The following is a 57,671-nucleotide window of genomic DNA, read 5'->3' as shown; positions in this document are numbered from 1 at the left end:
CGCTCTCCATACACTTACATCCCGATCTTTAGCAATGCGGTCTGTAACGCTAATTAAAATTGTTTCGTTAGACAATTTCGTTATATAAGCAGTAATAACCGTTACCATCAAATTTATATTTCCTTCTGAAGAATCACTTTCCACTCTAGAGATAAGTGCACTTACATCTAGTAAAGGAATATGTACTTTTCTACCAAATGATAGTTGTACTTCAGCGAAATCATATGTTCCATCTAACAAAGGAAGTTCTTTTATATGCGCCTGCTTAACAAGCCCTTGTAGGCTTCTAATTACTTGTTCAAATATTTTTTCTGTTTGCTTACCTTCTCCAGATAACGTATGTAACTTTTTAAAAAGTTGTAACACTGTATCCATCTCTTTAGAAAGCATTTCCTTCATAATCTTTCCATCACTTAAACTTGCAAGTAAAATGCCTATTTCATTATTTTTCGAAATAATTTTAGACTGTCCAGTAAACACTAAATTGCTACGCTTTCGTTCTTTCTGGATTTCATGCTCCGAAATAGCTGCAGGCTGTTTTAATGGTTGTAACGCCTTATCTTCAATTGTCGTACGTTTAATCTCCATTTAAGCGCCTCCACTACTATGAAATAATTAGCCCCATTCTTTATTACTCTTTAAAACTAAAAACAGTACGAATAAACCTGACATGATAGTAAACACATCAGAAGCTTGCACTCCCTGTTCACCTTTTTCTTCTTTCTTGTCTTTCGGTTCTTCTTTTTGTTCTTTCTTTTTAGAGGCAACTTGTTTGTTATTTTTCTCTTTTTGGTCCTTCGCCTTATGTACTTCCTTGTTGTCTTCGAACGGCTCTTTTATAACGTAAGTAAATTCCTCTTTCTCTTTCAACGGTTCTTTTATAAACTTATTTACTTTCTCATCTCGCTTCGGAATTTGAACAACTGGCAAATTTTCTTCTGGAACCGGGTTTTTGACTTTGGAATCTTCTTGCTTCTCATTTTCTTTCTTATCTTCTAATTCATTTTCTAGTTTATTATCTAATTTATCTAATTTATCTAATTTATCTTCTTTCTCTTCTATCTTTTTATCATCTTCATTTTTTGGCGCCAAAACAGAAATGGTATATTCACTTTCCTCAACAAGTTTATTACCTGCTGCATCTATTATCTCTACAAGTAATTCGTATGGCCCAGCCGGCAATGCTTCTGTTATTTCAAATACTTTTTGCCAATCCATATCATGCTTGTTGTAGTCTAATAAAAACGAAAGCTCTTTATTTTCTTTCCCTTTTAATGTAACGCGCACTTCTTTTACAACCGATTCTATATCTGATGCTTTTACTCGTATATGTATAGAATCTCCCTGTTTTCGTTCAACTAAGTTCTCTTTTACTTCATCAATAGTAACTTTCTGTAACTTTGGCAATTCTTTATCTATAGTTGGCGTTTCATTTTTAATACGAATGAGCGGGACTTTCACTTCATTTTTTATGAGCTCTTCTTTCTCATTCTCTTTGTAACTTTGAACGAGCTGAAGATTCCAATCACCTTGCAAATCAAAATCCCCTGCTTTATAGTTAGCAACCCAGCTCTTCGTTTCTTCATCATACTCAAAAGATAACATTCTTTCTTGCGCATATTGCTCCCCATTTTTTTGTAACTGCAATATACCTTTCATACTTTGAATGTTTTTCCCATTTGGTTCTACAGCAATTCGCACCTCTTCGCCAACTTTAAGCTCCGGCTTATTTACTGTAATAATTCCCTGTTCTGTTTCTATCTTTCTTTCACTCAATTGTTTATTTACTACTTCTTGTTGTTCTGCTTCTTTTTGTTTCTCTTCATCTTGCTTCGTTTCCACTTGCTCTGACGATTCTTGAGATTCCTTATTTTCTTCTTGTACATTCACTTCATTTATTTTTTGATCTGACTCAATTTGTTCCTCAGCCTGACTTTGCAAGGGGAAGAACAAGCATACATGTATGCATAGCCAACTCATTAGAAAAAACTTTACGTTTTTCATCTACTAGTTCAAACTCCTATTTCAATGCCTTATAGTGATTTCGTCACTTTTACTCCGAAAAATCCATCTACATTTACAAGTTCACCATACGCCACTAATACATCATTTACATAAATACGAATTGGTTCATCAATATCCTCATCTAGCACAACTGCTTCATTTTCTTGTAAACTTAATATATCTTGAATCGTTTTCACTGTACTTCCAAATACAAATTTCACGTTCATTTCTACATTTTGTAGAATGGACGTGTCCATATATACTGGTTCCATTTGTTTTACTTCTTTAAATTCAATAGGTTGCACAACTGGTTCTACAATTTTTTCTTCTTCAATTTCTTCTGTGGCAATCTCTTCTTCTTCCACCATCGGATACAGAAGTCGCCTTACCATTTCTTTCGCTTCAGAAATTGGCAAAATTTGATACATTTTCGATTGAAGCAGATCACCAATTTCAAGATTGAACGTAATTTGAACGAGTTCGTCCACTTCCATTGACTCTCCCAAATACTCCATTTCTTCTTTTAACGTTACAAATTTAACATTTGGCGGCGTCATGTCCATTTTTTCTTGGAACATTTCTGACATCGCCGTAGCAGCATGGCCCATCATTTGGTTCATAATTTCTTTAATACCGCTCAGTTCTAATTCAGTAAGCTCTTTTTCCGGATCGACTTCCCCTGTTCCCATCATCATTAAATCTACCATTGTTAAGGCGACATCTTTCGTAAATACGAATACATTCTCATTCTTTAGCCCTTCAACAAAGTCGACATTTAAAATAACAAATGGCACTGGTACTCCATCATAATGACGAACATTAATTGCTTCCACATTTGGTGTACTAATTGTAACTGGCTGATTTAAAAGCGTTGACAATACTGTTGAAGCGGAACCAATTGAAATATTTGCAATTTCACCAAGCACATCTTTCTCTTCTTGTGTTAAATGCTCTTTTTCAACTTGTTCTTCTACAATCTCAGTTTCCACTACTTCTGATGGTTCGACTGTTTCTTCTACTTCACCAGATAATTGCATTAATTTATTTACCATTTGTTTCGCATGCTCAACTGAAACAATTTGTACAAGTTTAGAGTTTACAAGATTATCTATCTTTAAATCAAACGACACTTTAACAATCGTATGATTCCCATCGATTTCAGAGATTTTCTCCATTTCTTCTGATAACTTTACAACTTTAATCGTCGGCGGAGACATATCTACTGTATCTTGGAAGAATTCCGACATAGATGTAGCTGCGAATCCCATCATTTGATTCATCGCTTCTTGTACAGCACTTAGCTCTAATTCACCAAGTTCTTTTCCGTCCTCCACTTCACCTGTTCCCATCATCATTAAATCAGCAATGGATAATGCAACATCTTGCTTAAGGACAAGAAGGTTTTCCATATCTAATCCTTTTGTAAAATGAATGTTTAATACAACATGTGGAACTTCGACATCTCTTGAATCATATAAATCTACCAACTCTATGCGAGGAGCAGTAATGCTTACTTGCCTATTTAAAATTGTTGATAATACAGTCGAAGCTGAACCAAATGATATATTTGCAATTTCGCCAAGAATATCGCATTCTTGAGGCGTTAAATGCTCATTTTCTTTTTCTAGCACAATCGTGCTTGTATCCCCTTTTGTGTGTTGCTCAGGCATTTTCCCTGCCTCCTCATTTCTGTTTTTCTATCAAATAATATAAACTCTTATTTTAGCAAACTCATTAGTATAAAACGTTACTATGTATCCCATTATTAGATTCGTAGCAATTAGCCAAAAAGCTCCCCAATTGTATACAAGTGGGGAGCTTTCCTTCATTCCTATTATAAACCTTCTGGGTTTAAAATGAGGACCACTCGTCCATCACCGAGAATCGTCGCACCAGAGAAATAGTTAGAACTCTCTGCAAAGAAGTCACCTAATGACTTTAAGACTATTTCTCTTTGACCGATAATTGTGTTTACAATAAGTCCATAGCTGCGATGTGTATTACGAACAATTAACACAGGAACCATTTGACCATCATATGACGCAAACGCCTCATCTACTGTTTTTTCACCAAATACAGTACTTAAATGTTTCACTTCAATAATTTGATTACGATAATTTAACACATCTTTCCCTTGTAAGGATTGGATGTCTTCTCTCTTAATTCGAATTGCTTCAACGATATTTCCAAGAGGTAAAGCATAACGCTTATCATTCGTTTGAACAAGCATAGATTGAATAATAGACAACGTTAATGGAAGTTCAATTCTAAATGTACTTCCCTTTCCTTCCTCAGAATCAATAATTAAATGTCCACCTAAACTATGAATCGTATGTTTTACAACATCTAATCCGACACCGCGTCCAGAAAGATCTGATACAACTTCAGCTGTACTAAATCCTGGTTGGAAAATAAGATCAAACACTTCACGATCTGTTAATCTATTCGCATCCGCTTCAGTTACAACGCCATTTTTAATCGCTTTTTCTAATACTTTCCCTTTATTAATACCGTTTCCATCATCCGTAATTTGAATAACGACATGATTTCCACTATGAAAGGCTTCTAATTTAATCGTACCTGTCTCATTTTTACCTGCATCACGTCGTTTTTCAACAGTTTCAACACCGTGATCGATTGCATTTCGAATTAAATGAACGAGCGGATCACCGATTTCATCAATAACAATTTTATCTACTTCAGTATCTTCACCTGTAATTTGTAAATCGATTTTTTTCCCTAAATCTTTCGCTAACATACGTACCATACGCGGGAAACGATTGAACACAGTTTCAATCGGCACCATACGCATATTTAATAGTACATTTTGAATATCTTTTGAAATATCGCCTAATCGATTTAAATGTTCAATTAGCTCCTTGTTTTGAATTGTTTGAGCCAATTCATCAATGCGCCCACGTTCAATTACACTTTCTTCAAACATATTCATTAATCTTTCGATTTTCTCTAATTGAACACGAATTGAACGATTCTCCACTTTAGCATTTTTCGTTTTTGTAGTACTTTTAGCTGGCATAGTACTTGAAGGTTGATTCGTTGCCTCTATCGGTGATTTTACTTGCGTAACCACAGCAGGTTGTAGCTTTTCTTCTACTTGCACAACTTCTTGTGTCACGACTTTTTTAGAAGCTACTTCCTTCGATATAGGTTCTCCTTGCTTTACTTCCACTTTCTCAATTTCAGAAACATGAAGTACTACTTGTTTCAACTCTTCTATACTACAATCCGTATCCATAAATACTGTAAATTCAAATCCGAAAGCATCTGCTTCAATTTCTTCAATACTCGGAGCTGTTTTTTGTATATTCCCTACATTTTGCAATGCTTCAATACACATAATGGCACGTACTGCTTTTAAAATCGCTTGCTGTTCAACTGTTATATGCACTTCATGCGAAACTCCATCATCGGTGTCTATATGATTTTGCTCTATATGTTCCGTAGGAGTTTCTACATTGCCGTTCAATAATGCTTCTAATTTCTGTTTAGTTGAGGCTACATCAATATTGCCCATTCCACCTTGTTGCACATCTGCAACCATCTTCTCCAAATTATCAATGCACTCAAAAATCACATCAATAATATCCGCATTTACAACTATATTTCCATGACGAATTTCATCTAACACATTTTCCATCTTATGCGTTAAATCAGCCATTTCCGTAAATTCCATGCTCGCAGACATACCTTTGAATGTATGAGCGGATCGGAATATTTCTCCTACAACATCCATATCAGCAGGATTTTGTTCTAACACTAGCACATTTTCATTTAGCGACTGTAAATGTTCTTCTGACTCTTCGAAAAATATATTTAATAGATCTGTTTGCATTTTTATCCCCTACCTGTCTAACAAACATTTCATTTATGTATAACAATTTAGTGTTTTACAATGAGAAAAAAGGGGGCCACACGTCGATCCGCTATCACTGTTTTGATTCCTTGTGGCACCCCTTCTATATTAACTATTTGCTACTTTTGTTAAAGCTTCAATTACACGATCCGCTTGGAATGGCTTTACAATAAAGTCTTTTGCCCCGCCCTTAATTGCATCTAATACCATACCTTGTTGTCCCATTGCAGAACAAATAACAACCTTTGCACTTGAATCAATTTTAATAATTTCTTTTAATGCTTCAAGCCCGTCCATTTCTGGCATAGTAATATCTAATGTTACAATATCAGGTTGAAGTTCTTTATACTTTTGAATTGCTTCTACCCCATTCTCTGCTTCGCCAATAACTTCAAATTCAGCATTACTTTTTAATAAGTTTTTAATCATCGTTCGCATAAACATCGCATCGTCTACTACTAAAATTTTATGTGCCATTCTTTTTAATTCTCTCCTTCTATGTATAAATATATCTTAATATTTCACCTTATCATTCTCACTCATTATACAAAATAAAATGATAAAATTTAATATTTTTTTAAAAGAATTTTCGTATTTTTATTATTTTATTATTAAAATAACAATATACTACTCTTTTATATAAATAACAACGCGACGGTTCTTTTCCCAGTTTTGCGGTGAATCATTTGGTACAATTGGCTTTGTGTCTGCATATCCTACCGCAGCTAGCCTTTTATCGTCCACATTATACACTTCAATTAAATGGTGAATCATATTTGCCGCTCGTGCTGAAGATAACTCCCAATTAGAAGGGAATTTCTCGTTATGAATAGGTCTACTATCTGTATGTCCCTCTACAACAATTGGGTTAGGTACGGATTGAAAAAATCCAACTAATTGACTTATTATCCCTTTCGCTTCGGGCTTAACGTTCGCATCGCCTGTATCAAATATTAAATTATCTACTATAACGACGCTTACCCCTGTATCCTCTCGATATACATTCACTTGACTAATACCGTTATTATCTACATACGCTTTTAACTTCTTATATAATTCATCCATTCTCTTTTTTGAAATCATTTTTTCATCATTTTTTTCATGTGAAATATCCGGTATTGTATTTTCCATTACTTTTGCATCTACTTGCTCCGTATCACTAAACTTTTCAAGCATCTTTGACAATTTTACTGCATCTTGCTTTGATGTAGCAACTAGTAATACAAAGAAAGTTAATAATAACATCGTTAAATCTGTAAAAGTCGTCATCCAACGAGGCGATCCCTTTTGCGGTCCTTTACTCATCATACCACTCCTTGAAATATTAGGCTGCTCCTTTTACCTTTTTTACCTTTGTTTCGTATACGTATGTATCCAGTTTCAACTTTAATTTAGAAGGGATTTGTCCACGATACAATTCTGAAATAGCTTCTATTACAAACTTCTTCTCTGTATATAAATCTTCAATACCACGATATACTTTTTCCGCAAGAGGGATTGCAATCATATTCGCAAGTACAGACCCATATAATGTCGTTAACATCGCAACTGCCATCCCTGTACCAATTTGCGATGTATCTTGTAAGTTTTGGAGCATAATGATAAGACCAATTAAAGTCCCTATCATGCCCCAAGCTGGAGCAAAATCACCAATTTTATCTAATAATGCTGCTCCTTTTCTTAACTCATACACTTCCGTTTCAATATCTTTCAATAACACTTCTTTTAATTCATCTTCATCGTAACCGCTTAACATTAATCGAATTCCTTTTTGAATAAAAGGATTATCCACTTGCTCTCCATCTACCTCTAAAGAAAGCAAGCCGTGCTTTTTAGACTTTTTCGAAAAATCGACAAACAAATCCGTTAACTGTTCTAAATCTTCTTCTCTTCTATGTAAAACAGTAAAAATGCTTTTCGTATATTTTTTTATTTCTCCAAATCGATATGCCACAACAATTGTCGCTGTTGTTCCCCCTATGACAATTAAAATAGATGAAACATCTAAAAAGTTTTTGAAAGCTTTTATTCCACCGCCGCCAAGCATAATTGCCGCTATCACTATAATGAAACCTACTATAATGCCCACTGGGCTAGAAATATCAAACTTCCTTTTTCTTCTTTGTGGTCTAGCTAATACTTGATTTTTCTCTCCCATATTTCTGCCCTTTCCTTTCCATTTTTATATAACATTTTTTTATTTTAATAATACGTTTTCACATATAACATGTATTATACGCTTATCATCTGTTTATCGCAATATACTCATGAAATTGACACATTTCATTTCTATATTAGAATTATGGTATGAATAAATGAGGAGGATCACGATGGAACACAACATTTTACAAGTCATTGCATTAGCAGAAAAACTAAAATATGAAATGCGACATAGCTGGCTTTCCAACGGACGTCAAGAAAGTGTTGCCGAACATACATGGCGCATGTCTCTAATGGCCATTTTAGTTGAACCTTATTTGGATCAAAAAGTAAGTATTGAGAAATTACTTAAAATGGTTATTATTCACGATCTAGTCGAAGCCGAAGCTGGTGATATCCCTGCATTTGATACAATGAATAGTCATGACTTACAGCTACAAAAACAAAAAAATGAACTAGAAGCTATTTTAAATATTAAACAAACATTAACAGGTTCTCTCGGTGAGGAATTATATGACTTATGGATGGAGTTTGAAGCGAAAGAAACGTACGAAGCAAAAGTTGCTAATGCACTCGATAAACTTGAGGTGAAAATCCAGCATAACGAAGCTGATATTGATACGTGGCTACCAATTGAACATAAAATGACATTCCAAGTAGCAAAGCATACAAACTTTGATTCTTTCCTATCTAAATTACAAAAAATCATTGAACAAGATGGAGAAAAGAAGTTAATTGCTGCCGGCATTGATGTTGAGGCATGCAAGCAATAATGAAATAAGACACTCAACAAGAGTGTCTTATTTCATTATTGTTGATATAGCCTGCTTATAAATAAGCTGTTGTTTTCCATCCACTAAGATTAAAAGTGTAAATTTATCCACTCCAACAACTTCTCCTATTATTCTAACGCCACTCTTTAAGAAAATTGTAACTGTACCTTTTTCTTCTTTTATTTGTTTATACAATTCTTCCTGTAAATGTTCCAATTACTGTCCTCTCCTTTCTGTGAAATATCTTAATATAAAAAACTATAAATTTTTTATTTATGCATTTTGTCTTTTATGTTCATAAACTTATTAATAAGTATATCTAAATCACGACTAAATAACAAAACTTTATCATGATCCAATCCGTGTCTCGCAACAAGTTGAATTAACTCTTTCTTTTTGTTTTCTATTTTATTTTTTAATTGTCCCATCTCCATCTCTATACTAAAACTCCCTTTTCCCATAATATTACTTGTAAAATTATAGTACATATTCTCTCATAAAAAAATAAGAAAATGGTTTTTTTTACAATTTTTTATTTTTTATGCCTAAATTATGAATTACGTAAAGGTTTATTTACAAATCACTAACATGCAATCCTAATGAATCTACAGGCATTTGTCTAATTATAAATGAGACTGGCTCGTTTTCTATACAAAAAACATACTGTATATAGTAGTCCATGAACCATATAGATTAACTTACTAAAAAGGAGGAAAACATATGAGTTATGGTGGAAGTTGCGCTGGTTTCGGCGGTGGATTTGCTTTGCTTATCGTACTATTCATCCTTCTAATCATCATCGGATGTAGCTGTTGGGGTGGCGGCGGATACGGATATTAATATATCCTACCCTTGACAAATGAACGAAAAACTATAAAAAAACAGCTCATATTTGAGCTGTTTTTTTCATACTTTCGTATGAATTTATATCCCTCTTATTTGCGATTTCAACTAACAACATATTGTTTACTATGGAATAAGAAACATTTTTACTAAGGGGGGATTACAATGATTAGAGGTCTTTACGAAGCACATTTACCTGTCCGCAACTTAAAAGTATCAATACCTTTTTATGAATCACTAGGGCTAAAATTATATAAAAGAGGCGATAATATTGCTTTCTTTTGGATTAAAGAAAATGAGAGTTGGCTCGGCCTTTGGGAAGGCACAGAATACAAAGTGAATTATCACCCCTCTTTACGACATATCGCCTTTCAAGTAAGTTTACATGATTTAGAAAATGCGATTCATTGGCTAAATCAAAAAGGAATTTCAGCACGAAAAGACTTTGGAATGGAACCAATTGAACCGATTGTTTTTCCGGAATTAGCACATGCAGCCGTATACTTTAACGACCCTGATGGAAATAGTTTAGAATTGATTGCACAATTACCTGTTGGACTTCCTACAGCGGAAAAAGTGTATTTAAGTGAGTGGAAAGAACAAATTCAAACATCGTCATTACATAAGGAATAATCTATTTATGTCAGTTTCTTATTCCACACTTCTTAAAACAAATAAAAACTTCAATAAACTATTTTATGGGCAAACATTAAGTGTACTTGGGGATTGGTTCCATACGGTAGCTTTATTAACATTTGTCTACAGCATAACGGAATCGCCGTTTATGATCGCACTTACTTTTATAAGTAAAAGTTTACCACAGCTTCTTCTTAGTCCATTCATAGGCGGAATTGTAGATCGTTTCTCTAAAAAGAATATTATGATTTTCACCGATATTACACGGGGAATTCTAGTCCTTACATACTTACTCGCAGGCTATAAAATTGAGATTATTTTCATTGCTAATATATGTTTATCTGTACTTGCTTGTTTATTTGAACCAGCTAAACAAGCAACCTTAAAAAATATCGTACACCAAAATCATTTCGTAACTGCTAACTCTCTTTCTAGTACAATTAATGGTTTTATGTCTATTATGGGGGCTTCTTTGGGCGGAGTAATTGCACAATCTTTACATATTGAGTTCGCTTTTTTAGTAAATAGCCTATCATACTTTATTTCAGCCTATTTTATTTATAACATGAGTATTCCTGCTCATGTTACTTGTAACAAGAACAAAGCATTTTTCACTGATATAAAAGGTGGTTATACATACATATTACAAACAAAAATCATTTTAACATTAATTCTTGTCGGCATTTCATGGGGCATTATTGGAGGCGCTTATCAACTACTTCTAACGATCTATGCCGAAAAAATTTTCCATACGAACATTGGGATTTTATATACGGTTCAAGGGGCTGGGCTTATGATAGGAAGCCTTCTCGTTAATCTTTATATATCCCATAATAAAGAAAAAATGAAAAAAGTATTCGGTTGGGCCTACTTATTACAAGGAATTTTCTTTCTCGGATTCATTCTATCCGATCAACTTATTATCGGTATCATTACTTTATTCTGTATGCGTATAGCAGGAGGAATCATCGTTCCACTTGATACGACATTACTTCAAACTTACACACACGAAAATATGATAGGTAAAGTTTTTTCATTCCATTATTCTATTTACGGATCTCTTATTCAGTTATCGATGTTTTTTACAGGAGGGCTGTTAGAAATTCTTTCTCCTCAAATGATTGGCAGTTTATTAGCTACATGCTGTATTTTTGTAAGTTTTATATGGCTGTTCTTGTTTTATCGCGGGGATCTCAGTGAATAATTTAATGATAATCAATACATTTTGATCCCATTCATTATTTGTTTCCCCATAATAAAATTGTTTCAAAATGTAAGTCGGATTTTTTAGTTAAAGAGCCTTATATGGCAATACTATTTGAGAAAAAACTAGATATTTATGTTAAAATACAAATGAGTTTGTGAAATATTGCACTTAAATAATAGACTTTAACTAGTTAAACTTGATTAAATAGGAGGGCTGTTTTGGGTATCACATTCATTTTCGTATGTATTATATTAGTGGCTTCTATTCTGCAAGCAAGTACAGGTTTTGGCTTTTCCATAATGGCAATCCCTTTCTTACTTATGTTATTTCTACCACAAGAAGCTATACAAATAAACATTATTTTATCTTTAATTATTTCCATTTCACTCATTTGGAAAATAAGAATGGACGTTGATTTTGTTCTACTGAAAAGGTTTATTTTTGGAAGTATAGTTGGTGTTCCTTTTGGCATTTTAATTTTCATTTCCGTTAACATAAACACTTTTAAATTAGCAGTTAGCATCCTACTCTTACTATTAACATTATTGCTAATATGCAACGTTAAGATTAGATCAACACAATCTAGAGATTTCATAGTTGGTGGATTATCTGGTCTTTTAACGACAAGTATCGGTATGCCCGGCCCACCCCTGTTACTTTATTTTACAGGAACTGATACTAAAAAAGAGAAGTTAAGAGCAACTACATTAGCTTTTTATTTGTTTATATATTTCATTAGCCTAGTAACTCAAATACTCTTTACTGGCACAAACAAAACCATTTGGGAATCAAGTTTTTATGCCATTCCAATTGTATTTTTAGGTTTGTTTATAGGTCAAATTATTTTTAAATGGCTTAATCAACGGATTTTTAAAATATTTACGTACATTCTTTTAAGTTGTACAGGGGGTTATCTTCTTATTGAAAGTTTGAACTTGTTATAGAAGATGCTTTAGATTGCGCCATAACAGATATGTTCAAACAAAATTATTGCTGTATTTTCCGGCAGGGTATTCCATATCAAAACTTAAATAACTTTATTGACAGTTTACAATTAGCAATAATCTTTCTTTCATAAGATAAACATTTCAAATCAAATACTAAATAAAACGATAAAAAGCGGCTATTATGCCGCTTTTACTTACTATTGGCATTTCATTCTCATTTTCTATCACTTTTGTAAAAAATTATTAATTTTTATTTCTATGTATATGATAACAAACAAAATACCTAAGTTCAGAAAGAATAAACAACTTTCTGGCCTTAGGTATTTCTCCTTCCCAAAAAGACAAACCTACATCACAGGTTTGCCTCTTTACTCACTTCTTATTTAATCCTTTTTCACTTAAGAACTCTTTCATATGCATTCTTTTTTCTTTAGACATAAACGAACTCATTGATTCCGTCCATGTTACGTTTTTCTTGTTTGATGATCTTTCTTTATAATACGCGTTCATCGTTTCATCATATTCGTTTAGTAATTCATCATATTTTTGTTCATCATATCCATTTTCATGAAGAACTGCTGCTACCGGTAAACGTGGTTTCACTCCATGATCTTCATCTGGTACGCCGACTGTCATTCCGAATACAGGATATACTTTATCAGGTAAATGAAGCAGTTCACTCACTTCTCTCGGATTATTACGAATACCACCAATATAACAAATACCGTATCCTAACGATTCTGCTGCTAGCGCTAAGTTTTGCGCAAAAAGTGAAGCATCTACTGTCGCAACGATAAAATCTTCTACTCCTTCATGCTTTATCTCGGTACCATGTTTTTCACATGCCATTTCAAGTCGTTTTAAATCTGCACAACAAACAAAGAATGCTGCACAGTCTTTCACGTGACGATTTCCGGATAGCTCTGCTAGTTTAATCTTTAGGTCTTGATCTGTTACATATATAACAGAATAAGCCTGTACAAAATGCGAGGACGCAGCATGCTGCGCAGCTTGCACCATTCTTTCTACTACATCTTTCGGAATAGGTTCTTCTTTATATTTACGAACTGAAACGTGTTGCTCCATTTTATGTATCATCTCATTCATGAAAATCACTCCTTTTTCTCTTCCTAATGAAAAATTAACATATCTTTTTCAATATTCACAACTTATAAGCACAAAAAGAGCAATTCTTTTTGAATTGCTCTTTTTAAAACGTTTATTAATACGGTAAATGAAATTATACCGACAGATTTACATCATATTATTTCTTATCTTATTACGCCGTTTTCAAAACTTTAATACCTTTTACGATATTCCAAATGAAGTAGTAAATTCCTACAAGAATGAACACTGCATATGTGATCATCATTCCAATTCCAGCACCGTCAGATTGATTGAAACCTAAACCGTACATACCTGATACTGCTAGTCCTCCAAATAAGATTGCGTATGGGAAAACATGTGACCAAAATGCTTTTTTCGCGTGATACTTCACTTCATCTTCTGCAACAAAGTACACGATAATTGGTAGTAAAAATGGTGCAAAAAAGATACTAAAGTAACATAACGAAGATAAAATATTATTTCCTTTCATCCGATTCACCTCTAAATAGTTTTTGTTACCTTCATTATGTCAGGAAATCATTCTAGAAACTATCGCTTTACCTTTCACGAACGTGACATATTTGTAAGATTTTCCTCAAACTAAATCCCGCCTGAAGTTTCAGCCGGGATCACTTTCACTATATTCGATTCATAAACCAGTACTGTGTGATTGCTAAATATTCTCGTACATTCGATGGAATGATGATTGGTTTCGGTGTTTTTGCCGGAAGACCTTCTAATTGTAAACCTTGTTTTGCCGCTATTTTTTTCGCTCTAAACATGTGAAAATCGTTTGTTACAATCATACCTTTTTTCATATCGGCTGGAATTAACGGTTTTGAGAATGTAATATTCTCATCTGTACTCGTAGATTTGTCCTCCATTATAATGCGGTCTTCTGCGATATTTTGTTTTATTAGTCCTTGTTTCATTGCTAATGCTTCTGAAATGTCTTCGCCTTTTCCTTGTCCTCCAGATACGATAGCGATTGTTTTCTCATGTGATTTTAAATATTCAGCTGCTTTATCAATACGATATTGCAATGAATAAGATGGTTTCGTCCCATTTACTTTCGATCCTAGTACAATTATGTAATCAGCATCGTAGGTTGCATTCATATGCCCATGCTTATAAATGTGATATTGTAAAAACCCCGCATACACGGCGCAAATCATTATAACAACTAAAATGCCCTTCATTATTTTCTTCTTTCTCATATTCATATACTCCTATTTTCTTTTACTTCCTTCATGATAATATCCATTTATTTGTTTGTATACAGACAGATTCCAATAAACCCTAATTTATCCTCTGAAAGGTAATATTTATATTACTTTCGGGAATAGTAAGTACAACTTTACACGAAGGAGTGTCTCTATTGCTTCTCTTTTTATGTAACGTGTCGTTCTTTTTTATCTTATTTTTACTATCGCTTAAGTTACTCGGTAAATCCGCGTTAGCACAACTAACTCCTCATGATTTTGGGGCTATAATCTTTTTATCTTATTTAGCTTTCCAGGCCATACCCGTCTCTGGTGCTTTACAAGCATTTCTCGGTATGGTTGTTATCACATGTTTACATTTACTCCTTACAAAATTAAGCCTATTCAACAAACTAAATCGTTTTATTCTTGGACACCCTATCATTTTAATTAAACATGGTGATATTATTTTTGAGAACTTACAAAAAAGTAGATACCCCATTGCAGAACTACTTTCTAATCTTCGCGTTGCAGGATATCCAAGTGTTCATGAAATTGAATACGCTATTTTAGAAGCGAACGGCGCTATTAGTATTTTACCAAAAAGAGAACTTGTACCATTAACTCCAAAAGATTTAAACATAGAAGTTAAGTATGCTGGATTACCAATTGCACTTATCGTCGATTCACAAATTCAATATGATAACTTAAAGTTAATACATAAAGATGAAAAATGGTTATATAAAGAATTAAAGGAAAAAGGAATTACAAATATTAAAAACGTTGCCTTTGCTTCTGTTCAAGAAACGGATGGATCTTTTGCGATTAGTTTAAAGGAATAAAAAAATCCCCTTAATTGCTTAAGGGGATTTTCTTCATCATATCGCTTCTTTCTCTCCTGCCATATTTAATGGAACAGGATGTTTCATACGATTCATCGTAAATACGATAATCGCTGTCATTACTTCTGCAACTGGCATAACGAGCCAAATTCCGTTTATCCCAAATAATTTCGGCATAATCCATAACAATGGAATAATAAATAGTAATCCTCTGCTCATTATAATAAGTACTGATTTCTTCGTTTGTCGCACTGATTGGAAATACTCTCCATACACAATGTTATAACCTAAAAATACGTATTGGATAAAGAATAAGCTAATACCTGTTAAGGTTAACTCCAATAATTCTGGAGATTGAACATCAAATAAACCAATGATATATTTCCCGAAGAATAATCCGACAATTATCGCAATGCCTCCGAGGACAACTGCAATTTTCACAGCAAACTTCAATCCTTCACGAAGTCTCTCTGATAAATTTGCCCCATAATGGAAACTAGCAATTGGCTGTAATGCTGCTCCAACACCAAAGAATAATAGTAATGTCATTGCATGAATACTATTCACCATCGCATAGGAAGCTACTCCTACTTCTCCTGCATATTGGACGAATGCGATATTAAAACCAATCGTTACGATTGCAACCGTACTTTCTGCTGTAAAACTTGGGAAACCAATCACCATAATTTGTTTGACAGTATCCCATTCAAAATGGAATTTCGTCCACTTTAAAATACTACTTTTTCTAAAGAAATGAGTTAATAATACAAGGAAACCAATCGCTGCCGAAAGAATAGTCGCTGAAGCAGCACCTGTTACGCCCCATCCAAAGATAAAAATAAAGATATAGTCAAACACTATATTTAATACAGCTGTTACAACAAGACCAGCCATTGCTAAATTAGGATTTCCATCATTTCGTATGAATGTACTTAAAATATTTTCTAAAACGTATATCATTCCAAATGTTAATAATACGTGTAAATAGTCTAACGCATATGGTAGAATCACTTCATTTGCACCAAATAAGTATGCTAAATCTTCTATTCTCCATAAGCAAATCGCTGCTAAAATCCCTACGATAACAACTGCTACCGTCATGGATTGAGTAAAAATAGACCTTGCTCTTTCTCGTTTATTTTCGCCTAATGCAATGGAGTATAACGTTGCCCCGCCCATTCCGATCCATAATGAAATAGAGAAGAAAATCGAAAATGCTGGAATAGCCACGTTCACTCCTGCTAAACCGTTCGCCCCAACTCCTCTACTAATCATGACCGCGTCAATTACAATATTCACTGACATTAATACCATTCCAAGAACGGCTGGTATTAAATAAGAAATAAATAAGCTTTTTATCGGTTTTTCTCTTAATTTTTCTGTTGCTTCCATACTCTAATATGCTCCTTTTTTTCAACTCTCTTTTCTTAGTTTAAACCTTCAAGTAACTTGAAGGTCAAGAGAGAATTAAAAAAACAGGTAACTGACTTATACTAATGAATGTAAATTTGTAATCAATTCAAAGGTGTTCATCTTATTTTTTCACTACAGGAATTTGAATTTCTGTTACTTGCTCCTCTGGATTTTCTGTTACAGACCAATCAATCAATCCAATCTCAATCGAATCTCCATGTACTTCGTAACCTGCTTTATCAATGTATGTAAGTAACTCCTTGTACGTTGCATCTGTTTCTTCATACGGTCCATGATGATAAGAGCAAGCATATAAACCTTCTTTAATTTCATCTGAAGTATGCACTTCATACGGCATATAATCCAAAAGAATAAATACACTGCTATATGCTTGAAACTCATTTTGCATTAATCCTTTTTTCGCAACAGTTACACCAATATCTCCAGAAAATAAACTATCATCCATTTGCCTCATATTTTTTTGTAACGAATGAATGTAGTACTCAAACATATCATCCGTCGTATTTGGAGCAACCGCAATTGCTGTAATTTTTCGCTGCGGAATCTCTTTAATTACCATTTGTTCAGCTTTTGCTTTTGTTGCTTTCTTAATTAAATGAATTCTATGCTCCATTTTCGCCAAAGCATACTCAATTTCTCTTTGTTTCTTCAGCATCATCTCTTGTTGTTTTTCCAGTAAATTGAGTGCGTATGCTGGATTTCTTTCATCAATATATTTCTTAATTTCCTTTAACGGAATATTTAACTGGCGTAAAAATTTAATCGTATCTAACAGTGAAAATTGATCGATTGTATAATAACGATAATTCGTTTGAGGATCCACAATGGACGGATGAAAAATTCCTTTTTCATCATAATACCTTAATGTAGATTCTGCGATATTATGCATTTTCGCCATTTCTCCAATTGTAAAACGTTTATTTAATAACATCTTTTATTTCCTTCCATTTCTATTTATTTCATTATATGTTCATTCTCTCTTCAAAACAAAAAAGAATTCCCATACGAGAATTCTTTTTTACTATTAAACCTCTATTATTATAGGAAGAATCATCGGCTTTCGTTTTGTATTTGTATATATATACTTCCCTAATGCTTCTCTTACCTCCCTTTTCAAAATACCCCAGCTATTCACATTCTCTTTCTTTAAATTATTAATCGTAATAACAGCTAATTTATTTAATTCTCTTAGAAATTCTTCTGAATCACGGACATAGACAAATCCACGAGAAATAATATCTGGACCTGAAATTATTTCTCCATCCACTTTATTAAAAGTAATAACTATAACGAGCATTCCATCTTCTGAAAGTTGTTTACGATCACGTAATAATGCATTTCCAACATCTCCAATTCCTAATCCATCTACATATATATTTCCTGCCTGTATTCTTCTAGATTGAATTGCCACTTCATTACTTATATCTACAACATCTCCATTACGTACAATAAAGATATTTTCCTTTTCAATACCAATTGATTCTGCTAACAAACTATGGTGGTGTAGCATTCTAAACTCTCCATGAATTGGAATAAAATATTTTGGCTTCATTAATGTAAGCATTAACTTCAACTCTTCTTGATATGCATGACCGGATACATGCACTCCAGTAGAACTACCTGATCCGTAAATCACCTTTGCTCCTAATGCAAATAAATTATCGATAATTCGAGAAACGTTACGTTCATTTCCTGGGATAGGGGTCGCGGCTATAATAACCGTATCTTCTGGTAAAATATCCACTTGTCTATAGTTTCCACTAGCTAAACGCGCTAAAGCTGCCATTGGTTCTCCTTGACTTCCTGTACAAAGTATTGCAACCTGCTTTGGATCTAAACGATTTACCTCATTTGCTTCAATCAACATACCTTCTGGAATATGTAAATAACCTTTCTCTAGAGCAACCTCTACTACATTTACCATACTTCTCCCTAGCAAAGCTAGTTTTCGATTTGTTTTTATACATGCTTCAACTATTTGCTGAACACGATTCACATTAGAAGCAAACGTAGAAATAATTACTTTTCTATTTGCTTTCATAAATATTTCCTCTATCCGTTCTCCTACTGACCTTTCTGATGGAGTAAAACCTGGGCGTTCTGCATTTGTACTTTCAGATAATAAAGCTAGTACACCTTCACTTCCTATTTTAGCCATTTTATGAATATCAGGATGTTGATTATTTACTGGTGTTAAATCAAATTTAAAATCACCTGTATGTACTACAGTACCTTCTGGTGTATGAAAAACAATACCGAGACAATCCGGAATACTGTGGTTCGTTTTAAAAAAAGTTGCCTTAATAGAACCACAATCAATTTCTGATTCTGAATGAATAACGATTAATTCCGTATCATTTTGAAGATTGTGTTCCTTTAATTTAATTTCAATTAAACCTAACGTTAACTTTGTTGCATAGATTGGTACATTTAGTTGTTTTAAAAAATATGGTATTCCGCCAATATGGTCCTCATGCCCGTGCGTTACTATTAAACCGCGAATTTTTTCTTTATTTTCTTGCAAATATGTGACGTCTGGAATTATTAAATCAATCCCTAATAAACTTTCATCTGGAAATTTAGATCCACAATCAATGACGACAATATCATTTTCATATTGGATAGCATACATATTTTTTCCTATTTCATTTACTCCACCTAAAGCAACAATAGACAAGTTATTTTTTAATGCCTTCAAATTATAAATCCTCCCTTTCACAGTTATAGTTCGTAAAATAGTATGTAGAATTTATTATTTGTAATGGAAAAGGACTTCATACTATTTTATACATATAAAATTCACACACTACTCTTACATCTATATCCCAATAAGACAGCTTCTTCCTCAAAAAGCTCCCATTTTTTCATTGATTTTTTATAAAATCTATTATATATTAATTACAGGTTCAAATTACAAGTTCAAAAGAACTTGTAATCAGACCCTTTTGTTTAATGGGTTTTACATATTTTCATTAGGCAAATTCCGAGAAATCGTATGATAAAATTAAAAATGACGAGGAGAGGATCAGATGGAATTCGAATTTTTCTTTCAAATTGCACTTATTTTATTAAGTACAAAGCTTGCTGGTGATCTTAGTGTTAGATTAGGTCAACCTTCTGTACTAGGTAAATTAATTGTCGGTATCGTTATCGGTCCAGCTGTATTAGGTTGGATTGAAAATTCAGAGCTTCTAACTCAATTAAGTAATGTCGGGGTTATTCTTTTAATGTTTATGGCTGGACTTGAAACAGACTTAGAAGAATTAAACGCAAATCGTAATTCTTCTTTAGCAGTTGCACTCGGAGGTATCATTCTTCCATTCGTAGGTGGTTACGTTTCCGGTCTTGTGATGGGAATGGAACAAGGAAACGCTGTATTCTTAGGATTACTTCTATGTGCGACAAGTGTTAGTATTTCCGTACAAACACTTCGTGATTTAGGTAAAATGAAAACACGTGAAAGTACGACGATGCTTGGAGCCGCTGTATTTGATGATATTCTTGTTGTTATTTTATTAGCATTTGCAATGAGCTTCTTAGGTACTGATGATGTTAACTTAACAATGGTTATCTTGAAGAAAGTAGTATTCTTCGCTTCTATTATTTTAATCGGATGGAAAGGTGTTCCTGCGATTATGCGCTGGTTATCACCACTGCGCGTATCTGAGTCTATCGTGAGCGCGGCTCTTATCATCTGTTTCTCATTCGCATATTTCGGCGAATTATTAGGAATTGCTGGTATTATCGGTGCTTTCGCTGCTGGTATTGCAATTTCTCAAACAAACTACAAACATGAAGTAGAAAAGAAAGTAGAACCAATTGCTTACGCTATGTTCGTTCCCGTATTCTTCGTTAGTATCGGTATGAATATTACATTTGACGGTATCGGCAATCAAATTTGGTTCATCTTAGCATTAACCGTTATCGCTGTATTAACGAAATTAATCGGCTGTGGATTCGGTGCACGAATGACTGGATTTGACGCTAAGTCTTCTGCAATTATCGGTGCTGGAATGGTTTCTCGTGGTGAAGTTGCACTTATCATCGCAGGAACAGGACTTTCTTCAGGTCTATTGGCACAAGATTACTTTACAGCAATCGTTATTGTCGTTATTTTAACTACAATGATTACACCACCAATGTTAAAATACACTTTTGGTGCAAAAGATAAAGCAATGAAAGCAAGTAAATAAATTTACTATAATAAAAGGAGATTGCTATTTTATAAGATAGCAATCTCCTTTTTGTTTTATCTTTAAACAATCCCGTTCTTTTTTAACCATTTTTCAAAAATAATTCGTGCTTCATCATCATTAATATCATTACTAAATGAATACACCTTAATACCATAATCATCTATATATTCACCCAATTTCATTTCCTCCACTTTCTTATAAAAATCGTCTGCCTCATAGTGCGGAATATAAGCATCCCAAACTGGTTCATTTATTCTTTTGTACGCCGTCACTTCTAAATCATATCCGTCTTCATAATATCCGATGTGATAATGTTTGTTAGGATCATATTTCTCCATTAAAAGTCCCCTCCTACTAAACAAGAGCGAGCCTTATATTACAGCTCGCTCCTCTCTCTATTTATTAAATACGCTCCATCGCTGTCTTCAACGTTCCAACAACGAAAGCAATCTCTTCACTTGAAATAACAAGAGGCGGCGCTAATGTTAAAACGTTATTATATCCTGCTGTTGTCATACCGTTTCGTCCTATAATTAAGCCCTTTTCTTTACAAGCATTTACAACACTTGCTATTTTATCATTATCAATTGGCTCTTTCGTCTCTTTATCATTTACTAATTCAATCCCAACTAATAGACCTTTTCCTCTAATATTCCCAACAAGTGGATGTTCCCCAATTTCATCTTTTAGTTGCTCTAATAAAAGGGAACCCATTTGTGCAGATCGCTCAATTAAATTTTCATTTTCCATAATCTCTAAATTTTTAAGTGCTAATGCACAAGCTGCTGGATTTCCACCAAATGTATTAATATGGCGGAAAAATTCATATTCTCCTTTACCTTTAAAAGCCTCATATATTTCTTTTTTCACAGCTGTTGCAGATAATGGTAAATATGCGCTCGTAATACCTTTTGCCATTGTAATAATATCTGGCTTCACATCATAATTCATAAATCCGAATGCTTTTCCTGTACGTCCAAAACCGCAAATCACTTCATCACTAATAAGCAAGGCACCGTGTTTTTGACACGTCTCATGAACAGCTTTCATATAGTCTTGTGGTGGCATTAATATGCCCCCGCCTGTAATAATAGGTTCCATAATAAACGCAGCAATTGTTTCACTTAATTCCCACGTCATAACACGATCGACTTCTTTCACACATTCTACATCATAAATATGCTGCCCTTCAATTTCAGGCATACGGTAACAATCCGGTGGTGTTACATGTAAAAAACCTGAAGCAAACGGCTCATATTGATATCTACGCTGCGCTTGTCCCGTCGCTGCCATTGTCGCCATTGTATTCCCGTGATACCCACGGTAACGTGACATAAATTTATAACGATGTGGTTCACCTTTTTGAGCATAGTATTGTCTTGCTATTTTAAAAGCTGTTTCGTTCGCTTCTGAACCACTATTTGAGAAGAAAATAACATACTCTCCCCCAAGCCACTCATTTAACTTTTCAGCAAGCTTTATAGCTGGCTCATGGGATTGTGACATTGGAAAGTATGATAATGTTTGTAATTGCTTATAAGCCGCTTCTGCGAGCTCTTTTCTTCCATATCCACTATTGACACACCAAAGGCCACTCATACCATCTAAATATCTTTTTCCTTGTATATCTTCAACCCAGCACCCTTCAGCTTTTGCCCCTACCATTGTACTATTTGGACTAAAGGGACGCATTCCGTGCCAAACATATTGCTCATCTTTTGCTAATAATTCATCAGTTTGCTTCGTTTTCATCATTACTTCCACCTTCCATAACAACTTATTTTTCACAAAAGCTGCGCTGGTACCATGATGACTTAAATTTCTCCCTGCTATTTTCATTCCACAAAATTAAGACAAATCCTACTTACAAATCAGTAATATTTACAAGAAAATGACAAAAGAAAAAAGAGCTTTTCTTATCTATCGAAAAGCTCCTCTTTTATTTAATGTGAAGACGCATCGCTAATACCGTGACCAGTATTAGATTTCACGAGAATTTCATCAAATTTCGCTGCATCTTCTTTCTTACTAGATAAAACAGTTCCTAAATATGCTGCAAGAAATCCGAGCGGAATTGAAATAATTCCTGGTGTCGTATATGGGAATAACGCTTCCCCAACAAAAATAGCTTTTCCAGCTACAGGGTTCCAAACATTCGGACTCAACGCTACGAGAACAATAGCTGATACGAGACCTACAATCATACCAGAAATAGCACCCGTTGTATTAAAACGCTTCCAATATATTGTAAATAAAATCACTGGTAGATTTGCACTCGCTGCAACTGCAAATGCTAATGATACTAAAAATGCTACGTTTAATGTTTGGGCAAATAATGCAAGTATGATAGATAGTATCGCTACTCCAATAGATGCATAACGAGCCATGGATACTTGCTCTTTTTCCGTTGATTTTCCTTTACGAATGATTTCATTATAAAAATCATGAGCGAATGCTGATGCTGCTGTTAATACAAGACCTGCCACTACAGCCAAAATCGTTGCAAAAGCAATTGCTGATACGAAAGCAAATAAGAAGTCTCCACCTAACGCTTTGGCTAATAAAGGTGCCGCCATATTACCAGCTGGGTTTGCTTTAATAATCGCTTCATTTCCTACAAACGCTGCCGCACCAAATCCTAAGAAAATCGTCATAATATAAAATGCACCAATTAACCACGTCGCATATACGACAGATTGACGTGCAGTTTTTGCATCACGTACTGTAAAAAAGCGGACAAGTATATGTGGTAATCCAGCTGTACCAAGTACTAGTCCTAAATTTAAAGAAAGTGTATCAAGACCATCCTTATACTTTACACCTGGATTTAAAAATGAATCTTTTAAAGGTGTAGCTGTTTTCATTTGAGCGAACATTTCAGTCACACTGAAGTTGAATTTTGCGAAAACGATAACAGAAATAATAAAAGTACCAGCCATAAGTAATACAGCCTTTACAATTTGTACCCAGCTCGTTGCTGTCATACCACCAAAAATAACATACACCGTCATAAGTGTTCCAACGATTAATACAGATGTCGTATATTCAATCCCTAATAATAATTTAATAAGTGCACCCGCGCCAACTAATTGTGCAATCATATAAAAAATAGAAATCGTCATCGTATTAAGAGCTGCAACTCCGCGAACTTTTTTCGCATCAAAGCGTGCTGCAATCATATCCGCCAAAGTGTACTTTCCTAAATTTCTAAGCGGTTCTGCAACAAGATATAGTACAACTAGATAAGCAACTAAAAAACCGATACTATAAAAGAATCCATCAAACCCAGTTAATGCGATTGCTCCAGCTATACCGAGAAATGAAGCAGCAGACATGTAATCTCCAGCAATGGCCAGACCATTTTGCCAACCAGTTAATCCCCCTCCAGCCGTATAAAATTCACTCGCATTTTTCGTTTTTTTCGATGCAAAATAGGTTATGACGAGCGTACCAAGAACAATAATTAAAAATAGTGCAAATGCAGTAGTATTCAAGTTCAGCCCCTCCCTTTTTGCATATCTTGCAGAATTTTTCGGGAGATTTCATCAAATGATTCTGCTTTTTTGCTATAAATCATACATAGTGCCCATGTCATGATAAATTGGGAAAAAGCAAATACCCACGCCCATGTAACGTCTCCAAATGCAGGTGTATTAAGCACCTTTGAATACGATGTTAGAATAGGTAATGCGATAAAAAAACTAAAAAAGAAAATACTCATTGGAATGATAAACTTCTTTTTCGTATTTAATAACAATTGAAATTCTTCCGACTGAACGACCTCTGTATAATTCACCTCATTTTGCAACTTACGTGCTGACGTATCGTCTCGTTTCATTAACCGATCCCCTCTCTTACTTGAAATACACTTCCCCCTTGCATACCTAAAGACTAAATTTTATAAATATTCAGAAACTTATATTCATTTTAGACAATCCATGCATTCATGCAAAGATTTTTTGATAGACATTTTTCGGCAATTTCCCCTAAATTTTTAATATACTTTTTCAAAATAAAGTGACACTTTACTTATTTATCCTCATTAAGACAAAAGCAGTGCTTAACGCACTACTTTTGTCTTTTTTTCCTTTTCTAAATTACGAGCCGTTTCGCTTAGCTCAACATCTTTTCCGTCTTTCAGTGTTCCAAATATAAAATCGAATACTGGATTTGAAACACCAAACCAAAACTTTTCATTTTTATAATGGTGTAATATATGTTGTTTTTTTAGCCATCTTCCAAACTTAGTGACGGGACGAATCGGTCTATGAGCAATATAATGTTTCCATTCGTAAACAAGCAGCATAATAATCATTCCGATTCCAAATGAAAGTGTAATAGTAACACTTTTTGTAATACCATATGCTATAAGTAAATATATAGTAAAACTAGGTATACTAAACCATACAGGTAAAAACAAAAGTTTTAAATCATCTGGATATACGTGGTGATCATAATGCAACCTTCTTAACATTTTTAATAGAAATGTGTTTTTAGGTGGCTTTATATGGAATAAAAAACGATGTGTCATATATTCATTAAGTGTATAGAAAACAATCCCAAACATACATGCTAACATGCCAAACCACGTAAAAAATTGCATTTTTAAAATAATAATGAAAACAAATAGAATGCTATACATAATAACGATATCATGTTGTAAAAAGAACTCTTTTCCCACTTTCTTCATCTTGTTTCCCCCTTTTCCAAAAAAACAGCCGCAACATATCGTTACGACTATTTCTTTTCTATTCTTATTCTATTCACTTTACAAATTTGCCTGCTGTTCTATTGTCGAGAAAAAATTGTTTGGTCCAAATATATTTTGCTTCGGAATAATATGTTCCACTGCAAACACTGTTACTTCTCCTCTTTGCACTTCTCCAATAATGAGCCCAAATATTTCATGATTTACTGCAAACGTCGGTTGCTTTGTTTGTAACAATCTTGCAGCATTATGAAATACCGCTTCATATAGTGGATTTCTATCAGTAATTTCTTTTCGGATTTTTGGCGCTAACGTAATTATAATTTCTTTTCCGTCAATAGTGGTTCGATACATAAAAATCTCCCCTTCAATCTTATGTGAACAACTGTAAAGCTTTGTATGCAAAATGTATAGAGTAACCTACTAAAATAATACCTGCTCCGGCTGTTATGTAGCCAAGCGCTTTTGGTTTTAATAAGGTTCTTCCAAAATGTACAGAAAAAGCAATATTTAAATTCCATAAAATAATACCAACAATAATGCAAAGACTGTACAAAAAAGCTTCTTGTTTCGTTACCTTCGTAAGTAATGAGCTAAGTGTACTTCCGTATATACCAAACCAAAAAACAAGATTTAATGGATTGGATATCGCAATTAAAAATCCTGCCATAAACGATTGCTTAAGGCCACCTACCTCTTCTTTTTTATATTCCATATTCGAGTCGAAAATTCCTTGTTTTACACTTTGAAATCCTAAATAAAATAACAAGAAAAAACCCGTGCAATACATGAAGGCTTGTACATATGTATACATAAACACAGAAGATAAACCGAAATAAATGAGAAGCATAAATAAAACATCTGCAGTCATTCCACCAATTCCAACAACCCAAGCGTGCCAAAACCCACGTTCAATTCCTCGTTTTAACATTTCAATATTAATCGGCCCTACTGGCGCAGCTAATGATATACCTAATACGATTTGCTGTATAATTGCTCCAAACATCGCTCTATCCTTTCTACTCTCTTTACTACTAGTTAATGATGTAATTTGAAAAAATAGACTAGCTTTCATAATAAAATACCCTTTTTTATCCAAAATATACAAAAGAGCCATCTAGGTGATGGCTCTTACTTTTCTATCCTATGAAGAAAAGGACATTTCCCTTTTATTGGCTCTACATCGTCTCCTATGAAATATTGTTTCCATTCACGATGCTCTGGGTCACCATAATGACTAATGTTAGGATGTTTCGGCAATTGATCCCACTTTTCAACTCGCTCACGAACCATTTGTCTTGAATATGCTCCTTTAGGACGATCTCCCTCTAATCCATCAAAAATAGTGCGTGGCTGAAACCCAATAACGAGAGAATTCCCTAAATGTCTAGTTTTTCGTTGTTTATAAGCTGGCGCATTTCCAAATGCGAATATTGGCTCACCACCAAATGAAAATTCCCATAAATAATGGTCTGGATCTTCAGGAATTTGCTTTGGCCATGCTTGATTATCGTTTTCATGTAAATACTGTAACACTTTCCAAAAGGAATCACGGTAATATTCGAGTGGCTGTTCTTCACATTCCGGTTCTACAAAAAGGAAAAAGCCCCTTCTTACAATCGGCCTCTCTTTCATTAACTCTAAAAAAGATAACATTGTATGTGGTAAATGACTCCAATCATTATGAGAAAGAAATGAATAACGAAGTTCATTCTTTTTCAAAGCTGTTAAACCGAAATAACATGGAAAAGTTGGTTCTAACACAACATTTGAAAAAATCTCAAATTCTTTTGCAACCCAATCCGGTATGTCGGTTCTCGTTCTCATTCCTTCATTATCTAATAAGTAAGACTTATTCATTCTTTCACCTCATTATGTATAATAGCATTCAATTAAGAATATTATATACTCAGCCTGTCCTATACCTATTTAAAAATTTGACTGAAAAATTATTTAAAAATACAAAAAAATAAAATCGCTTACTTGACTAAATTCTCCCAATTCGTGTATATTTAAATTAATCATTTAGCAGAATATTCAAGAATATAGCATTTTTAGTTTATATTATTTTTTTAAAATGAATTTCACTAAATGAAAATAGTAAACGCTTTTAGGAGGAATTGTAACATGCAAGGAAAAGTAAAATGGTTTAACAACGAAAAAGGTTTTGGATTTATCGAAATGGAAGGCGCTGACGATGTATTCGTACATTTCTCTGCTATTCAAGGCGACGGCTACAAAGCTTTAGAAGAAGGTCAAGAAGTATCTTTCGACATTACTGAAGGTAACCGCGGACCTCAAGCTGCTAACGTAGTAAAACTTTAATCCAACATATAACAGGAGGTTACCTTACTTGGTAACCTCCTTTGTTATTCCTTTGTATATTTCCGTTTTACAGAGCAAAAACTATGTGAAATGCGCACTATACAAAGGAGGAATTATTAATGGGATCAGAAGTAAATGATTTTGAAGAAGTGAAATTCCGTGTAGAAACAGCACAAAAAATGGTAGGATCAGCAACAATTTCAATGGATCCAGATACATTAGAACATGCTACTACTGCTGTAGAAGCAGCTCGCTCTCAGCTTGAAATTATGAAATCTGTTGCAACTGATTTAGATGAGCCATTTTTAATGAATGAGGAAAAAAAATTAAATAAATGTGAGCATCAACTAAACGAAGCAAGACACTAAAAAACATCCAGAGAATTTTCTCTGGATGTTTTTTCATGACAACTGTTCCCCATACTTTTTCAATGTTTCTCCCACTGTACATTGCCTTATACAAAATGAATGAGCGTAATACTTACTATTTGTCTTTCGATTATGTTCTCGCAAAAAACATCCTTCACAATACGTTTCTAATAAGTCATTTACCTCTGTAATGAGTTGCTTTTTATCCACCTTTGCACCTCTCTATTCGGTTATTTCTTTATGACTATCAATACTTGTTCCTTCTAATGCTTGCGTAGCTAATTGATGTGCTTCTTTATTTTGTTTTCTAGATATCGGCTCACATATAAGTTTTAATTTCATTTGCTTCGCCTTTTGCTCAATTTGGTCTAAATAATGATTTAAATGTTCATCATAACAAGGCCATTCTCCGGCTAATTGCTGCAGTACCACTTGTGAGTCTCCGCGAAGTGTAACTGCTTCATACTTAATCCCTAGTTCCTCGAGTATATTCATACCGTATAATAATGATGCATATTCCGCTTCATTATTATCATATATACCTTCTATATATGCATTGCGGCGAATGCGGTAGTTTGTATTTCCTTTTTTATAATACACACATATACCAACGCCAGCTTCTTTCGTTTGCACATCATACCCCCCATCAAAATAAACGAGTATTTCTTGGGGCTCTTCCTCTACTTGCTTACTTAACTTTTTCATCTCTTTTAATGACCATTCTGCGTCCATTTCATCGTAAAATAAAAGTTCCTTAGCTCTTCCTGTTTTCTCAAAATCCTCTGCAAATTGAAGTACTTCTTCTATGTTCATATACTCTGTTGTTAATTCCGTCTGCAATCCACGCTTCGTTTTATACAACCAATGAATTTTATATTTCATACTACATTCCCCTTATGTAAGACTTCTTATATATATCCGGCTAATTGAAGCCTCACTTTATTTTATTATATTTTATCTAGAGTCACAGCATTATATTCAATATGATTACATACAAAAAGAGCTATCCCTATAGGAATAGCTCTTTCATCTATTACATAAATCTTTCAAATTGTACTCGCTTATTAATCCAGTACATTACAGGCATACCGATCGCCATGACAACAAATTCACCAATTGCACAAGTTAACCAAGACAACATAAATGGTAAACCCAATGCAAGATGAAGTTCAATTGCAATCATAAACATTGTAATTGTAAAGATAACTGTATTAAAAATCATACGAGCCCAAACACCTTTAATAAATCGCATAGAAATAATCGTTGCAACTAACGCAAGAATAGATTGCCCTACTCCAAATACTAAATCGTAAGCGATCATAGGTGAGAAAAAGAGATTCGTTAAAAATACACCTAATACAATTCCGTAAATTGCTTTCTTGTTAAATACAACGAGATGATTAAACATCTCTGAAATACGAAATTGTACATTCGTAAAGCCAAATGGCTGAATAAGCATAGAAACAGCAATATATAATGCCGCTAAAATACCATTACCGACTAAAGTTCTAATATTCATGACAAAATCTCCTTAGTTTTTTTACGTGGGATGGTTTCGAACCACGTTATTCGTTTTTTAAGCAACAAGATTATATTTTACGTGGTAGCCCCTCTTTCGTCAATAGATTCCTATCATAAACTACCTTTTTCCTTTTAGACAACGTATAATGAAACATATGAAAGATTTAGGAGGTTTCACTTCATGACAGCAACAATTCAAAATGAAAAAGTGATCGTTTCCATTTCTGACAAAGGTGCAGAATTACAGAGCGTTCGCTTAAAAGAAGACAACACAGAATATTTATGGCAAGGTGATTCTACTTATTGGGGACGCCGTGCACCAATTTTGTTCCCAATTGTCGGCCGATTAGTAGATAATACATACTACGTAGACGGTAAACCATATTCATTAACACAACACGGTTTCGCTCGTGATCTTACTTTCTCTGTGAAAGAACAAAGCGAAACAAAAATCACTTATATCGTTACTAGTAATGAAGAAACATTAAAAAAATACCCATACGAATTCGAATTACTCGTTTCTTATGAGCTAAATGGACAAAGCGTTCATATAACATATGAAGTAAACAATCCTACTTCAAAAGAGATGTTCTTCTCAATCGGAGCACATCCTGGATTCAACTTCCCTTTATTGGACGGTGAATCATTTACAGATTATCACTTATCGTTTAATGGTTCGGAACGCTTAGAAACAAGCGTATTAGAAGGACCTTATCTTTCAAACAAAAAGCAATTAATCGCTGAAAATACGACTGAATTGCCACTTACATATGATTTATTCAAAAATGATGCACTTATTTTTGAACATATGAATACGAATGAAATTTCGATTCGTTCTCATAAACATAATAAATTTGTAAAAGTAGAATTTGATGGATTCCCATTTGTTGGCGTATGGACACCAGGGGATAACGCACCTTTCTTATGTATTGAACCTTGGTATGGCATCGCTGATGAAGTAAATCCAGCAAAAGATTTCAAGAACAAAAAGGGAATTCAATCTTTACAAGCGAATGAAACATTTACATGTCGTTACAGCATCACAATCGGATAACTACTCTATCCCCTACTTCAAAAAAATATTTAAGTAGGGGATCATCTTATAATTTGGAGGTTTCTCATTTTGATTGAAGTATATATTGATGGTGCATCAAAAGGAAATCCTGGTCCTTCTGGTGCAGGAGTGTTTATTAAAGGCGTTCAGCCACCTGTACAATTATCAGTACCACTTGGAACAATGTCCAATCATGAAGCAGAATACCGCGCTTTACTTTTAGCATTAAAATATTGCATCGAGCATAATTATAGCACTGTCTCTTTTCGTACAGATTCGCAGCTTGTTGAGCGGGCTGTTGAAAAGGAATACGCAAAAAATAAAATATTTGCACCTCTTTTAGATGAAGCACTGCAGTACATAAAAAACTTCGATCTCTTTTTTATTAAGTGGATTCCAAGTAGTCAAAATAAAGTAGCTGATGAATTAGCTAGAAAAGCTATCTTACAAAATTAACGGGGGTATGAGTGTGAAAAAAGAGTGGATTGCTCCTCTTGCTTTATTATTTGTCTCTTTTATTTGGGGAGCTACGTTTGTTGTCGTTCAAAACGCTATGTCTTTCGTTGGTCCATTTACGTTTAATGGTATTCGCTTTTTATTCGCTGGAATTATTTTATTATTCGTTCAAATTATTTTCTCACAGAAAACTTCAAAACAAGAATTAAAACATAGTAGTTTAGCTGGATTAATGGTTGGGTTCTTCTTATTTGTCGGCTATTTATTACAAACATTTGGCTTACTTTATACAACTTCTTCAAAAGCAGGTTTCTTAACTGGGCTAAGCATTGTTATGGTCCCAATCTTATCATTTATCTTTTTAAAACAAAAAGCCACCATTTTCATCGTACTTGGTATTGCTGTAGCTACAACAGGTTTGTACTTATTAACAGCTGCTGATTCTTTCCAATTAAATATAGGAGATATACTTGTTCTTGGTTGTGCAGTCGCTTTCGCTGCCCATATTCTTATTAACGGCTTCTTTTCTAAAAAAATATCACCTTTATTATTAAGCACATCTCAAGTATTAGCTGTTGGTATATTTTCTTCTATTTGCGCTTTCTTGTTTGAAGATTGGGAAAAGTTATTTTCAGTATCACTATGGACGAATCAATCCTTTTTATTCGCACTCTTTCTAACTGCCCTGTTTGCAACATCTATTGCTTTTTTCATTCAAACATCGGCACAAAAACACACTTCTCCAACGAGAGTAGCAATTATTTTCGCAATGGAGCCCGTTTTTGCTGCATTAACAGGCGTTCTCGTTGCAAATGAACAACTTTCTATTTCTGCTATTATCGGATGTCTATGTATTTTTCTAGGCATGATTTTTGTTGAATTACCTTCCAAAACAAAAAAAGAAGCGCAGGCTGCGTGAAGTTACGCTTGTAACTTCCGCATAAAAGCCTTAGCGCTTTTTTTATCTGTAATTTCTTCCTCTTTCAATCGTTCTAATAACGCAACGAAATAACTACCATCAAACTGCAATTGATGTTTAATTGTGGCTTCTATTGCTGCGTTCACAATCCCATCAGACGCACCAGTATATCCTTGTCCAAACATAATAAACCCTTGTGCTTCCTCTGATAATTTAAATCCTTTCGTATGTAAGAATGAAAGATAATCTTCTACTGTTTGCATGTTATTCCCACCTACTCAAAAATTCTCCATCTCCTATCATACATGTTTTTACACGCTATGAGAATGAAATTTCTTTGACAACTTTGTAAATCAATCTTCTACTTCGCTTACAATGGAGGATTTTCTAACAATCTGAAGGAATATGTACAGTGGAACTTATTTCATATTAAAGGGGAGACACGATGAAACAAGCACTATTAATTATTGACGCTCAGCAAGAATTAATTGATGGAAATGAGCAAGAAAATGAAGTTTTTCGTAAAACCGAGCTATTATCTACACTAAATATAGCCCTGCAGAAAGCAATAGATTCAAATGCCCTTATTGTTTTCGTAAGAGATATCGATGTTGCTTCTGGTAGTGGCGAAGGATTTGAAGTACATAATCAAATTCAAATACCTCAGTCTGCAATCTTTATTAATAAAGCAGCAACCAATTCATTCTACGGCACTTCTTTACTTGAACTTTTAAAAGAAGAAAACATTAATCATATTGTTATAGGCGGATGTAAAACAGAACATTGCATTGACACTGCAGTTAGAGCAGCAACTGTACAAGGATTTGACGTTACATTAATTAAAAACGGTCATTCAACAACTGATTCTAACGTATTGTCTGCAGAACAAATTATTAGTCATCACAATAAAACTTTACACGGTCATTATAACGTTGATCATTTTTCTATGGTGAGAGATATCGAGGAAGACCTCTTTCAGCCGACTCATGATCAATATCGTGATTAGCGAAAAAGAATCCTTCATTCAGAAGGATTCTTTTTCACCCAAAAATTTGTGCTGCAATGCTATATAGCTCATTATTCCTTTTTAATAATTGACCGCTATTTTTCATCATAATTGGTGGTGTATTCACCTTTTTAAAACCAGCAATCTCTAATACTTTCATAAAATCTTTCTTTCCTTCTAGTACATCAATTCTTAATTTACCATTATGCCCTTTTGCTAAATCATGTACAATTCTCATTGCCATCTCATCATTTTTAGCAACAACCGGCCCTATTATCTTATTTTCTGGTGTTTGTATGCTTAAACCGTAACCTAATACATTTTGTTCCTTGTCCTTTACAACGATACACTGTTCACTTTGCATAATTCTTTTCTTTAAAAACTCTTTTCTATTTGTTCCAAACGCATATTCATCTATTTTTATTATTTTTTCTAAATCACCCTCTTCATAATTCATCACATAATCTTCATTTCTTACACAATAATCTTTCGCATTGTATGAGTTACATATGTATTTAGAAACATAACTTACTGCCCTAAATCCTAACTTTTCATATAAAGGTTTCCCTTCATCCGTAGCAATAAGCATAATTGGAGTATGAGCTGATACGCTTTTAACGCACGCTTCCGTTATTATCTTTCCAATCCCTCTCCCCTTATAATCTGGATGTACAATCACCATTCCGATAGATGCTAATTTCTCCCCATATAATATTATTGCCGCGCTAGCTATTAGTTCCTCTTTCTCATTCCAAACACCGTATACAATCCCTGCGTTAAAAATAGTCTCAATTTCTTCTCTGTTATAATCCCAACCAATATAAGAAGATAATGATACAATATTGCCTATTTGTTCTTCCCTAAGACGCTCCAACCTAATTTCTAATTCACTCATACTCCATCCCCTTATCTAGACATTTAAATCATTATTACGAAATCAACTTGTACATGTTTCCCTTTATTTGTCACACACATATGTTATTTTGACCAAGACTATATTGTAAATGAGGTGACAACATGCCCATTACGAATCGATTTTCTACCACCACTAACGGCGCACTCGCTATTACAGGTAATACTTTAGGCTTAAGTAAAATCAGCAATCAAAACCGTGCTGGTACAATCGGGGCAATTGGTGCATTCGCAACTACGAATACCGCTTTACAAGTAACTACTTTTCCTGCTGGTACAACATTAAACTATACACAAAATAGTTCTACCGCTATTTTAAATATCCCTGCTGGTAGTACTATTCTTTACGCAGAACTCGTTTGGGGTGGAAACTATTTATCTCGTGATCAAAACATTACGAGTGTATTAGGAAACCCAGTTTCTTTTACAACACCTGTTTCAACATACTCGATTACTCCTTCAGCTGTTACGGCTTCAAATCAAACTTTCGTTTCAAACTCTATTACATTTGGCTTTTACACTCGTTCAGCAGACGTAACAACTCTTATTCAAGCGGGAGGTGCTGGTTCCTATACTACAGGAGCGGTTCCTGGACTTGTAGATCCTATAGATGCTTCTAATGGAACAATTAATTCGGCTGGATGGACGCTTATCGTTGCTTATCAAAATGGGACATTGCCAGCAAGAAACTTAACCATTTATGTAGCTGGTAACCGTGTTTCTGCAGAAACTGGTAGTGCCGATGTATCTGTTTCTGGATTTTTAACACCTTCAGGAGGACCAGTAAGCGGGAGATTATTTTTAAGTTCTACCGAAGGAGATGCAGATTTAACCGGGGATCAAGCTTTATTTGGACCAAATTTCAGTTCATTAAATGCTTTATCTGGGCCAAATAATGCCATAAATAATTTCTTCGGTTCTCAAGTTAATAATGCTGCAGGAAACTTAGATACAACAGGGACATTTGGAACGCGAAATCAAAGTGCTTCTACAAGTACAAACATCTCAGCAGGAAGACAGGGCTGGGATATTACTTCTATTGATATTTCTCCTTATTTAACAAACTCACAAGTATCCGCTGCAATCCGTTTAACTACTAACGGAGATGCATATATGTTAAATACAGTCGGCTTACAAATTAATATAAACTCCCCAAATATACAAGCAACGAAAAGCGTAAATAAAAGTGTTGCTGCAATTGGAGATATTCTCACTTATACAGTTACTATCCCTAACACCGGGCTTCTTCCTGCCAATAACGCTATTTTTATAGATAGTCTCCCTAACGGTACTTCTTTTATACCCGGCACTGTAACAGTAGATAACGTACCACAAACAAATGCAAATCCTGCGGCTGGTATATCTCTTGGAACAATTAATAATGGTGCTTCTCGTATAGTAACTTTCCAAGCTACTGTCGTTTCTCTTCCAAGTCAAAATCCTATCTCTAACACTGCTAATATTACATTTCAATATACACCAATCGCCGGAGGAACAACTTTTAATGGTCTTGCAACAAGTAACTCTGCTGGAACACAAATTAACCTTGCAGATATTAATGGAACAAAATCAGTTAACAAACTTTTTACCGATATTGGTGAAACATTAACTTACAGTATTGCCTTAGCTAATATAGGAAATATCGCTGCAACGAATGTGATATATACGGATCCGATTCCTAGCGGGACTACTTTCATTCCAGGGAGTGTAACTGTGAACGGAGTTACTCAAGCTGGCGCAAATCCCGCTAATGGTATAACAATTGGTTCAATTGCCGCAAATTCCACTACTACTATTTCATTCCAAGTGCTCGTTCCTTCTATCCCTCAAACAAACCCAATATTAAATAGTGGAACAACAACATATCAATACATTCCTGTACCTAATCAACCAGCAGTAAGTGGGACTGATACGACAAATATTGTCTCCACTCAAGTGAATAATGCTACTGTAACAATGACGAAAGCAGTAGATAAAAATTTTGCAGATATTGGTGATACACTAACGTACACCGTTTCCTTTACAGGTACAGGTAATACAAATGCGAACAATGTTATTTTTACAGATATCATCCCTACTGGAACAACTTTCGTTCTAAACAGTTTAACAATAGATGGCACGACACAAGTGGGTGCAAATCCCGCTACCGGCGTGAACATTGGATCCATAACAAGCGGCACAACAAAAAATGTTGCATTTCAAGTAGTAGTAAACACAATACCCACGTCAAATGTCGTATCTAACGGATCAAGCGCTTCTTATCAATATACTGTCAATCCTAGCCAATCACCTGTTACAAAAAATATTTCTTCGAATCTCGTTTCCACTCAAATTAACAATACGAATGTAACATTAACAAAATCAACAAATAAACAATTTGCTACAATTGGCGAAACAATAAGTTATACAATCCTTATTACAAACAGTGGAAATACAGCCGCTAATAACGTGCAACTAACAGATCCACTTCCAAACGGAACGATATTGACTCCTGGTACTGTAACACTAAACGGAGTTTTACAAAATGTAGATTCTCTCGTTGCTTTACCTATCGGCACAATTCCTGGTGGGGCTACTGTTACCCTTTCTTTCCAAGTAACAGTCATCAATATTACGACCCAAAATCCTATCATTAATAACGCCTTCGCTTCTTATCTATATACTGTAAATCCAAGTTTGCCACCGACTTCAAAAACAGCAAATTCTAATTCTGTTACATCAACAATTAGACTAGCAAATCTCCATGTTAATAAATCTGTAGATAAAACGTTTGCGGAAGTTGGCGATGTATTAACTTACACCTTTGCTCTTACTAACGATGGAAATGTTGCAGCGAACAATATATTACTATCTGATTCAATTGCGAATGGAACCGCCTTTGTCCCAAACAGCGTTATAGTTAACAGTGTTACTCAGCCAGGCGTTACACCAGCTAGCATCAATATTGGTAGCATCAATGCTAATACTACAATTACAGCTTCATTCCAAGTAGTAATAACTAGTATTCCAAATCCAAACCCTATTTCAAATAGCGCTTCCATCTCCTATAACTTTATCGTTGATCCAAACGCTTCACCTGTAAGTAAGAACACTACTTCAACTACTACATTTACTCAAGTAAACGATGCAAATGTCATTTCAGCCAAAACAGTGGACCGAGCGTTCGCTACCGTAGGGGATATATTAACTTATACTGTTACTTTGACGAATGCAGGAAGTGTTTCTGCTGATAGTCCTACTTTCGTAGATACGAATCCAGACGGTACTACCTTTATCCCAAACACTTTTCTTATTAATGGTGTACTCCAAAATAACGCAGATCCAAATATAGGTGTTCCACTACCTTCCATTGCTGCTAATGGCTCACTTACTGTCTCTTATCAAGTAACCGTCACCTCTTTACCAACACAAAACCCAACATTAAATTCATCTAGTACACAGTATAGCTTTATTCTAAATCCGGGCGATCCACCAACTATAGAAACATCTGTAAGTAATACTGTAAGTACACAAATTAATTTAGCAAATGTAGTGATTGTCAAAGAAGTAGATTTAACTATCGCCGATGTCGGGCAACCAATCACATATACAATTTCTTTAGCTAATCTTGGCAATACTACAGCAAATAATGTTATTGTTACCGATATAATCCCTAATGGCTCCACTATCGTACCAAATAGTATTTTTATAGGTGGTACTTTACAACAAAGTGCAGACCCTAGTACCGGTCTTCAAGTCGGCTCCATTCCTTCAGGTGGTTTTACAACGATTGTTTTTCAAATAAGTGCAAATAGGCTACCTTCACCAAACCCAATTCAAAACAGCGCTTCACTTCAATATAGCTTTATCGCTGATCCAAACTTACCCGCTCTCGTTAGAAACACTGCTAGCAATATAGTAACTACACAAATTAATACTGCTAATATCGTTGCTACAAAACTCACAAACACAAACTTCGCTGATGTTGGTGATGTCATACTATATGCAACTATTTTAACAAATAACGGGAATATCTCTGCTACTAATGTAACGTTTACAGATATCATTCCAGCGGGTACCCTCTTCATTCCTAATACTGTAACGATTAATAATGTCCCTGTAGCTAACGCAAATCCTGCCACCGGCATTTCAATTGGTACGATAGGAGCGAATTCATCACGCACCGTTGCATTTCAAGTTTTTGTACCAACTATCCCTGCTGTAAACCCAATTACAAATCAATCAAGCACAACATTCCAATATACGTATGATCCATCCAAACCTGCTGTGATGCAGATGGTTGCTTCTAACACTGTACAGACAACTATTAATAACGCCTCAATTGCCGCTACTAAATCTGCAGATAAACAGTTTGCTAACGTAAATGATATTATTACGTACACGACTACTTTAACGAATAACGGGAACACACTTGCATCAAATGTAATATTTACAGATGTAATTCCAAACGGAACATCGTTTATTCCTAATAGTGTTACTGTAAATGGGAATACACTGCCTAATGTCAATCCAGCAAGCGGAATTGCAATCGACCCAATAAATCCGAATGCAAATACAATCATCTCATTCCAAGTACAAGTAAATTCTATCCCGAATCCAAATCCAATCCCGAACCAAAGTAATACAACGTACCAGTATGTCGTAGATCCTAACTTACCTCCAGCATCCGCCAATACGTTAAGTAACGTAATAACAACTCAAATTAATAACGCTACTATTGTCGCTACTAAGTCTGTGAATACACCGACAGCTGCAATTGGTGATATTGTTACTTATACGATTGCAGTAACAAATACAGGTAATATCCCTGCTAGTGCAACTGTTTTAACAGATGGGCTTGGCGCAGGAGCTTCATTTATCCAAAACTCCGTAACGATCAATAATGTTCCACAACCAGGATTAGATCCATCACTTGGTGTTCACTTGGCAGATATTTCGCCAGGAGATACTGTATTCATTACTTTTCAAGCACAAATTTTAGTGATACCACCTAGTGGCACATTAACAAATAATGCTCTTGTAAATTATGAATATACCGTAAATCCAAACCAATCCCCTGCTGTTGGTAGCACTGTAACAAATACAACAGTTACACCAATTATTGACGCTACTTTAGTAATAAATAAAAGCGCTAGTACAACTTTCGCTACAATCGGTGATACAATTACATTCACTTCAGCTGTTACAAACAACGGAAATACTACTGCGAACAACATTATTTTTACTGATACAATTCCAAACGGTACTACCTTTATCCCAAATAGCTTTAAGATAAATGGTGTAACCGTTCCGAATGCAAATCCACAAAACGGTATCAATATTGGTAACTTGAATTCAAATGCATCTGCTACACTCAGTTTTCAAGTAAACATTACAACACTTCCAAACCCTAATCCAATCCCGAATAAATCATCGCTTCAATATAGCTTTATTGTAGATATAAATGAACCGCCAGTTTCACGAACAGTTCAATCTAATAAAACCTTTACACAAGTAAATACTGCTTCTGTCATCGCAACAAAAACTGCAAGCAGTGCTTTTGCTGCTGTTGGAGATACAATTACGTATACAACTACCCTCACCAATAGCGGAAATACTGCCGCAAACACACCTGTTTTTATCGATATATTACCACCTGAACTTTCATTCGTTCCTGATAGCGTACAAATTAATACCATCCCACAACTTGGATTTAGACCAGATAGCGGGATTTCTTTAGACTCAATTCCAGTTGGAGGAACGACAACAATTAGCTTTCAAGCTATCGTTGGCTCAATACCAGTTACAAATCCAACTTTGAACCAGTCTAGCACGACATACTCGATCATTGTTGATCCTACCCAGCCGCCGGTGACAGAAACAGCTACAAGTAATCCAACTTTAGTTCAAATTAACGAAGCGATTATTCAAGCAACGAAAAGTGTGGATCGGCTATTTTCTGACATAGCACCTGGAAATTCATTTTTAACGTATACAGTTTTATTAGAAAATGTAGGAAACACAACTGCTACGAATATCATTTTTACAGATCCGATTCCAAATAACGCAGTATTTATAGAAGATAGCGTTCGAGTAGGCGGAGTTTTATTACCTGGAGTAAATCCAGCGAACGGGATACCAATTGGAGATATTATTGCAGGAGATTTTATAAATGTTACCTTTCGTGTGCAAGTAGTTAGCATTCCAAATCCAATTTTCACAATTGGACCAGGCGGACCAAACTCACCGGTTGTAAACGGCGCTTCTATTGATTATAAATTTATGACAGGACCTAATTTACCACTTGTTTCACGAAATACGACATCTAATTCTGTTTCGACACAAATAAATTCTGGAGAAATTGTGGCAATCAAATCTGTAGATAAAACTTTCGCAACGATTGGTGATACAATTTCTTATACAATTACATTAAGTAACCCTGGAAATGTCACTTCACAAAATATAATTTTCACGGATACTTTACCTGATGGGACGACATTCATATCTGGCACTCTTACAAACGATTCTGGTACACAGCAAATCGGAAATCCATCTAAAGGGATTCAGATTGGAAATATAAACCCAAATGGAACGGCCGTGATTACTCTCAACGTACTTGTTACAAACATTCCAAGTATAAATCCAATTTCTAATTTTAGTTCTGTACAATTTCAGCATATTGTCGATCCAAATCAACCAGTTATAACTCAAACTGCTTCATCGAATACCGTTACTACGACAATAAATAGCGCAATATTAACTACCACAAAAAATGCTGATAAATCCATTATTTCTGTTGGCGATACGATTACGTATACATCTACTATTACAAATACAGGAAATACAACAGCAACCAATATTACATTCACAAGCGCTATTCCAGCTAACACTACATTTATACCAAATTCTTTCACAATCAATGGTATACCGCAATTTGGTGCACGGCCAGCGCTCGGAGTAACTATACCAAATATCACTCCTGGTAAAACAGTAACCGTTACTTTCCAAGTAAATGTTATTTCTGTGCCTCCTTCAAGTTCAATTATGGATAACGATACAATTTTATACTCTTATACTGTTGATCCAAGTGCCGCTCCTATTACAACTTCTACTTCAACGAATATCGTTACAAATCCGGTACTAGATGCTATGATAACGATGGTAAAATCGGTCGATCAAACAATTGTTACACTAGGTGATACTATTACCTATACAACCATTTTAACGAATAATGGCAATACAAATGCAACGAATATTACTTTCACTGATCTTATTCCAGACGGCACAACTTTCATTCCGAATAGTGTCACAATCAATGGCAGTACACACATCGGACTCGATCCTAATACAGGTATAACAATCGGATCAATTGCTCCTAACAACTCAATATCTATCGTATTTCAAGTTACTGCTACTTCTACACCAAACCAAAATCCTGTAGCCAATTCCGCTACTGCTTCTTACACATTTATCGCTGATCCAAATGCACCGATCGTTTCAAGAAACGTTACTTCAAACACAGTGTTTACTACGATTAATACAGCTAACATTCTTTCATTAAAACAAGTCGATAAATCCTTTAGCCGTATTGGAGACACACTCACTTATACTGTCGTTTTAACAAACAATGGAAACTCATCTGCACAAAATGTTATATTTACAGATACCGTGCCAAGTGTCACTACATTTATTGCAAACACATTTTCTATTAATGGAGTTCCTCAAAGTGGGGCGGATCCATCGAACGGTGTGAATATTGGGACAATAACAGCCGGGACTACAGTAACAGTTTCGTTCCAAGTTACTGTAACATCATTACCAACCCAAAACCCAATTGTAAATTTCTCATCAACATCGTATCAATTAGTCTCACCGCCTGATGCAGAAACTTCAATTAGTAATCCTGTTTCAACCCAAATTAACGAAGCAATATTGTCTATGACGAAAAATGAAAGTGTATCCTTTGCAGATATCGGGCAAACTGCTTTTTATACTACTTCTATTACCAATGTAGGCAATACCGATGCAACTAATATTGTATTCACAGATGCATTACCAAGTGGACTCACATTTGTTCCTAACACATTAACTATCGATGGCGTTTTACAACCTAACGCGGATCCAAATACAGGTGTATTACTTGCAACACTTCCACCAAATGAAATATATAGTATCGTCTTTCAAGTTACAGTAAACAATATTCCCCCTAGTAACCCAGCACCAAATACAGCATCAACGACGTATGAATTTACTGTTGATCCTGTTAATCCTCCCGTTTCAAGTGCAGCTACTTCCAACACTACACTCCTTCAAATAAACAACGCAACTATTATTAGCACCAAAACAGCAGATCTTACTTTTGCGGATGTTGGTAATACAATAACATTTACACTTAACCTTCCTAATACCGGAAATGTGACCGCAACTGATGTAACTATTATCGATATTCTTGATAGCAATTTAAGTTTCGTTCCAAATAGTTTCACAGCTAATGGGCAAACCATTCCAAACGCCGATTTATCAACTGGTGTAAATATTGGTTCCATTAATGGTGGTAATACGGCAATCGTTACATTCCAAGCAACTGTTATTACACTTCCAACACTTAATCCCATTTCTAACTCTGCTTCTACCACATATCATTATGTCGTTGATCCTAGCCAGCCACTTATTACAACTTCCAATCAATCTAATACAACGACAACACAAATTAATAGCGCTATCCTTACTGCACAAAAAAATTCAAATGTATCTACGGTAGATATCGGGCAGGATATTACCTACACCGTTACAATTACAAATAGCAGAAATGTAAGTGCAACGAATGTTATTTTTACCGACCTTATTCCAGACGGAACTTCCTTTGAACCGAATAGCTTTACACTGAACGGAACTAGCATCCCAAATGCAGATATCATTACAGGCGTTCCAATCGGTGATATCGCGCCAAACGAATCTGTCATCGTAGCATTTAACATTATCGCCAATGAAATTCCGCCTATAAATCCAATTACTAATCAAGCTAGCGTTAGCTTTCAACATATCGTTAATCCAGCTAATCCCCCAGTTTCAAAAAATATTATTTCTAACAACGTTACAACAAAAATTGAAAGTGCTATTTTAAATACTATTAAAATAGGAGATAAAACTTTTGCAACGATTGGTGATACGATTACGTATACAACGACTATTACGAACACAGGCAATATTCCTGCTAACAACGCTATATTCTCAGACCCTTTACCATCGTGGACACAATTTGTTGCAGGATCAGTTATTGTTGATGGCACTCCATTACCATCCGCTTCGATTATTAACGGTGTTGGCATAAATACAATCAATCCAAATCAAACTGTTACAATTATATTCCAAGTACAAATCGTAAGTAATCCAACAACGTTCACACCTGAACTCCAAAACTTAGGATTTGTTAACTTCCAATATAACGTAGGCAATGCATTACTGGCTCAACCTGGCAATGTGGAAACGAATGTCTTCGTTACTTCTATTAATACAGCAATACTTTCAGCTGTAAAAACTGCTAATACAGCCTTTGCAAATATTGGAGATACGATCACTTATACAGTTTTGATTCAAAATAGCGGCAATACAAACGCTACGAATGTAAATTTCTCAGACCCAGTTCCAGCAGGAACAACCTTTGTTGAAAATAGTTTTGCTGTAAATGGAAGTACCATTCCAGGTGCAAATCCAAATAACGGAGTGAATATCGGAACAATTAGCTCGGATAGTTCCTTAACCGTTACTTTCCAAGTCATAGTTACATCAACTCCACCTTCAAATCCGATTACAAACGTAGCATCTATTCAATACACATTCATCGTTGATCCGGCCTCTCCTCCTGTTACAGGCACGATAAATTCTAATAGCGCTTCAACACAAATTAATAACGCGACTGTTACAACTGTTTTACAAGCAAATCGTTCAATTGTGTCTATCGGGGATATAATTACGTATACAGCAACATTAACGAATACTGGAAACTTCCCTGCAAACTCTGTATTACTCATTAATGGAGTTCCTGAAGGAGCATTATTTGTTCCAAATAGTGTTACGCTCAACGGGATTTCACTTCCAGATGCAAGTCCAACTCTCGGTATTCCCGTTGGTATTATCGCACCAGGTGATTCCGCTACTATTACGTTCCAATTTCTTGCAAGTTCTATTCCACCACAAGGAGCAATTATAAATCAAGCACTTACAAGTTACACGTATATTGTCGATCCAAGTCAACCTCCTGTTACAGCAACATCCTCGTCTAATACGGTTAATACAGCTGTTGTTGATGCATCGTTATCCGTAATTAAAAGTACAGATTCTCTCGTACAATCTACTGACGGTACAATCACTTACACAGTAGTCGTTCAAAATAACGGAAATACTACTGCAAATACAGTTACTTTAACAGATTTGGTCCCCGAAGGAACTGCCTTTATTCCGAATAGCGTAACTATTAATAGCGTTTCCGTTCCAGATGCTGATCCTAACGTAGGAATACCATTAAACTCCATCACACCGTCAGAAATCGTCACTGTAACATTCCAGGTTATCGTTCAATCTATTCCAAGCGTAAACCCAATTTCTAATACAGCCCGTATTGACTATACTTTTATCGCCGATCCAACTGCTCCTATCATCTCTCGAACAATTACGTCTAATCCTGCTTTCACACAAATTTCGGATGCGACTATCCTTTCTTTAAAAGCAGTCAATGCACAGCAAGCAACAACAGGTGATATTTTGACTTACACAATAACACTAGAAAATACCGGAAATATTCCAGCTACGAATCTCATATTTTCAGATACGATCCCCCAAGATACTACATTCGTAGAAAATAGTTTTACACTTAACGGAACAACTATACTTGATGCCAATCCAAATGTAGGTGTTACTTTACCTACTTTAGCAGCAAACGCTACTCACCTTATTTCGTTCCAAATTCTTATTAACGATTCATTCTCCCAAGAATCGATTACAAATCAATCCAATACAACATATACAATCCAACCAGACCCAGGGCAACCGCCTATTACTGAAATATCTACTAGTAATATCGTTATTACAAATTTCGTGCAAGCACAATTGGCAATTACAAAAACATCCAATCCAACAACTGTAGATATCGGTGGAACTATACTTTATATTTCTGAAGTGAAAAATATCGGTAATGTTGACGCAATAAATATTAATTTCACAGATTCTATCCCTGCTGGGACTACATTCGTTCCCGATAGTGTCACAATTAATGGTGTCCTTCAGCCAGGTGTAAATCCTGAAAACGGAATACCGATTGGAACAATTCCAGCAAACAGTTCCAAAACGATACTATTTCAAGTGCAAACAAATAATCCACCGAATGAAACTGAAATTGTAAATCAATCTTCAGCAACTTACCAATATGTAAGTATTCCTACAGCCCCACCAGTAAATCGCTCTGCAAATTCTAACATTGTTACAACATCACTTCAAAATGCAAAGATTATTTCTGTTAAAAGTGCGGATGTAAATTTCGTATCAATCGGGCAAATGATTACCTACACAAATACACTTCAAAATATAGGAACCGTTCCGGCTAACAATATCGTGTTCATTGATAATATTCCAGAAGGTACTATATTCATTGAAGATAGCTTAGCAATAAATAATGTAATTCAGCCTGGCGTGAATCCTGAAAACGGAGTAACTCTCGGCACGATACAACCAAATGAAACAGTCACTATTTCATTCCAAGTACAACTTACAAATATATCAGAGGGCAATACAGTCATTAATATTTCAGACACTTCGTACGAATACCAAATTGACCCTAGTTCTCCAATTATTCAGCGTAGATCGTTATCAAATGCAGTAAATACTGAAGTGCGAACGGCAAATGTTAGTGCAATTAAATCCGCTAACAGATCCATTACACGTATCGGTCAAATCATCACATATACAGTCGCAGTTACAAACGCCGGTACAATACCTATTACAAATACTCTCCTACTTGACGCAATTGCTTCTGGCACCACATTCGTTCCAAATAGCATTCTTGTAGATGGCGTACCAAGACCTAACGAAAATCCAATTACCGGTATCAATCTTGATATAATTCTTCCAAATAATACGATTATTGTTACGTTCCAAGTAAGCGTAGTTTCTATACCGCCACAAAATAACATTAATAATATCGCCGTCATTCACTATGAGTATCGACCAGACCCAAGCACACCACCAATTTCAGAAACGACCTCTTCCAATGCTACAAACATACAATTTATTGATGCTATTCTTATTACTACAAAATCTGCTAATACTGTATTAGCTACTATTGATGAAACCATTGAATATACAGTATTCATTCAAAATAATGGATCGGCTACAACTAACTCCATCTTTTTTACAGATACTATAGCAGATGGAACAGTATTTATTCCAGGAAGTGTAATAGTTAATAATACTGTACTTCCTGCAGCAGATCCGAATATCGGCTTTTCCATTCCTAATGTCGCAGCAGGTCAAATGACTACAATAACATTCCAAGTTTCCGTTACGAATTTACCTACTGTAAATCCAAAACCTAATACTGCAAACATTGTCTACGACTTTATTTTCAATCCTGACTTTGCACCAATTCAAAAATCTACTACTTCCAATACTACTTTCGTTCAAATTAATGATGCTGATATCGTTTCACTTAAAACCGTTGATTTAACCTCTGTAACGATTGGTGACATTTTAACTTATACAACAACTTTAACGAATACAGGGAATACGGATGCCACTGCTGTTGTATTTACAGACAATATACCTGATGGAACAACCTTTATTGACGGTAGCGTTTTAGTAAATAACATTCCTCAGCTTAACGCCAATCCAAGTGTAGGTATACTTGTAGGAACGATTGCTCCTAACATTTCTATCCCAGTCACATTTTCTGTTACCGTCGTAGCTCTTCCTGCTAGCGGTCATGTTCAAAATCAATCAACTTCTCGTTATACAATTAACGTGGAAGAACAAATATCGACTAGCAATATTACCTTCACTGAAGTTATTTCCGCTAATGTAATTGCGACAAAAACAACACCTATCCAATATGCTGACTTACAAACTATCATCCCTTATACAATTTCCATCATAAATAACGGAAATATACAAGTCGAAAACATTATTGTTACAGATATTATCCCAGCAAATACGAGCTTTATAGAGAATAGTGTTATCGTGAACGGCAACGCTCGGCCAAATGACAATCCTCTTAACGGTATACAAATTGATACCATTCCACCTAATACGACAGCAACTATTCTATTCCAAGTAAGGGTTACTTCGATTCCACAAACAAATCCAATCTCTAACACGAGTACAATTGAATATGAATACACGTTACCAGATCGACCACCTATTACCGAAACTATTATTTCATCAGCTGCCGCAACAGAAATTAATCACGCAAATTTGAATAGTAATAAAGCTGTTGACCTTGCATTTGCAACGGTTGGTGATACGTTAACGTATACGATTACACTAAATCAAACCGGTAATGTTGCAGTAAATGATGTAATCATTCAAGATATTATTCCTCAAGGTACTACGTTTATAGAAAATAGCGTTATTGTAAACGGAGAAACTCTTTCAGGAGTGAATCCAGTAAGCGGCATACCAATTGGTACTATAACTATTGGTGAAGATGCTATCGTTTCATTCCAAGTAACTGTGACTTCTATTCCAACACCAAATGAACTAAACAACAACGCAATTACTACTTTTAACTATATAGTCAACCCAAATAACGTACCTGTTACAAATACGACTACAACAAATACTGTCAAAACTACTGTCAAAAATGATAATGTCATTGCTTTTAAGTCTGCTGATGTAACAAACGCCTTACCTGGTCAAACTTTAACGTATACAATTACGATTACGAATAGCGGTAATGTAACGATTGAAGACCTTCTTGCCATAGACGCCGTACCAATAGATACGACTTTTGTTGCTGGTAGTGTTACGATTAACGGAATCAATCAGCCTAATGAGAATCCTGAAAATGGTATTACGTTAGGAAATCTTGCTCCTAATGAATTTGTTATTATTACGTTCCAAGTGACAATATCTTCTTCTACTCTTCAATCTACAATTAATAATGATGCTTCTGTTTCCTATACCGTTATCATTGATCCAACAAAACCACCTATTACAATTACAAAACAAACAAATACCGTTACAACGACAGTTATTGATCCGATGGTTCGCATTGAAAAAACAGCTGACAAATCTATTGTCGTTATAGGAGATATCATTACATTCACATTAGCGGTATTCAATCATTCCCCAATTCCTACAATCAGTACTTCTGTTATAGACACAATTCCAGCTGGTACAACATTTATAGAAAACAGCGTAACCATTAACGGCACTCCCGTTCCAAATGTTCGTCCAGACACTGGTATTAATATTGGTTCTTTATCTGCAGGTACAGTAGCAACTATAACATTTCAAGTTCTCGCAACTTCTATTCCTTCAAACAGTACAATTATAAATTCTGCAACAGTTACCGCTGCTTTTCAGTTGACACCACAGGATCCAATTATTACTTTCATTGTTAATTCAAATATCGTTCGTATACCAGTTCAATTTATAACTGCAACAGTCACGAAAAATGCTTCCGTCAGCTCAGCTTATTTAAATCAATATTTTGATTACACGGTACGCATTACAAATACTTCTGAAATTTCACTCTCAAATATTTCGTTACAAGATACTATTCCAGCAGGTTTACAATTTATAAATGGCACTGTCTTTATTAACGGTGAACGCTCTCCACTAGCGAATCCGAATATCGGTTTCCTAGTCGCTACTAATTTGGAACCAAACGAAACAATTATCGTGTTATTCACAGTACAAGTGATAAGCCCCCCTGTTAATAATCCCTTTAAAAATACGGCCAATATTTCGTTACAACTTCAAGTCTCGCCTACCGACCCACCAATTACAGTAACCGTTACAAGTAACGAAAACATCGTCACCTTTGTTCCAGAAAATCCAGATGAAGCACTTCCAAATTTAAATTGCTTCTTTGACGGTGAACGCTTCATTCGCATTACTCCTCGAAATGTACGAAATTACCTTTGGACTTGGATTTGGTGGAAGTAATTGAAACAAAAAAGAGATTGTAGTTTGGTTGAAACCAAATTACAATCTCTTTTTCATTACCTATATCCCACTACTTGTAACTCGTCCAAGGATATACGATTAAACACCATCTCAAGTTATCTTAGTCGTAATAAGTTGGCCAGCTTCATTAATAGTAACTTTCCATTTCACTCCACTAGCAGTCTTCATGATTATACCTTTACTTGCCTCTATTTCAATATCTCCAAACATTCTTCCGCCAGTCGTCGCTAACCAAGCACTCCCATTTTCCATAGAAGATCTTGCAAAGATACGATTAATTCGAAAACGTTTATGATCTTGAGAATAACCACTTAATGTAATTCTAACTTTATATAACTGACTGGCCTTCATATTCGATATAATTGTATCGCCAACATTTAATGGAACATCCAACGCGATAACCCAACTTCCAGTTGCACTTAATGCATATTCAATTTTAATTTTCTTTGGGCTCTCTCCCCATCCAAAATACATTCCAAAACAATTTAACATTTGTATTGGTTTTTTCGTAAAATCCATTTCAATTACAACTGGATTACTATCTGGAACGTCAATATAGTTTACACTTTGTTCATCTATTAAATTAAAGCAATTTGTGAGATTTCCCCCGTACGGCACTTTTCCACTTACTTGCTTAACGTTATATTTCTGCTGAGCATTTACTAAAATATCATCTTGATTTCCTATTAAATGAGGTCTATTTAACGTCAAAGGTAACTGAATTCGTAGGGATTCTTCATAAGTAGACTTACAAACATTGTATTGTCCTTTATCTACAATAGTTGTCGAAAGCAGATTTGAAAAAAGGTAGTTACGATGAGAATTGGAAGAAAATTCAATAACAATTTGTTCACTACTCATCCGGTACGTATCCCAGATCATACAATCAAATGTATTATACGCACCTGAACAACGAATTACTTTTTCCGTTTGTTGTCTACATTGCACTTGAATATCATGAAACGTATTTCCTGAACTTTCATTTGGCAAATCACTATTTCCATCTACTTCAATCCCATACACACATCCATCAATAAATATAGATTGAAATACATTGGCGTTAATCCAGCAAGGTGTATTGATATCATTTATATATTCTGTCTTCAAATGTATTGCAGTTTGAAAGTTTTTAATTTGAATAAATTTAACTTGAAAGAAACTAATAAAATCCCATGCCTTTTGACAATAAAAATGTATAGCTTTTCCTTTATACGATGGAGTTGTATTTATTATATTTATATTTGATATAACAGATTGATTAGGTACTTCGATTTGTTGTGAACCAGAAACATAAATAACAGCAGATTGAAACAATGGATTTATAACTTGAAGAGTACCACCAACTATCGAAGCGTTACTTTGTAGCTCAAATGCATTAAAATCCCCATCAATTTGCAGTGTTACGGTAGGATCCAACTCTAATCTTACGTTTGATTTAATAACAATCGGCTTTACAATTTTGTACGTATTTATCCCTGTAGTTCTAACCGTCGAAATTCGATTCGCTACACAATAATCAATAGCTTGCTGAATTGCTAATGAGCTATCATTTCCCGAGTTTGGAACTGCGCCAAAACAATCAATATGAACGCTACTTTCTGGCGCACAATCTTCTTGGGATGAAATATATTCTGACAAAATAAATTCACTCCTCATATTACCTTTTTCATATAATATGTGAGTTGTCTCTTAAAAGTTTCTATAATAAAAAAAACAAACGACCTACTCGGTCATTTGTTTAATTCATATATATTTTTCGTTTCCTCTATCATTTTAGTTAACGAGAAATATCTCATTGCTTTCTCTCGTGCTTTCAATCTAATAGCAGTTACCTTTTCTTCATTCCCTTGTAGTTCCTCAAGCGCACTTGCGAATTCCGATTCGCAATATTCAGATATCAAAACACCTGACTCTCCATCTATTACCGCTTCATGTATTCCACCAACATCTATTGAAACAATTGGTGTCCCTGTAGCCATCGCTTCAATTACTACCATTGGAAACACTTCACGAAAAGATAATAAAAGTAAGGCGTCCATATTCCCTATAAACTCATGCGGCTCTGAAATATTCCCTAGCATCTTCACCCTTTGCTGCAATCCATATTTTTCTATTTCTTTCATAATCGATTCTTTCTCTGGTCCATCACCAGCAATATAAAACATAAAATCATTTCTCTTTTTCAACACATTTGCAATTTTGACAAATAGTTGATGGTTTTTCTCTTTGGATAATCTAGCTAATATCCCTATTTTATATGTAGATTCTTTCTTTTTCTGCTGGAATAAAAACTTTTCAATATCAACACCGTTATAAATTGTATTTATTTTTTCTTCTGCTACATGAATTGAAATTAAATTATTCTTCTCAAACTCACTTACTGTAATAATATGGTTCACATATTTATTCATGAAATACCGAAAAAGCGTTGGCATTTTCTTTTCTAATATCGTTACATTGTGTTTCGTATAAACAATTTTCATCTTTTTTTTAATAAACTTTTGAAGTAGAAAAGCATATAATACCATTCGCAAACTATTTGCATGAATAAGTTCTATCTTTCGTTTACAAATTTCGTTTCGTAAATAATAAATATTTCTCAAATGATTCCATCGACTAAGTAAGATAAAATTTTCTTTTCTAGTAAGGGATTCATATAGTTCTCCATCACCTGCAGCTGTATAAATCTTAAAATCCTCATAATGCAAATTATTTTCTAATTTACAGAAATAATTTTCGGCTCCGCCAGTTATCAATTTATCAGTCATCAACAGTATATTCATAATTGCGTCTTCCCAACTACATTGATTTTATTTTTTTTATAAGCATGATAAGCATACTTACTAAAATAGTAAAAGCTTTGCACTGCATTAAGACTTTTTTGGTCCCTTAATAATTTCCAATACCGAAAAGCTGCTCTAACTTTATTTCTCGAAACAGAATTTGCTACAATTCGATACTTCGCTAATACTTGCTGTATCCCTTTTGCTTCATGCCCTTCATGTAATAAGTTCAGCCATAACGCTGTATCTTCCGGCTGTACACTAGGCATTTCGACATACGGAATTTTTTCACGATCAATCATCACCGTTAAACACCCGATAATTGTATTTCCTACTAAATAATGATAGTCAACAGATTTTGGTACACTCACTTCGCGATTTAATTCATTACCATTTTCATCAATTAAACTATACGACGCATATGAAAAAGCAATATTCATTTCTTCCATAAATAACAATTGTGTCTTCAATTTATGCGGCAACCATATATCATCGCTATCTAAAAAGGCAATGTACCTTCCTCTCGCCTCTCGAATCGCTAAATTCCGAGCTTTAGCAGCACCAACATTTTCTTTTAATGATAATAACCTAATACGTGAGTCTCCTTCTATTATCTCTTTAATTTTTGCGGCAGATTGGTCGGTTGAACAGTCATCAACGATAATCATTTCCCAGTTTTCATACGATTGATTCTGTACAGATAAAATTGTCTCACCTATAAATCGTCTACTATTATAAGAAGGTGTTATTACAGAAACATGAGGCGCCTTATTATGTGCTGATAGACATTTTACCATCTATCTTTCCCCTTCCTTCATATATTGAAATATACTTCACAACAACTGCTAAAAATAAAAAGAACGCTTCGTTAATAATGAGTGACAATGACATCATCTGAAATAAAAATGCAATCATAGTCAATAGAAGGTATGGTTTTTCACGAAACAAAGTATGCTGCGCTAACTTAAACATTAATATGAATAAAAACGCACTATATAGAAGAAAACCAATTGTACCCGACTCAGACAAAATTTCTAAAAATGTATTGTGTACATATAATTTTTCATTAAATTGATACTCATAATAATTCGAGAAGTTAAACGCACCAATTCCGATATATGGATTGGATAAATAATATTTAAAAGCAGCTTCCCATAATGTAAATCTACCACTTCCATTATCATGGGAAAAATCAGAAATTCGTTTATTTAATATGTCATCTAATTGGCCCCCCATTACACTATTCGATAAACTAAAAATAACTACACTAAACAATACTAAACTCATAATTATTTTTATTTTTTTAGCGAAACTAGACATACATATATATACAAAAATGACAAGCACAAGCGCTAATATTCCCCCTCTTGAAAAGGTTAATAGACTCGTCGTAACACATAAAATTAACCCTAAGATGTTAGTGATATTTTGCAAATTCGTCATATAGTACATAAAAAATATTGTATTATAGAAAATAAAAATGTTAGGATCATCTAGCAATCCAATTAACCGTGGATATCCTCTATCAACTAATAATCCAGCAAAAATTTCTCTCTCTTCTCCACCGTATAAACTAAAGTATTGTAAACCGATTATATAGAGTAGTAGACTTACAACATTAAATACTATTCCTACATAAGCAATAGATGATTCAAGTACCACTATTTCAGTATTCCCCAATAAATTTCTCATTATAAAATAGCATCCTAAAACAAGTAGCACGCCAAAAATCATACGAATACTAGCATTTAAATACATAGAAAGAATTCCGCTTAAACAATAAATGAAATAAAACAGTAAAAATATAACTTCATGAAAATATAACTTTTGAATATGAAAGTCTTTAATTGTTAAACAAAAATATATGACTAAAAAAATCATATATATCTTCAATGAAAATCCAATATATAAATTGTATTTACTTAACATGACAAATAATATTAGAAGAATAATCCATCCCATTGATACTTTCATATTATTTTCCATAGGCTATATCCCCTGTTTCGTAATATAATCCTTTTTGCGTATTTTTCTTATAAAAGAAAGAAGAAGTTTTTTTAGCTCATAATCATATAGGAATATGGCAGCTACTACAATTAGTATATTAAGAACAAGCGCAATTAAATGATATGTATGCAATATATATTGCACTCCAATAAAGGTTACACCAAAATAAATTGTATACGGTATTACAATTTGGAATACAATTTTTTTCTTCACTACACTTACCGCTATATATCCCACTAAAGCGACTATTTCAAATAAAACCATAGCGTATGCCGCTCCTATCACTCCACCAAGACTACTAAAGCTATACAGCATAACCCCACCTATCACCAATGCTACACACTGCACAACAGTCCTCTTATTTTGACAACCACTCGTCGTTAAACCGTCAGCAATGGCAATATTTAAACTTTGTAGCACAATAAGAAATGATAATATTTGGAGTGGTTCTACTGCATTCCTCCATTCTTCATGAAAAAATATAGAAATAAAGTATGGTGCTAAATGATATAAACCGATCGTCATACATATTCCTACAATCGCCATTGATTTAATTTGAAGTAAATTTAATTTCGTATGCTCTTCTATATTATTCTGGTTATAATGCTTAAAGAGCACCGGAAAAAATGCACCTGCAATTACCCCTGGTACTTGATATAAAGCTGCCGGCATCCGGTACGCCACTGCAAAAACACCTACCATACTTAATGGCAATGTATAGTTAAGCAAGATAGGCGCTAATTGTGGCGTACTCATTATTAAAAAACCGCTAATAATAAAGGGAGTTAATTGCCAAAATAACGCTTTATGAATTACGACTTTCATATTCATTTTCGTCTTTCTTCTCATAATATATATACTGAATAAACCACCAATCATATACCCAAAAGCATATAAGCGAGCTGTTACATACACCGGTAACTCTCCGAAAATACAAAAACATGTAATTATAATGACAACTGATGCTGATACAACTTTTATGAGCGCTATATACTTCATACGTTCCGTCAGTTGAAAATAGGCAATCCCTATGTTTTGCCAAGTTAATCCTATTAACATGAAAAACATTACGTTTATCATCATATAAATTAAATTTTTATCCGCATACATATAATGAATAGCAATATAACCGATGATAGAAATAAAAATAAGTAGAATCATCCTTATTTTTATATACGATGATAAAATCTTCTCTAAATCTGCTCCATCCTTTGCCCCTTCTCGAAGAAACGTATTACTAAGTCCTAAGTCTGTAAAAAATAACATAACAAACGTCACTGCTATGGCAACACTAAACATCCCATAATGTTGTGCGTTAAAAAAGTTTGCTAAAACAATTAAACTGACGGCCTGAAGAAGGTTAGCTAAAATCGTACTATAAAATAGATGGATAATATTGCTTAGAATAGATCTACCCATACAAGTTCTCCTTTGCAAGTAACCTACTTACATATGTTGTTTGTTTACATATATATTTATCTTGCACCATTACCGTTCAATACAATTAAAACGGTTTTACATAAAATACGGATGTCCATCCGAAATGTTTTCATTTCAATATACTCCATGTCCAGCCTCAACTTTTCCTTTGGATCAAGATTATACCCTCCATTTATTTGTGCCCATCCTGTTAATCCTGGTTTTACTATTAAACGTTCCTTAAATTCTGGAATATACGCATCAAACTCATTATAAAAAAACTCTCTCTCTGGTCTAGGGCCTACAAAAGACATATCTCCTCTTAAAATGTTTAAGAGCTGTGGTAATTCATCAATTCTCGTTTTTCTTATAAACAATCCAACTTTTGTAATTCTTTGATCATGTTCTTTTGCCCATTGTGGTCCGTTCATTTCAGCATCCTTTACCATCGACCTTAATTTAAATACATTAAACTTCTTCCCGTTTATACCTAAACGTTCTTGAAAGTATATTGGAGCCCCTGATGTTTCTAAGGTAATCATAATACAAAAGAACAACATAATTGGTATTGTTAATAGTAACAATATGATTGAAAATATAATATCAAACAAGCGTTTTACACTTCGATTCAATATGCTAGGCTTTTCTTGAGCCGGAATCGTATACAACTTGGCTTGATTTGTTTCACGAATCATGGATCGTTACCCCCACATTCAAGAATATAAAATTATACCTATTAATTCACATTCTTTCCTATTTATATCCGCTATTACTTTTTGCACTGTACGTAATGAATCTTTTTGCTTTTTAACTGCTAAAACCACTCCATCGCATTTCCCTGCAATAATGTGCGTAGCAGGAAGTTCAAATACTTCAGAAGAATAAACGAAAATGTAATCAAAATCTTCTTTCCACTTAGCAATCGCATTATCAAATTCATCCATAGCAACTAAAGGCGTCCCTGTATGTACTGTTTTTTTTGCAGGAATACAATATAAGTAATTAGACAAATTACTAGAAAAAGATTCATAATTGCAGGAGGAAGAGCTTATTATATCGTTTACTGTTATCATGTGATCACTTTGTAATAATACATGTAGTTTAGGGTCAGAAAAATTCACATCAATAAGTAACACCTTTTTTTTCATTTCCGCAAACACTAGACCCATATTTACTATAAGCGAGGCAACAACACCTCTGTCCTTCGTTGAACTAACTGTGAACAGTTGTTTTCCGGATTTTTTCAGCTCGTGATACACCGTATAAAACTGCTCTTTCATCAGATCATCATGCAAATTGAATGGAAGCTGCTTCTTTGTCCTAAACATCGACATGTTCACCTCGATATATAGATGATTTTTTATCAACCTCTGTAGGTTTCTTTTTTCTATTTGGTTCCATATTTATGTGACCAATAACAGAGACTGTTGTTATTTTCTCTAAATCTTGTTCCGTGTATATACGTTCATCAAAATAATCTTGAAATACAGCTAAACCTATCCCAACAAAAAAACTAACAATTAAAGAAATAGGAATGATCAGTTGAAATTTCGGAAACAATTTTTCAGCCTGTTCCTGTAACTCAGGATCAGTTAATACTTTCACCCCTTGTACATTTGTGTACTGTTGAAAGCTTTTTTGTGATTGCTCTGCCAATGTCTTTACAATGTCTTTCACGATTTTCGGATTGGAATCTTTTACTGTAACAGTTACAATTTGTGAGTTGTCCGTATTCACAACCGAGATTTTTTGTGCTAATTCATAACTTGATTGCTCTAATTTCAAAGTTTTTTTGACTGTTGAAATAAT

50 protein-coding genes and 1 riboswitch (2 of these 51 cut by a window edge) are annotated in these 57,671 nt (G+C 34.5%); of the genes, 14 read left to right on the top strand and 36 right to left on the bottom strand.

What is annotated here, in order from left to right; genetic code table 11:
- From MR112_RS02150 to MR112_RS02120, 7 genes are all read right to left on the bottom strand, one after another.
- A protein-coding gene (locus MR112_RS02150; protein ID WP_086389329.1) for a hypothetical protein crosses the window boundary here: on the bottom strand, positions 1 to 588 show its 5' portion. The gene continues 129 nt to the left of window position 1, outside the view; only the first 588 of its 717 coding nucleotides appear in the window; the start codon lies at positions 586 to 588; its stop codon lies off the left edge, out of view.
- Positions 589 to 615: 27 nt separating this feature from the next.
- A complete protein-coding gene (locus tag MR112_RS02145; RefSeq protein WP_242244742.1) occupies positions 616 to 2,004 on the bottom strand; it encodes a transglycosylase in 1,389 nt (462 codons plus the stop codon).
- Between the two features lie 29 nt (positions 2,005 to 2,033).
- Complete coding sequence (locus tag MR112_RS02140) at positions 2,034 to 3,674, bottom strand: flagellar motor switch protein (RefSeq protein WP_001115005.1); 1,641 nt, start codon at positions 3,672 to 3,674, stop codon at positions 2,034 to 2,036.
- A 164-nt stretch (positions 3,675 to 3,838) separates the two neighbouring features.
- Positions 3,839 to 5,857 carry a chemotaxis protein CheA gene (locus MR112_RS02135; protein ID WP_001192618.1) on the bottom strand — a complete coding sequence of 673 codons (2,019 nt, stop codon included), beginning with the start codon at positions 5,855 to 5,857 and terminating at the stop codon, positions 3,839 to 3,841.
- A gap of 129 nt (positions 5,858 to 5,986) precedes the next feature.
- A complete protein-coding gene (locus MR112_RS02130) occupies positions 5,987 to 6,355 on the bottom strand; it encodes a response regulator (protein WP_000940568.1) in 369 nt (122 codons plus the stop codon).
- Between the two features lie 150 nt (positions 6,356 to 6,505).
- Positions 6,506 to 7,183 (bottom strand): OmpA family protein, encoded by a 678-nt coding sequence (locus tag MR112_RS02125; protein ID WP_000033625.1) that lies wholly within the window; start codon positions 7,181 to 7,183, stop codon positions 6,506 to 6,508.
- A 19-nt stretch (positions 7,184 to 7,202) separates the two neighbouring features.
- Positions 7,203 to 8,036, bottom strand: coding sequence for a flagellar motor protein MotP (locus MR112_RS02120; protein WP_000504191.1), 834 nt, complete (start codon positions 8,034 to 8,036; stop codon positions 7,203 to 7,205).
- Positions 8,037 to 8,208: 172 nt separating this feature from the next.
- Here MR112_RS02120 and MR112_RS02115 point away from each other — a divergent pair, with 172 nt between their 5' ends.
- Positions 8,209 to 8,811, top strand: a complete 603-nt coding sequence (locus MR112_RS02115; protein WP_000400779.1) for an HD domain-containing protein — start codon at positions 8,209 to 8,211, stop codon at positions 8,809 to 8,811.
- Between the two features lie 27 nt (positions 8,812 to 8,838).
- On the opposite strand, the gene hfq is transcribed toward MR112_RS02115, so the two are convergent.
- Positions 8,839 to 9,027: an RNA chaperone Hfq gene (gene hfq / locus MR112_RS02110; protein ID WP_000400663.1), complete on the bottom strand. Its 189-nt coding sequence runs from the start codon at positions 9,025 to 9,027 to the stop codon at positions 8,839 to 8,841.
- Between the two features lie 53 nt (positions 9,028 to 9,080).
- On the bottom strand, positions 9,081 to 9,299 hold the full coding sequence (locus tag MR112_RS02105; protein ID WP_000291687.1) for an aspartyl-phosphate phosphatase Spo0E family protein: 219 nt from the start codon (positions 9,297 to 9,299) through the stop codon (positions 9,081 to 9,083).
- Positions 9,300 to 9,531: 232 nt separating this feature from the next.
- Here MR112_RS02105 and MR112_RS02100 point away from each other — a divergent pair, with 232 nt between their 5' ends.
- The 4 genes from MR112_RS02100 (at position 9,532) to MR112_RS02085 (ending at position 12,441) form a co-directional block, all read left to right on the top strand.
- Complete coding sequence (locus MR112_RS02100; RefSeq protein WP_000120179.1) at positions 9,532 to 9,651, top strand: YjcZ family sporulation protein; 120 nt, start codon at positions 9,532 to 9,534, stop codon at positions 9,649 to 9,651.
- 168 nt (positions 9,652 to 9,819) lie between these two features.
- Positions 9,820 to 10,287, top strand: coding sequence for a VOC family protein (locus tag MR112_RS02095; RefSeq protein WP_033696135.1), 468 nt, complete (start codon positions 9,820 to 9,822; stop codon positions 10,285 to 10,287).
- A gap of 7 nt (positions 10,288 to 10,294) precedes the next feature.
- Entirely contained in the window at positions 10,295 to 11,494 is a 1,200-nt protein-coding gene (locus tag MR112_RS02090) for an MFS transporter (protein WP_033696134.1), read from the top strand.
- A gap of 221 nt (positions 11,495 to 11,715) precedes the next feature.
- Positions 11,716 to 12,441, top strand: a complete 726-nt coding sequence (locus tag MR112_RS02085) for a sulfite exporter TauE/SafE family protein (protein ID WP_242244741.1) — start codon at positions 11,716 to 11,718, stop codon at positions 12,439 to 12,441.
- A 375-nt stretch (positions 12,442 to 12,816) separates the two neighbouring features.
- Here MR112_RS02085 and nfsA read toward each other — a convergent pair whose 3' ends face one another.
- From nfsA to MR112_RS02070, 3 genes are all read right to left on the bottom strand, one after another.
- Complete coding sequence (nfsA, locus tag MR112_RS02080) at positions 12,817 to 13,551, bottom strand: oxygen-insensitive NADPH nitroreductase (protein ID WP_001004524.1); 735 nt, start codon at positions 13,549 to 13,551, stop codon at positions 12,817 to 12,819.
- Positions 13,552 to 13,723: 172 nt separating this feature from the next.
- Positions 13,724 to 14,041: a magnetosome magnetite crystal formation protein family gene (locus tag MR112_RS02075; protein ID WP_074554089.1), complete on the bottom strand. Its 318-nt coding sequence runs from the start codon at positions 14,039 to 14,041 to the stop codon at positions 13,724 to 13,726.
- A gap of 148 nt (positions 14,042 to 14,189) precedes the next feature.
- On the bottom strand, positions 14,190 to 14,768 hold the full coding sequence (locus MR112_RS02070) for a YdcF family protein (RefSeq protein ID WP_001227676.1): 579 nt from the start codon (positions 14,766 to 14,768) through the stop codon (positions 14,190 to 14,192).
- Positions 14,769 to 14,929: 161 nt separating this feature from the next.
- On the opposite strand from MR112_RS02070, the gene MR112_RS02065 reads away from it, so the two are divergent.
- Positions 14,930 to 15,595: a DUF421 domain-containing protein gene (locus tag MR112_RS02065; protein WP_000923924.1), complete on the top strand. Its 666-nt coding sequence runs from the start codon at positions 14,930 to 14,932 to the stop codon at positions 15,593 to 15,595.
- 36 nt (positions 15,596 to 15,631) lie between these two features.
- Here the strand turns inward: MR112_RS02065 and MR112_RS02060 are convergent, their stop codons facing one another.
- The 3 genes from MR112_RS02060 to MR112_RS02050 all read right to left on the bottom strand — a co-directional run bounded on the left by MR112_RS02060 (position 15,632) and on the right by MR112_RS02050 (position 19,727).
- The gene (locus MR112_RS02060) at positions 15,632 to 16,987 is read right to left on the bottom strand and encodes an MATE family efflux transporter (RefSeq protein ID WP_000388389.1); all 1,356 of its coding nucleotides are present in this window, start codon (positions 16,985 to 16,987) and stop codon (positions 15,632 to 15,634) included.
- 142 nt (positions 16,988 to 17,129) lie between these two features.
- Positions 17,130 to 17,960, bottom strand: a complete 831-nt coding sequence (locus MR112_RS02055; RefSeq protein ID WP_000925934.1) for a MerR family transcriptional regulator — start codon at positions 17,958 to 17,960, stop codon at positions 17,130 to 17,132.
- A gap of 93 nt (positions 17,961 to 18,053) precedes the next feature.
- The gene (locus tag MR112_RS02050) at positions 18,054 to 19,727 is read right to left on the bottom strand and encodes a ribonuclease J (RefSeq protein WP_000645618.1); all 1,674 of its coding nucleotides are present in this window, start codon (positions 19,725 to 19,727) and stop codon (positions 18,054 to 18,056) included.
- A 331-nt stretch (positions 19,728 to 20,058) separates the two neighbouring features.
- Here MR112_RS02050 and MR112_RS02045 point away from each other — a divergent pair, with 331 nt between their 5' ends.
- On the top strand, positions 20,059 to 21,222 hold the full coding sequence (locus tag MR112_RS02045) for a cation:proton antiporter (protein ID WP_000393901.1): 1,164 nt from the start codon (positions 20,059 to 20,061) through the stop codon (positions 21,220 to 21,222).
- A gap of 62 nt (positions 21,223 to 21,284) precedes the next feature.
- On the opposite strand, the gene MR112_RS02040 is transcribed toward MR112_RS02045, so the two are convergent.
- The 8 genes from MR112_RS02040 to MR112_RS02005 all read right to left on the bottom strand — a co-directional run bounded on the left by MR112_RS02040 (position 21,285) and on the right by MR112_RS02005 (position 27,793).
- Entirely contained in the window at positions 21,285 to 21,563 is a 279-nt protein-coding gene (locus tag MR112_RS02040; RefSeq protein ID WP_119683167.1) for a DUF3986 family protein, read from the bottom strand.
- Between the two features lie 64 nt (positions 21,564 to 21,627).
- The gene (locus tag MR112_RS02035) at positions 21,628 to 22,977 is read right to left on the bottom strand and encodes an aspartate aminotransferase family protein (protein WP_000850962.1); all 1,350 of its coding nucleotides are present in this window, start codon (positions 22,975 to 22,977) and stop codon (positions 21,628 to 21,630) included.
- A 191-nt stretch (positions 22,978 to 23,168) separates the two neighbouring features.
- The gene (locus MR112_RS02030) at positions 23,169 to 24,719 is read right to left on the bottom strand and encodes a solute symporter family protein (protein WP_001098239.1); all 1,551 of its coding nucleotides are present in this window, start codon (positions 24,717 to 24,719) and stop codon (positions 23,169 to 23,171) included.
- 2 nt (positions 24,720 to 24,721) lie between these two features.
- The gene (locus MR112_RS02025) at positions 24,722 to 25,063 is read right to left on the bottom strand and encodes a DUF485 domain-containing protein (RefSeq protein WP_000817366.1); all 342 of its coding nucleotides are present in this window, start codon (positions 25,061 to 25,063) and stop codon (positions 24,722 to 24,724) included.
- Between the two features lie 222 nt (positions 25,064 to 25,285).
- Positions 25,286 to 25,915 carry a sterol desaturase family protein gene (locus MR112_RS02020; protein ID WP_000755401.1) on the bottom strand — a complete coding sequence of 210 codons (630 nt, stop codon included), beginning with the start codon at positions 25,913 to 25,915 and terminating at the stop codon, positions 25,286 to 25,288.
- Positions 25,916 to 25,993: 78 nt separating this feature from the next.
- Complete coding sequence (locus tag MR112_RS02015) at positions 25,994 to 26,287, bottom strand: hypothetical protein (protein ID WP_000286361.1); 294 nt, start codon at positions 26,285 to 26,287, stop codon at positions 25,994 to 25,996.
- 19 nt (positions 26,288 to 26,306) lie between these two features.
- Positions 26,307 to 27,050 carry a LysE family transporter gene (locus MR112_RS02010; RefSeq protein WP_001196841.1) on the bottom strand — a complete coding sequence of 248 codons (744 nt, stop codon included), beginning with the start codon at positions 27,048 to 27,050 and terminating at the stop codon, positions 26,307 to 26,309.
- A 14-nt stretch (positions 27,051 to 27,064) separates the two neighbouring features.
- A complete protein-coding gene (locus tag MR112_RS02005; RefSeq protein ID WP_001043767.1) occupies positions 27,065 to 27,793 on the bottom strand; it encodes a YqcI/YcgG family protein in 729 nt (242 codons plus the stop codon).
- Positions 27,794 to 28,060: 267 nt separating this feature from the next.
- Here MR112_RS02005 and cspB point away from each other — a divergent pair, with 267 nt between their 5' ends.
- On the top strand, positions 28,061 to 28,258 hold the full coding sequence (gene cspB / locus MR112_RS02000; protein ID WP_001161731.1) for a cold shock-like protein CspB: 198 nt from the start codon (positions 28,061 to 28,063) through the stop codon (positions 28,256 to 28,258).
- A gap of 119 nt (positions 28,259 to 28,377) precedes the next feature.
- Positions 28,378 to 28,626: a DUF2564 family protein gene (locus MR112_RS01995; RefSeq protein WP_000534392.1), complete on the top strand. Its 249-nt coding sequence runs from the start codon at positions 28,378 to 28,380 to the stop codon at positions 28,624 to 28,626.
- Positions 28,627 to 28,659: 33 nt separating this feature from the next.
- Here MR112_RS01995 and MR112_RS01990 read toward each other — a convergent pair whose 3' ends face one another.
- From MR112_RS01990 to MR112_RS01980, 3 genes are all read right to left on the bottom strand, one after another.
- Positions 28,660 to 28,836 (bottom strand): zinc-finger domain-containing protein, encoded by a 177-nt coding sequence (locus MR112_RS01990; RefSeq protein WP_000358801.1) that lies wholly within the window; start codon positions 28,834 to 28,836, stop codon positions 28,660 to 28,662.
- A 12-nt stretch (positions 28,837 to 28,848) separates the two neighbouring features.
- A complete protein-coding gene (locus MR112_RS01985) occupies positions 28,849 to 29,508 on the bottom strand; it encodes a ribonuclease H family protein (RefSeq protein WP_000875547.1) in 660 nt (219 codons plus the stop codon).
- Positions 29,509 to 29,659: 151 nt separating this feature from the next.
- Positions 29,660 to 30,145 (bottom strand): QueT transporter family protein, encoded by a 486-nt coding sequence (locus MR112_RS01980; RefSeq protein WP_001026474.1) that lies wholly within the window; start codon positions 30,143 to 30,145, stop codon positions 29,660 to 29,662.
- A 6-nt stretch (positions 30,146 to 30,151) separates the two neighbouring features.
- Positions 30,152 to 30,196, bottom strand: a riboswitch (PreQ1 riboswitch).
- 132 nt (positions 30,197 to 30,328) lie between these two features.
- Here MR112_RS01980 and MR112_RS01975 point away from each other — a divergent pair.
- The 3 genes from MR112_RS01975 (at position 30,329) to MR112_RS01965 (ending at position 32,576) form a co-directional block, all read left to right on the top strand.
- Positions 30,329 to 31,201, top strand: a complete 873-nt coding sequence (locus MR112_RS01975) for an aldose 1-epimerase family protein (RefSeq protein WP_000127417.1) — start codon at positions 30,329 to 30,331, stop codon at positions 31,199 to 31,201.
- Between the two features lie 69 nt (positions 31,202 to 31,270).
- A complete protein-coding gene (locus MR112_RS01970) occupies positions 31,271 to 31,657 on the top strand; it encodes a reverse transcriptase-like protein (RefSeq protein WP_000573880.1) in 387 nt (128 codons plus the stop codon).
- Between the two features lie 13 nt (positions 31,658 to 31,670).
- The gene (locus tag MR112_RS01965) at positions 31,671 to 32,576 is read left to right on the top strand and encodes a DMT family transporter (protein ID WP_140335646.1); all 906 of its coding nucleotides are present in this window, start codon (positions 31,671 to 31,673) and stop codon (positions 32,574 to 32,576) included.
- 2 nt (positions 32,577 to 32,578) lie between these two features.
- Here MR112_RS01965 and MR112_RS01960 read toward each other — a convergent pair whose 3' ends face one another.
- Positions 32,579 to 32,839 (bottom strand): DUF6123 family protein, encoded by a 261-nt coding sequence (locus MR112_RS01960; RefSeq protein WP_001195212.1) that lies wholly within the window; start codon positions 32,837 to 32,839, stop codon positions 32,579 to 32,581.
- A gap of 182 nt (positions 32,840 to 33,021) precedes the next feature.
- On the opposite strand from MR112_RS01960, the gene MR112_RS01955 reads away from it, so the two are divergent.
- Entirely contained in the window at positions 33,022 to 33,582 is a 561-nt protein-coding gene (locus MR112_RS01955; RefSeq protein ID WP_025688374.1) for a cysteine hydrolase family protein, read from the top strand.
- Positions 33,583 to 33,616: 34 nt separating this feature from the next.
- Here the strand turns inward: MR112_RS01955 and MR112_RS01950 are convergent, their stop codons facing one another.
- Positions 33,617 to 34,477 (bottom strand): GNAT family N-acetyltransferase, encoded by an 861-nt coding sequence (locus MR112_RS01950; protein WP_163093194.1) that lies wholly within the window; start codon positions 34,475 to 34,477, stop codon positions 33,617 to 33,619.
- Between the two features lie 122 nt (positions 34,478 to 34,599).
- Between MR112_RS01950 and MR112_RS01945 the strand changes: the two genes are divergently transcribed.
- The gene (locus MR112_RS01945) at positions 34,600 to 49,632 is read left to right on the top strand and encodes a DUF7507 domain-containing protein (RefSeq protein ID WP_242244740.1); all 15,033 of its coding nucleotides are present in this window, start codon (positions 34,600 to 34,602) and stop codon (positions 49,630 to 49,632) included.
- Between the two features lie 111 nt (positions 49,633 to 49,743).
- On the opposite strand, the gene MR112_RS01940 is transcribed toward MR112_RS01945, so the two are convergent.
- From MR112_RS01940 to MR112_RS01905, 8 genes are all read right to left on the bottom strand, one after another.
- Positions 49,744 to 51,291 carry a hypothetical protein gene (locus tag MR112_RS01940; protein WP_071739866.1) on the bottom strand — a complete coding sequence of 516 codons (1,548 nt, stop codon included), beginning with the start codon at positions 51,289 to 51,291 and terminating at the stop codon, positions 49,744 to 49,746.
- 92 nt (positions 51,292 to 51,383) lie between these two features.
- On the bottom strand, positions 51,384 to 52,436 hold the full coding sequence (locus MR112_RS01935; RefSeq protein ID WP_242244739.1) for a glycosyltransferase family 4 protein: 1,053 nt from the start codon (positions 52,434 to 52,436) through the stop codon (positions 51,384 to 51,386).
- Positions 52,433 to 53,233 carry a glycosyltransferase family 2 protein gene (locus tag MR112_RS01930; RefSeq protein ID WP_000237694.1) on the bottom strand — a complete coding sequence of 267 codons (801 nt, stop codon included), beginning with the start codon at positions 53,231 to 53,233 and terminating at the stop codon, positions 52,433 to 52,435. The genes MR112_RS01935 and MR112_RS01930 overlap by 4 nt, the downstream gene beginning before the upstream one ends.
- Positions 53,208 to 54,422, bottom strand: a complete 1,215-nt coding sequence (locus tag MR112_RS01925) for an O-antigen ligase family protein (protein WP_000429870.1) — start codon at positions 54,420 to 54,422, stop codon at positions 53,208 to 53,210. Before MR112_RS01925 ends, MR112_RS01930 begins: the two co-directional genes overlap by 26 nt.
- A gap of 3 nt (positions 54,423 to 54,425) precedes the next feature.
- On the bottom strand, positions 54,426 to 55,862 hold the full coding sequence (locus tag MR112_RS01920) for an oligosaccharide flippase family protein (protein WP_000533741.1): 1,437 nt from the start codon (positions 55,860 to 55,862) through the stop codon (positions 54,426 to 54,428).
- A gap of 56 nt (positions 55,863 to 55,918) precedes the next feature.
- Entirely contained in the window at positions 55,919 to 56,557 is a 639-nt protein-coding gene (locus MR112_RS01915; protein WP_000617648.1) for a sugar transferase, read from the bottom strand.
- An 18-nt stretch (positions 56,558 to 56,575) separates the two neighbouring features.
- The gene (locus MR112_RS01910) at positions 56,576 to 57,196 is read right to left on the bottom strand and encodes a CpsD/CapB family tyrosine-protein kinase (protein WP_002100874.1); all 621 of its coding nucleotides are present in this window, start codon (positions 57,194 to 57,196) and stop codon (positions 56,576 to 56,578) included.
- A protein-coding gene (locus tag MR112_RS01905) for a YveK family protein (RefSeq protein WP_000807054.1) crosses the window boundary here: on the bottom strand, positions 57,183 to 57,671 show its 3' portion. 255 nt of this gene lie beyond the right edge of the window; only the last 489 of its 744 coding nucleotides appear in the window; its start codon lies beyond the right edge, outside the window — the gene reads right to left on this strand; the stop codon is at positions 57,183 to 57,185. The genes MR112_RS01910 and MR112_RS01905 overlap by 14 nt, the downstream gene beginning before the upstream one ends.

The organism is Bacillus cereus group sp. BfR-BA-01330 (assembly GCF_022663885.1).
GTDB lineage: Bacteria > Bacillota > Bacilli > Bacillales > Bacillaceae_G > Bacillus_A > Bacillus_A cereus.
This window is presented reverse-complemented; position numbering and strand designations above follow the sequence as displayed.

Excerpts from the sequence above, each read along its gene's own strand:
- MR112_RS02095 (WP_033696135.1), top strand. The coding sequence starts at position 9,820 with ATGATTAGAGGTCTTTACGAAGCACATTTACCTGTCCGCAACTTAAAA.
- MR112_RS01910 (WP_002100874.1), bottom strand. The coding sequence starts at position 57,196 with ATGTCGATGTTTAGGACAAAGAAGCAGCTTCCATTCAATTTGCATGAT.
- MR112_RS01915 (WP_000617648.1), bottom strand. The coding sequence starts at position 56,557 with ATGATTCGTGAAACAAATCAAGCCAAGTTGTATACGATTCCGGCTCAA.
- MR112_RS02075 (WP_074554089.1), bottom strand. The coding sequence starts at position 14,041 with ATGAAAGGAAATAATATTTTATCTTCGTTATGTTACTTTAGTATCTTT.
- MR112_RS02025 (WP_000817366.1), bottom strand. The coding sequence starts at position 25,063 with ATGAAACGAGACGATACGTCAGCACGTAAGTTGCAAAATGAGGTGAAT.
- MR112_RS02145 (WP_242244742.1), bottom strand. The coding sequence starts at position 2,004 with ATGAAAAACGTAAAGTTTTTTCTAATGAGTTGGCTATGCATACATGTA.
- MR112_RS02130 (WP_000940568.1), bottom strand. The coding sequence starts at position 6,355 with ATGGCACATAAAATTTTAGTAGTAGACGATGCGATGTTTATGCGAACG.
- MR112_RS02140 (WP_001115005.1), bottom strand. The coding sequence starts at position 3,674 with ATGCCTGAGCAACACACAAAAGGGGATACAAGCACGATTGTGCTAGAA.
- MR112_RS02105 (WP_000291687.1), bottom strand. The coding sequence starts at position 9,299 with ATGTACTATAATTTTACAAGTAATATTATGGGAAAAGGGAGTTTTAGT.
- MR112_RS01930 (WP_000237694.1), bottom strand. The coding sequence starts at position 53,233 with ATGGTAAAATGTCTATCAGCACATAATAAGGCGCCTCATGTTTCTGTA.
- MR112_RS02135 (WP_001192618.1), bottom strand. The coding sequence starts at position 5,857 with ATGCAAACAGATCTATTAAATATATTTTTCGAAGAGTCAGAAGAACAT.
- MR112_RS01945 (WP_242244740.1), top strand. The coding sequence starts at position 34,600 with ATGCCCATTACGAATCGATTTTCTACCACCACTAACGGCGCACTCGCT.
- MR112_RS01995 (WP_000534392.1), top strand. The coding sequence starts at position 28,378 with ATGGGATCAGAAGTAAATGATTTTGAAGAAGTGAAATTCCGTGTAGAA.
- MR112_RS02090 (WP_033696134.1), top strand. The coding sequence starts at position 10,295 with ATGTCAGTTTCTTATTCCACACTTCTTAAAACAAATAAAAACTTCAAT.
- MR112_RS02005 (WP_001043767.1), bottom strand. The coding sequence starts at position 27,793 with ATGAATAAGTCTTACTTATTAGATAATGAAGGAATGAGAACGAGAACC.
- MR112_RS02040 (WP_119683167.1), bottom strand. The coding sequence starts at position 21,563 with ATGGAGAAATATGATCCTAACAAACATTATCACATCGGATATTATGAA.
- MR112_RS01950 (WP_163093194.1), bottom strand. The coding sequence starts at position 34,477 with ATGAGTGAATTAGAAATTAGGTTGGAGCGTCTTAGGGAAGAACAAATA.
- MR112_RS02015 (WP_000286361.1), bottom strand. The coding sequence starts at position 26,287 with ATGTATCGAACCACTATTGACGGAAAAGAAATTATAATTACGTTAGCG.
- nfsA (WP_001004524.1), bottom strand. The coding sequence starts at position 13,551 with ATGAATGAGATGATACATAAAATGGAGCAACACGTTTCAGTTCGTAAA.
- MR112_RS02055 (WP_000925934.1), bottom strand. The coding sequence starts at position 17,960 with ATGTTATTAAATAAACGTTTTACAATTGGAGAAATGGCGAAAATGCAT.
- MR112_RS02125 (WP_000033625.1), bottom strand. The coding sequence starts at position 7,183 with ATGAGTAAAGGACCGCAAAAGGGATCGCCTCGTTGGATGACGACTTTT.
- MR112_RS02010 (WP_001196841.1), bottom strand. The coding sequence starts at position 27,050 with ATGGCTCTTTTGTATATTTTGGATAAAAAAGGGTATTTTATTATGAAA.
- MR112_RS01980 (WP_001026474.1), bottom strand. The coding sequence starts at position 30,145 with ATGAATATTAGAACTTTAGTCGGTAATGGTATTTTAGCGGCATTATAT.
- MR112_RS02035 (WP_000850962.1), bottom strand. The coding sequence starts at position 22,977 with ATGAAAACGAAGCAAACTGATGAATTATTAGCAAAAGATGAGCAATAT.
- cspB (WP_001161731.1), top strand. The coding sequence starts at position 28,061 with ATGCAAGGAAAAGTAAAATGGTTTAACAACGAAAAAGGTTTTGGATTT.
- MR112_RS01925 (WP_000429870.1), bottom strand. The coding sequence starts at position 54,422 with ATGGAAAATAATATGAAAGTATCAATGGGATGGATTATTCTTCTAATA.
- MR112_RS01920 (WP_000533741.1), bottom strand. The coding sequence starts at position 55,862 with ATGGGTAGATCTATTCTAAGCAATATTATCCATCTATTTTATAGTACG.
- MR112_RS02070 (WP_001227676.1), bottom strand. The coding sequence starts at position 14,768 with ATGAGAAAGAAGAAAATAATGAAGGGCATTTTAGTTGTTATAATGATT.
- MR112_RS02045 (WP_000393901.1), top strand. The coding sequence starts at position 20,059 with ATGGAATTCGAATTTTTCTTTCAAATTGCACTTATTTTATTAAGTACA.
- MR112_RS01955 (WP_025688374.1), top strand. The coding sequence starts at position 33,022 with ATGAAACAAGCACTATTAATTATTGACGCTCAGCAAGAATTAATTGAT.
- MR112_RS01975 (WP_000127417.1), top strand. The coding sequence starts at position 30,329 with ATGACAGCAACAATTCAAAATGAAAAAGTGATCGTTTCCATTTCTGAC.
- MR112_RS02115 (WP_000400779.1), top strand. The coding sequence starts at position 8,209 with ATGGAACACAACATTTTACAAGTCATTGCATTAGCAGAAAAACTAAAA.
- MR112_RS01935 (WP_242244739.1), bottom strand. The coding sequence starts at position 52,436 with ATGAATATACTGTTGATGACTGATAAATTGATAACTGGCGGAGCCGAA.
- MR112_RS02020 (WP_000755401.1), bottom strand. The coding sequence starts at position 25,915 with ATGAAGAAAGTGGGAAAAGAGTTCTTTTTACAACATGATATCGTTATT.
- MR112_RS02100 (WP_000120179.1), top strand. The coding sequence starts at position 9,532 with ATGAGTTATGGTGGAAGTTGCGCTGGTTTCGGCGGTGGATTTGCTTTG.
- MR112_RS02120 (WP_000504191.1), bottom strand. The coding sequence starts at position 8,036 with ATGGGAGAGAAAAATCAAGTATTAGCTAGACCACAAAGAAGAAAAAGG.
- MR112_RS01985 (WP_000875547.1), bottom strand. The coding sequence starts at position 29,508 with ATGAAATATAAAATTCATTGGTTGTATAAAACGAAGCGTGGATTGCAG.
- MR112_RS01960 (WP_001195212.1), bottom strand. The coding sequence starts at position 32,839 with ATGCAAACAGTAGAAGATTATCTTTCATTCTTACATACGAAAGGATTT.
- MR112_RS02060 (WP_000388389.1), bottom strand. The coding sequence starts at position 16,987 with ATGGAAGCAACAGAAAAATTAAGAGAAAAACCGATAAAAAGCTTATTT.